The following is a 57,671-nucleotide window of genomic DNA, read 5'->3' as shown; positions in this document are numbered from 1 at the left end:
AACGGAAGTTGATGATAAATGTCAGGAATCTTGCTAGATTCTCTATCTACAATCCATTCTTCAATATCAGTAATAGGTAAAATTGATAGATTACGTTTTTTTGATTGCCTATCTCTGAAGGAAATATAGAAAGCAAAGGTAGAAAATACTAAAGAAATTATTGGTAAAAAGAACTCTTTAAAAAAAGTAGACACACTAATCCAGTCAATATCAATTGAATTATCAAACAAAGTGATTAACTCCCTATTAATTATTTCAGCGCCCGTTGCTGATAAGGAAATTATACCAAACGAAAGGATGAATAGCATGACCGATTCAATATTAGAAGCACACAAAACAATGACTGTCGAATGGCACAAAGAAAATGATAAGCCTGAACCAGTTAGAAAAGCGTTGAAATACATCAAACAACAGAAAGAAAGGTTGGGAATCAAATGAAGCACGTAACGTTTAGCAAGTTCCTAGAAAAGAACATTTTTCTCGCAATGACCTATTTTTTAGTTGGTGTTGCAGCATCAAATTTTTTGAATACACAAGCGCTTATTTTTGCAATGGGTATCTATGTAACGGTATCCGCAATATATATCAATAGCTTGCGATACAGAGTGAAAAAAGACGACAAAAAAGCGACTCAGCCGGCCAGCATAAAGTCGCAAAAGTAATATTCTCTTACAACTATTATAGCACATTTTAACAAAAATAGAAAAACTCTTGTAACTTTGTATGTGTCAAGTATTTTGCGGTAACCATTATTTTAGAGTGATAGGTACGGCTCTATTTATATTATTTCACTTTCCTACCGCGCTTCGCTTGGTTGAATTGTGTCAAGTAAATCATTTTTGCTAAAAATAATTTACTTGACACAATTGCCATTTGGTAGGGCATTATGAATTTTTTTAACTACATAATCCGCGAATCAGTTTTCCCATGCCCGTTGATGTTTTTTCTTTTCCTGTTACATGTCCGTATTGAATGCCTACATGCTCTTCAAAACGATTCCAACGCTTACTAGTCGTATTTCTTAATGCTTGTTGGCAGCGTTTCTTCAACGCGTCTTCCGCTTCTGCTGGTGCATAATCTGTCATCAAGCATTGTTCAATTTCTTTGTTTTTTATACTTGATATCACTCGCACCATGGCTTCAGCTCCACTCTTTGTCCAATAGCGTCCTTGTCGTTTCATTCGATAGCTGTACACTCTATGATTGCTTTCACAGGTGCCTATGCATTTTTGAATCCCAGCTAAATTTCGTTGTTCAAAAGGTTGTAGCCACTTCCAGTTTCTAGTTAAGTAGTTTTCTAATAGACGCAGAGATTCTCGGTTTTTTTCTGTGTCTTGCTCGTCCACTAACAGGCTCGCCACCGTATCTAACGCTACAACGACCTTGTCCCAACTATAAGCTTGCCAAATAGCCTCCATTAGATACGGCTGTAAATCTTTGAAGTTAGAGAGTCTTTCTTTAATTTTTCGATTAACATGGTACGCGTCTAAAAAGAATTCATGCCGTCTACAATTTCCCGCTAGCTCTTCAAATACATTTTTTTCAAAGCCTGAACCACCATCACTATTACTGATGACAATGGTTTTTTCAAGGCGATACGTGTTTGCTAGGTACTCTTGTGTTTCTTTTAGTGCTTGCTTACGGCTAAGGCTTACAAACTCATGATAATTTTTCAACTGTCTTCGATTTTTCCCGACTGGTCTTGAACCTTCACATACTTGAAATCGATAAATTTCTAATTGGTTTTTTTTCTGACCTTTAATTTGAATACCGTCTCCTTCAATGTAAATCGCTGAAGGTCTTCTCTTTTTATCTTTTCTTTCATCATAGCGTTCTTCCGCCGTTTGTTGGCTTTTAATTTCTTCACCCACCTGTAAGACCAACCGGTTTATTTTTCGATGACTCATGGTGAAGGAAGTCAAGAGTTCTATGGCTTTCTCACTATTCCGATACGTCATTTTGCTGGCAAGCTCCGCAACATTTCGTTTGAGTAAATGACTGTACCTATCATGGCTTTTCAATCCTAAAAAGACATCTAACGCATAAACTGAAGACTCGCCTTCCTTGATGTATCGCCTTCTACGGAATTGAATTTCGCCGAATACTGTCAATAATTTCCGATCGTTCTTTTTTTCTATTTGATACCCTTGTTTTTTGTATTCTCCAATTAAATCATCATCTATTTGTTCAAAGGCCATTGTGATGATTTCTCGGATCAAATTGGCAAGATAAATGACTAATGCTTTTTCTTTTGCAATAAAATGCGATTCACTCTTTAAAATTTCTGCAATTTCGTTTACAATAGTTTCCATGAAGACCATCCTCTTATTGTTATTGGCCGCTAAACCTAACAATTAGAATAATGGTCTTCTTTCTTTTTTTCAAATCTTACCGCAATATATTTTACACTTAGACTTCTAAGTTTGTATGTTTTGGCTAATTCCTCGTAACTTCCTTTTCCATTGAGATAATCTATGGTGGCGGATAATTTTAACGCTACTGAATAGTGCCTATTCTTGGGCGCAGTCAATAGGGCTGTTCCTCCATCATTTTCATAAAGTCTCAACCATCTGACAATGGTAGGCAAAGAAACATTTCCTTCTCTCGCTGCCTCTGAAAGACTTAGTTCATTGTTTAGACAGCTTTCTACTAGTTTCACACGCTCTTCTACTTTTAGCTTCATCAATCTTTTAGTCATAATAAATACCCCCATACTGGACTTATTATGTTTCAGTGTCCTGTATAGGGGTAGCATATCAAAATTTAACAGTCTTTTTTGCCTAAAACAGGCACCTTTATGTTTTTTTTTTGGTTAATGAACTAGCTTATTGAGACTTTTTTTCCTGTTTTGTTTGATTCTGCAGCGGCTTCGTTGATTTGTGTTAATGCTCTAAAATCTGTTGCTGTTAAGGTTGGAGTGTTGATTCTTTTAATTTCGTCAAGCCATTGTTCTAATGGGGAGGGAAGAGCTAGCTTTTCCGTTAAAACTTCTTCTTGCCCATCGATGAGTAAGCGGACTTTTTCTCCTTCGACCAAAAGCGTACCTTTTGTACCATATAATTCCAATTGGAAGGGGCTTCCAGCAGATAGGAAGCCTGTTTCAAGGATACCGATAGCACCCGAAGCATATTCAACTACAACAACCGAATTGTCATCGACATCTGATCGACCGCTTGTTGATTTTAAAGTAGCGGAGACAGTTGTTGCTGGTCCTGCCAAACGATTTGTTAAATAAATTGGGTGGGCCCCTAGATCAATAAACGCACCGCCACCGCAGACCTCTTTGTCAAAAAAGTGTGCCGGAAGCCAGCCTTGAGGATTGCTCATCGTTGGAACAGCACCATCATGAGCAAGACGGCAACGAATCGTTGTTAAGTCGCCTAATTTGCCTTCATCTAATGTTTTTTGAGCAAGTACATAATAATTTTCTGTTAAACGTGGTAGAGAAACCATTAGTTCAACCTGGTGTTTCTGAACAGCTTCTAAAATCTGATCGCACTCGTCAACGGTTAATCCTAATACTTTTTCTGTGAAGACATGTTTGCCAGCTTCAACAGCTTGTAAAATGATTTCCCTGTGCATATTTGTTGGAGAAACCACCACGACTGCATCAATTTCACTTACTTGCAAAAGTTTATCTAAATTCTCATAAAAGGGAACTTCTAATTCTTTTGCCCAGTCTAGACCTCGAGTCTGTACTTCATCCCAAACAGCGACGATTTCCATATCTGGATTTGCTTGTACTTGTTGCGCATAATCGTCTGCATGAACATGCCAACGACTTAGCATTGCTACTTTTAACATATTGACCTCCTAAAACGATTTAATTTATCCCCTTATCGACAATAATAACACAAAAAGGTGAAAGCGTTGTCTCAGATTTGAAGATAACTGAATTAAAATTGTAGCTTAAATTGATGAGTATAAACTTATTTTATCTATCGGTCATAGAGGTCGGATAAATCCATTAAATGATAGCTATTCCTATCCTTATTTTGATAAAAGTTGATTTTCGTTTGTAGGTATTTATTAAACGACTCTTTTCCTGGTTAATTTTCTTGTCGATAGACTCTAGGGCTTTGTCCATAGGCTTTCATATAAGCACGGTTAAAGGAACGCAAGCTCTCAAACCCGCATTCTAAAGCTATTTCAAGTATTTTCCAATCAGTTTCTCTGAGTAATTTACGAGAGTAGTCCACGCGCATTTGATTGAGATAGTTCCGAAAGCCAATTTTAATTTTATCAGAAAAAATTCTAGAAACCGTATAGACACTACAGCCAATTTCTTGAGCAATATCCTGCAAAGTAATTGGTTCAGTAAAATGTTCCGATATATAACGAATGACTTGTGCTGAAGTGGATAAGGACTGACTCTTGGGCCTTGGTTTAAGGATCAAATGATCAAGTAATAAAGCAAAGAACAAATGTAAATAAGCTTGAGTAAGGCGCTCATTTTGATTAAATCCATGCTCTAGAAGATAGTCTCCAATCATTGAGATTTGTGTCTCAACTGTTGAGATATCAATGACAAAATCTATAGGGAGCTTGTTTAGAAAAAGTGGAGCAAACTCGGGAATAAGTTGAGGACTAATGATATACATCAGCATTTCCCCTGTCGTCTCAGCGTAATACTCATGAATACAATTTGAAAAAACCACTGCAGCTTGTCCTTGATGTATTTGGCGGAGTTGTCCTTCATTTTTCAGTGTAATCGTTCCGGAAGTGACAACAACGACTTCTACTTCATTATGTAAATGCGGGGGAAAGTCCAGTTCTTTTGAAGGTTGAATCAATGCTTCATTTACGCGATGTTCAAATAAAATAGCCATACGAATCTCCCTTTCTAAAAAAGAGCAATTATTGTCTAGTATTCTCCTCTTTATGACAAGTTCTAATTTTAAATCCATGCTACCATTGTATGCATCAAGAGTAAAGAAAGGGGTAACATAAAAAATGAAAAAAACTATTGTAGTTGGATATGGTGGGATGGGTTCATGGCATGCCAAGGCATTGAAGGCAACAGGTATATTAGAGGTAATCGGCGTTTATGATATCCGCGAAGAAGTGTTTGAGAAGGCTGAAGCGCAAAACTTGACCGTATTTCATTCTTTTCAAGCGGTCTTAGATAGTCCAGCAGAAGTAATTATTGTAGCCACACCTAATGATTCTCATAAGAGTTATTGTATCCAAGCTTTAGAGGCAGGAAAAAATGTCGTCTGTGAAAAACCGGTGACGCTGTCTTCAAAGGATTTAATGGACATCATAAAAGTCAGTGAGCAATCATCTGGCATTTTTACGATTCATCAAAATCGTCGATGGGATACCGATTTTCGTATCGTTAAGGAGATTTTCAAACAAGAGTTGATTGGGGAACCGTATTTTATCGAAAGTCGTGTCAATGGTTCGAGCGTATTTCTCCATGGATGGCGGGATTTTAAAGTTAACGGTGGTGGAATGTTATATGATTGGGGCGTTCATTTGATTGATCAGCTTTTACAATTAACGACCGCCAAAGTAACTTCTGTGACTGCTCAAGTGAAAAGTATTTTTTCTGAAGAAGTGGATGATAACGTAAAATTGATGCTGGGTTTTTCTAATGGCTGGAGTGTGGTGGTGGAAGTTGCGACGAATTGTTTTATTCCATTTCCTCGTTGGCACTTATCTGGAAAAGCGGGAACGGCAATTATTGAAAATTGGGAAGGAGAAGGTCGAATCATTCAGCTTATTGAAGGGAGTGATCCGACTTGGAGTAATGAAATTGTTTATACAGCGGCAGATCCTACAAGAACGATGGCTCCTCGAGCAAAAACAACCATTCAAGAGTTGGATTTGCCGATAGTGGTGGACAATCAAAAAGGATTCAATCAAAATTTTTACTCAGCCGAAGCGTTTTATGGGAATTTGGTGGATGCGATAGATGGGAAGACCGAACCCATAGTCAAACCTAGTGAAGCGTTAAGAGTTATAAAAGTATTGGAAGCTGCATTTGAGTCAGCAAAAATAAACCAGGGAATTCGTTGCGATTTATAGAGAAGGAGAGGATGAAAATGATGAAAAAAGCCTTAATTATTCAAGGGGGTTGGGATGGTCATGAACCAGAGAAGACGAGCAAACGTTTTGGCAAAATGCTGGCAGATACAGGGGAGTGGACTGTTCAAATTGAAGATAATTTAACTTGTTTGGAGAATTTTGAATGGTTAAGTACGCATGATTTATTGGTTGCTTGTTGGACGATGGGAGAAATTACCTCTGAGCAGTCAAATAATGTCTCAAAAGCTGTAGGCGCCGGGATGGGATTAGCTGGCTGTCATGGAGGAATGTGTGATTCTTTTCGTCAAGATACCGAGTGGCAATTTATGACTGGTGGGCAATGGGTTTCACATCCTGGGGGCGATAATATTAATTATACAGTCAATGTTTTTCCAAACTCTAGCCCAATTACTGAGGGAATATCTGATTTTCCAGTCTGCAGCGAACAGTATTATGTCCATGTAGATCCAGCGATTGAAGTTTTAGCAACGACTCGCTTTCCACATCCAGATGTGCCTTACTATCATGTGTCGAACAAGCCGGTAGATATTCCTGTAGCATGGACGAAATTTTGGGGAAATGGTCGCGTGTTTTATCAATCGTTAGGTCATCATGATGATGTATTTGAAAAATCACCAATGGCTGCGCAACTAATGAAAAATGGTCTATTATGGGCTGGCGACAGTAAACAATATGTAAAAGAGCATCAGTTGACAACAGAACGCTTTGAAAATAGCGCAAAGATGTATTAGGAGGAGTCCAAATGAGTAAAATTCGCGTAGCATTTGTTGGTGTTGGAGAGATTAGTGATATTTATTTAAAAAATTTGACCACTTTTTTTAAGAATAAAATCGAAATTGTTGGACTTTGTGACTTGATTCGTAGGAAAGCCGAGTTGGCAGCAGAAACTTATCAAATTAAAAAAATCTACGAGGATATGTATCAAGTGTTTGCTGACGAATCTGTAGATATTGTATTAAATTTGACGCGCCCGAATGAACACTACGAAGTGACAAAAGCAGCCTTAGAGTCAGGAAAGGCCGTCTACTCTGAAAAACCTTTAGCTTCCACATTTGAGGATGGTCAAAAGCTATTCGCGTTGGCAAAAGAACGTAATTTACTTGTGGGAGGGGCACCAGATACTTTTTTAGGTGCAGGCATTCAAACGTGTAAAAAGTTGATAGAGGGAGGAATCATCGGAACCCCTGTTGGTTTCAGTGCCTCAATGATTTGTCGGGGGCATGAAACCTGGCATCCTGGTCCAGCTTTTTATTATGAGTTTGGCGGCGGTCCAATGATGGACATGGGGCCATATTATGTCACAGCTTTAACGACCTTACTAGGCGCGGTTAAAACCGTGACAGCAAAAACAAAAACGACTTTTCCAAAAAGGCTGATTACTAGCGAACCTCTGTCTGGGAGCTGGATTGATGTCGAAGTTCCGACTTTTGTTACAGGAATTTTAGAGATGGCTAGTGGTGTAACAGGGACATTGTTTACAACCTTTGATTGTTATGAAGAAGAGCAAGCGAGCATAACAATCTATGGATCTGAAGGGACGTTGAAAGTGCCGGATCCCAATACTTTCGGTGGGCCTGTTTATTTATTATCTAAAAAAAGTCAAGAATATAAAGAAATCCCGCTTCTGTTTGATTACGAAGACAATTCTCGTGGACTGGGGTTACTGGGTATGGCTAGTGCATTGAAGGATAAGAAAAAGTTTCCGGCAGATATTTCCCAAACCTATCATGCGTTAGAGGTAATGACTGCTTTTCAGAGAAGTAATGATCAAGGGAAAACAATCGTGATTGAATCGGAAGTATAAACCAGGAAAACCATTACATCAGTTTTTTAGATGCAATGGTTTTTGTTTTTGTCCGGTGCCGTCTATTCAAAAAGTTTTGTTGAGTGGGCGGCAGTGGAAACAAAGGCTTACTTTTAATAGTAATGTACATGATAAGGAAGTATTGTCAGCCATTGAGTGTCATACTACTCTTAAAAAAGATGCTTCGACTTTGGATAAAGTAGTCTTTATTGCAGACAAAATCAAATGGGATAGGAATCAAAGTGCACCTTATTTGTATCAATTGAACAGAGCATTGGAGAAGTCTTTGGATGACGGCTGTAGAGTATATATTCGGTGGGCTTTAACAGATATCATTGTTTTGCATCCGTGGTTGAAGGAAGCCATGGAGGATTTAGGGATGAAATAAAGCATGTAGTCGCTAGCGCGTGATTACATGCTTTTTTGCGGTTCATCGGAGATCTATTTTGGCAATGTCTTTTTTATAAGCAACATAGAGGGAGACTTCCAGTTGCCCCCGGCTAGCCATTCTTTAACCATTTTTTAAATGCATAGCAAATGCCGGTTATGCCATAGATGACGCCTAAAATACAGACAAGGTAGAGTAGAAGAGGGTTATTTAGGACCAGAGCTAGCGCGGATAATAAACAGAGTAGGCTGGTAAAATACAGACAATAGCTACAAGATTTTGCTGTTTTAGCCAGTTTTTCTTTTGGAAGCTCGTTAAATGTGTTTCCAGCCAGTAATCTCAGCCATTTCCCTTTTTGAAATTGTCTACCAACGAGTAATAATCCTAAAGCAAAAACGATAGTTAGAGCGGCTGCAATGAATAGCATTAGTTGACCTTCTTTCTAGTGGTTGTTATTTTTCAGAGTCCAAATCTTGAATTTTTCCAGTCCTTAACGATACATTTCACCGACTGCTTGGATTTTAGAAATGATAGCTGGTTCATCAAGAGATACCGTTTCAGTCGCGTAAGGAGCGAGGGCTTTATTTTCTCCGACTTGAATGGCATGTAGGCTATTTTGGAACATTGTAATATCGTTTGCGTCATTGCCAAAAGCGATGTAGGAATTGGGTAAAAGACCGAGTGTTTGAAGGGCTCGCCATTTGTGGATGCCACTTGGGCTAATGTCTAGTACCGCTTCATTTTTGTGTTTGTTTAGATAAATAGCCAGTTTGGCTAAGTCTACTTCTAGTTGTTCAGGGTTGTTGGAAGATAAAATGAGAATCTTAATAATTTGGTCTAAAGACTCGAACGGGCGTTGTTTTGCAAGCTTTGCAGGGTCGACATTTTTCAGTATAGGATGTGTGCTTGGTCCTGTATAAGCATAATCCCAAGTGTCATCGATGAGATAAGTCGCCTCGTATTTTGCAATCAATTGCATGATTTTATTTAACTCAGTTTCATGAAATGTCTCCGAGTGAATGATCTGGTTGTTCTTAGAGATGAGCGAGCCGTTTCCACCGATTAGAATGTGTCGATGAAATCGTTTGTCTATAATAGGGAGCATGTCTCTAATTGGTCGAGCGGAGGCAAAAAGGACTTTACCGCCTGCCGTTTCCAAGCTGGTTAATGCTTCTAAAATATTTTCTGAAAGAGGCTCTCCTTTAAAGCAGAGGGTCCCATCAAGGTCAAATATATAGTTCATGTTATCCGCACTTTCCGTTTATATCGTTAGTGAAATCTAGCTGAATGGTTCGCTGTGATAGACAGCCAAGAGATTCGTGTTTATTTTCTCATAAGCTGGCGGGGAATACAAATAAAGACCGTCCTGTTAAACGGCATATCCACCTGAGTAACAGGGAAATAAAATGATAGATGAAGTCTTGAGAAAAGTTGTGAGATAAGGTATTTGTGTTTAGTATTCTCGACATAAATAAAGCCTAAGATATTCTGATATGCTACCCCTATACAGGACACTGAAACATAATAAGTCCAGTATGGGGGTATTTATTATGACTAAAAGATTGATGAAGCTAAAAGTAGAAGAGCGTGTGAAACTAGTAGAAAGCTGTCTAAACAATGAACTAAGTCTTTCAGAGGCAGCGAGAGAAGGAAATGTTTCTTTGCCTACCATTGTCAGATGGTTGAGACTTTATGAAAATGATGGAGGAACAGCCCTATTGACTGCGCCCAAGAATAGGCACTATTCAGTAGCGTTAAAATTATCCGCCACCATAGATTATCTCAATGGAAAAGGAAGTTACGAGGAATTAGCCAAAACATACAAACTTAGAAGTCTAAGTGTAAAATATATTGCGGTAAGATTTGAAAAAAAGAAAGAAGACCATTATTCTAATTGTTAGGTTTAGCGGCCAATAACAATAAGAGGATGGTCTTCATGGAAACTATTGTAAACGAAATTGCAGAAATTTTAAAGAGTGAATCGCATTTTATTGCAAAAGAAAAAGCATTAGTCATTTATCTTGCCAATTTGATCCGAGAAATCATCACAATGGCCTTTGAACAAATAGATGATGATTTAATTGGAGAATACAAAAAACAAGGGTATCAAATAGAAAAAAAGAACGATCGGAAATTATTGACAGTATTCGGCGAAATTCAATTCCGTAGAAGGCGATACATCAAGGAAGGCGAGTCTTCAGTTTATGCGTTAGATGTCTTTTTAGGATTGAAAAGCCATGATAGGTACAGTCATTTACTCAAACGAAATGTTGCGGAGCTTGCCAGCAAAATGACGTATCGGAATAGTGAGAAAGCCATAGAACTCTTGACTTCCTTCACCATGAGTCATCGAAAAATAAACCGGTTGGTCTTACAGGTGGGTGAAGAAATTAAAAGCCAACAAACGGCGGAAGAACGCTATGATGAAAGAAAAGATAAAAAGAGAAGACCTTCAGCGATTTACATTGAAGGAGACGGTATTCAAATTAAAGGTCAGAAAAAAAACCAATTAGAAATTTATCGATTTCAAGTATGTGAAGGTTCAAGACCAGTCGGGAAAAATCGAAGACAGTTGAAAAATTATCATGAGTTTGTAAGCCTTAGCCGTAAGCAAGCACTAAAAGAAACACAAGAGTACCTAGCAAACACGTATCGCCTTGAAAAAACCATTGTCATCAGTAATAGTGATGGTGGTTCAGGCTTTGAAAAAAATGTATTTGAAGAGCTAGCGGGAAATTGTAGACGGCATGAATTCTTTTTAGACGCGTACCATGTTAATCGAAAAATTAAAGAAAGACTCTCTAACTTCAAAGATTTACAGCCGTATCTAATGGAGGCTATTTGGCAAGCTTATAGTTGGGACAAGGTCGTTGTAGCGTTAGATACGGTGGCGAGCCTGTTAGTGGACGAGCAAGACACAGAAAAAAACCGAGAATCTCTGCGTCTATTAGAAAACTACTTAACTAGAAACTGGAAGTGGCTACAACCTTTTGAACAACGAAATTTAGCTGGGATTCAAAAATGCATAGGCACCTGTGAAAGCAATCATAGAGTGTACAGCTATCGAATGAAACGACAAGGACGCTATTGGACAAAGAGTGGAGCTGAAGCCATGGTGCGAGTGATATCAAGTATAAAAAACAAAGAAATTGAACAATGCTTGATGACAGATTATGCACCAGCAGAACCGGAAGACGCGTTGAAGAAACGCTGCCAACAAGCATTAAGAAATACGACTAGTAAGCGTTGGAATCGTTTTGAAGAGCATGTAGGCATTCAATACGGACATGTAACAGGAAAAGAAAAAACATCAACGGGCATGGGAAAACTGATTCGCGGATTATGTAGTTAAAAAAATTCATAATGCCCTACCAAATGGCAATTGTGTCAAGTAAATTATTTTTAGCAAAAATGATTTACTTGACACAATTCAACCAAGCGAAGCGCGGTAGGAAAGTGAAATAATATAAATAGAGCCGTACCTATCACTCTAAAATAATGGTTACCGCAAAATACTTGACACATACCTTAGAAGTAGTAGCCAACTAAAAAAATGGGTAAAGGTGTATAATACTCATGGAACCTTCAAATCAGAAAGTGGTGGAAGTTACATGAGAAAAGCAAGAGAAACTTCGACAGAAGAACGTTTAACCATCGTCTTAGACTGTCTAACACAAAACAAAAATTATGGTGCAATGGCTTTGAAATACCAAGTTTCTTATCAACAAGTGAGAAATTGGGTCAAAAGATATGAGGAGAAAGGTGCTGCTGGATTAGAAGATCGCAGAGGTCGCCGGATTGGCACACAACCTAGTCGAACACCGGAAGAAGAATTACGAAACCGTCTCGCACAATCAGAAAGTAAAAACCGACAACTTCAAATGGAAAATGACTTGTTAAAAAAAGTAAGGGAGTTAGAAAGGAAGTGGGAATAAGCTTTACCCGACACTTATTTGAGTATGAAGTTATCAAAAGCTTACACGAAGAGAAACATTATCCAATTCAGCCAATGTGTCATTTCTTGCATGTTTCTCGTTCTGCCTACTATAAATGGTTGAAACATCCTGTAAGTCCCAGAGCCTATTTAAACACTGAGCTTGCCCAAGAAATCAGAAAAATATATGACGAACACCCTGACATGGGCTATCGTAGACTAGATGATGAAATTAGTACACGCTATCACCATAAGTTCAACGATAAAAGAATCTTGAGAATTTGCCGAGCTTTAGGGATTCAATCGACGATTAAACATTGGGCGAACAGTATCACACGTAGAGGTAAGAGACCTTACCACACGGCAAAAAATGAGTTAAACCGGGATTTTCATGCCGACAAACCAAATGAAAAATGGTTGACTGATGTTTCTGAATTTAAGTATTACGTTGGTATGGACATACACAAAGTCTATCTTAGCGCTATTCTTGATTTGTATGATCGTCGCATCGTGTCCTTCGTTATTAGTGACCGTAACGATAATCCGTTGGTCATGAACACTTTTGATCAGGCAATTGCACTAGAACCTCATGCGCATCCTTTGATGCACAGTGACCGCGGCTTTCAGTACACTAGCCAACAATTTTGTGTACGTTTAAAAAATACAGGAATGAAGCAGAGTATGTCTCGCGTAGCCCATTGTATCGACAACGGACCAATGGAAGGATTCTGGGGCATGATTAAACGAGAAACGTATTACGGGCGGAAGTTCACCAACCGTGAAAGCCTAGTATCTATGATTTCTGATTATATAGATTACTACAACAACAGAAGATTACAGCGTAAATTATCTGTTATGACACCAATGGCTTATCATCAACACTATCTGGAGGTGGCTTAATCATCCTGGTCGTCTCATAAGTGAAATGGGCTTCGTTTCACTTGTGAGACGGACAGGCAAGTTAAGCGGTAGCGCGACTAGTCTTAGAAATAGAAATCAAAAAAGTCTGCCAAAAAAATGACAGACAATTGATAAGAATTTTATTATTTTTCACTGTCCACTTGACGGGGAGCACACCATTCGCCAGTTAGCATATCTAAGGCTTATTTTTAAGGCAACTGATAAGAGTGAAAAGAATTTTCTACTCAGAGGGAGCGGTTTTTCCTTGTTTGAATTTTGCGATAAAAAAATCTCCTAAAAAGTAAGCAGTTAGGACAGCCCAAGACAATAAAGAGATAAATAATGTGACTTTTTGAAGGGGAGTTCCCACATAGTCTAGTGTAATTTTGCTCAAGCCTTTTGGAACTCTAACAGAGAGTAAGCCGTCTTTTTCTCGCATATCAAGAGCATGGTCGCCAGCCTTAACTGAGTAGCCCACATAACAAATTTTAGGAAGGGGGATAAATTCATCATCAATAGTGGAAACTACATCATATTCAAAATGATTGAATGTGGCTTTTTTCTGAATTACTTGGAAGTCTTTTGACGAGTAGCTCGCCGGGTTTTCTTGTTTAATCTTTTCGTAATCAGTTGCTACAGGAAGATATTCAAGACCGCCACCGATTGAGCTTAGTGCATAAGTTTCATACGTTTTGTTATCAATACGGTCCACATTGTTTGATTCAAAATTAAAAATAATATTATTGGTATAACCAAAAGAAAAAACGAGCAGTAGGATTGTTGCGTACCAATAGGAAGACGCTCGATTTCTAAGTGAATAAACCAACAAGCTTAGACTAAGACTTAAAAATAAGGTCGACAATGTTAAAATTCGCCAAGGTAGCTGGATAAAAGCAAGAAAACTTGTTTTTAGGACCACCCAAGGGAAAAGGTTCGTTGCTAGAATGGAATAGCCGATTCCGATGAGCAAAAGGACCTTATTTTTTTTCGTTAGCATTTTGAAAAACATAGGAGTTGCTAAAACAAATACGATGAGTAGGGTGCCTATGTTAGGTTTTAAATTCTGCCAGTTATTCGCATCGTTTGCAAGGGAATTGATAACTAAATCGGCAGGACTGAAGTGTAGGCCTGTTGACCAGATATTCTTATTGGCAAGATAGTTGAAATTTAGATAATGATTTTGTTCTAACACAGGGAGCAGTACGAAAGCGGAAAGGGCGAAAGAGACCCCAACGGCTTTTAGAAAAGTTAAGAGCACCTGTTTTGATAATTGATGTGTTAGCCATTGATAAAGGACAAATACCGCGATTGAGGTAGTGACAATCAAGGCGGTAATCATATGTGAATAGATGAGACAAGTCATTCCAATTGCTAAGGAAGCCCATTTAGTTTCTTTAGTGATGAATACTTGAGCGATACCTAACAAAACTAATGGTAAGAAAATGAATGCCAAGGTTTCACCGAGTGCCCCGCGAATAAATTGATCTAACAGCCGGTAAGTTCCAGTTGTATAGATTGCTGCAAACAGATAAGCAATTTGTCTGTTTTTAAACAGCTTGTTTATGGCGTAATAAGCCACAAGAAACGTTGCCATCGTGATAAGAAACATATAACCGTAATAGCTGTGAATGAAAGAAAAACCAACTATCCTTAAGAGGACATAAGGGAGTAAAAATAGAGAAGGATAGAATAAGTCAGTGGCATAACCAAATCCATTTGCCATCTCGGGAAAGATTTTTGGGAAAAAGTTCCCGTGACTGACCGCTTGATAATAGCCTTCTAATCTCATACGATGAAAAGCAAAGTCATCGTGACTAAAAATAAAATTTTTTGAAATAAAGGGCGCGGTTATTGCTATCGCAAAGACAATTGAAAGTAAAAGCGGGAAAATCCGTTTAAACATTGGCAAAAGCAGAGTCGCTTGAGTATTCTTTTTGTTATTCAAATGTTGTCTCCAATTTCTTTGATTATTTTTTATGTAAAGCCTCGAGTTTATTATATCAGATAGAAGGAGCGGTGGATGATTAATTTTTGGAGGAAGAGGCCAAGAGCGGTGAGGCAAAAAAAGGGGTATTCTAGGGGAGTTTGCCAATCGATGAAGGACGCTGATGAGTTGAAAAAATAGCTGATCTGATAATAGATAAATGCGCAGTAGAAGGGGGGATGTCCAGTATAGGGGGAGTCAGTATTTATCCTACTACGCATTTTTTTAACTTAAGCCTATAACTGGGCTTGGGCGAGTTCTTCTACACAGCAACAATAGATGGCGTCTAACACGGAAGGCAGGGCCTCTTCTGTAATTTTACTGATGCTAATTCGAATACCATGACTATAAGGGTGTTGGTAATCTCCGAATGAATGCACCAGATTAGCTACTTTAATTTGGTGCTGTTGCAGTAATTTTTTTTGTAGCTTCTCTCTATTTATTTTTTGATGAAGGAGGATAGACACGTAGTAGCCTGCCGTTCCCGGAAGGACACCTGCAATTTCTGGCTGCCAAGGTTCGGTCATTCTTTGTATGAGCTTTCTTTTTCGATTGATTTTTTTACTTAAAAGTTGTCGATATTTAGTTAATGATTGATTTTTAATCATCGTCTCTAGTACCGCCTGCGAGAGTAAAGAGGGAGCAAAATAATCATCTATATAGTAGTGTCGCAAGAGGGCTAACCACGAATCTAGACAGTTACTGGGAACAATCATATATCCTAATCGTAAATAGGGAATAATCTTGGTGAAGCTAGTGAGATAAAAGCAGTTAGTTCGTGTATTTTCAAAAATCGTCTCACTCTTAGAATGCGTTTGACCATGAAAAAAATAGTCATCTTCAATAATCATTACATTGTATTGTTCTGCTAGACGGGCAATTTCTTTAATTTGTACTCGAGGAAGATTGTCGCCTAAAGGATTGTGATTTCTAGGAATCACATAAAAAAATTGAATTTCTTCGGTTTTGAACAGTTTACGAAGTGTTTTCATATCTAAGCCGTTTTCAGTCCGGTTTATTGTCAGATAGGGCAGTTGGTGAGTCTTTAAAAAATTTAAAGCAAAAGAATAGGTTGGGTTTTCTATCAAAACTTTGCCAGGTTTCATTTTAGAAGAACGAATGAGTAAAGTATAAACTTGATGAACCCCTTGCGTAATAAAGATATTTTGTGAGCTGGTAAAAATATTAAAGTCTTCTAGATAGTGTTGTAACGTCTTAGTCAAAGATTTGACGCCATTAAGATCATAATTGAGCGACTCCGTTTGATAATTGTCCAATCCTTGGATTAGATTTGTTTCTGCATCTGCCAAAGAAAATAAGTTTGTTCGGACATTTCCCGTAGACAAATCGTAATGGGGAAGCTCCGTTTCTAAGTGATCTTTTGGCCCGGCGACGAAATAACCACTCTTGTTTTTCGCATACAAAATATGTTCTCTAATTAGTTCATTATAGGCTTTTACTACCGTCTCTCTGGAGCATTTGTAATGGGTTGCATTTTTAGTGATTGAAGGAATCCGTGTTCCTGCTTGATATTCTCCTTGTTTAATCTTGATTTTTACATCTTTTTTAATCCGTTCAAATTTCAGCATTATAACCACCTCGCTTAGCATTATACTAGTATAGATTAATTTTTCAATTGTTGAAAGCGGTATCTTTGGGAGGTAGGATAAACCTATCAAAAGAGATGGAGTTGAATAAAGATGGAAAAAATTTCGAATTGGCTCGACAAACGTATTGTTCCTATCGCTGCTGTGTTGAATAGTAATCGTTTTATCAGTGCAATTCGTGATGGGTTTATTGCGACGTTCCCCATTACGATGCCAGCCTCAATTGTTGCCTTAATTAATAATGTTTTACTTGATCCAGATAGTATGATTGCTCAAGTTCTTTTTTTACCTAAGCTGTTTCCTCACCTGAAGGACGCGCAACAAGTGTTCTCCGCGGTAGGAAATGGGACGTTAAGTTTAATGTCAATTTTTGTTACATTCCTGATTGCTTATAATTTGAGTAAACATAATCGTTCAGATAATCCTGTTACTGCGGGGTTAATTGCTATTGTAAGTTTTATGATTTTATATCCAAAACCAGAGTGGCTAAAAGGAATTTCTGAAGGCAACTACATTACAACTGATTACCTAGGGGCTAAGGGGCTATTTTTGGCAATGATTGTAGCTTGTTTGATAGGCGAATTTTTCCCTAAATTATGTCGAAATAAGCGATTAGTTATCACCTTGCCTGAACAAGTTCCACCAGCAGTTGCTCAATCTTTTTCAGCATTAATTCCTGTCACACTAGTAATTTTGTTTACCTCTGTCTTGGCTTTCTTAAGCTTTTTATATAAAGAACAAGGAATCAATGAAGTGGTATATAATTGGATTCAAACGCCGATTAGAAATATGGGCTCTAATTTAGTGGGCGTCTATGTATTAACGCTTTTACTGGGATTATTCTGGTTCATGGGCATTCATGGGTCGGCAACCTTAAACCCGATTATTGCTGCTATTTTTACTGAAATGGATCTTACCAATAGTCAACACGTATTAGCCGGAAAACCATTATCAGAATTACCTTATCCTGCGACGTATGGGTTATTATCAGCAACATATGGTTATATGGGTGGCGCTGGGATGACCTTGGGATTAATTATCGCTATTTTGATTGTCACAAAACGAAAAGATTATCGAGAGGTCGCGAAAATGAGCTTGGTCCCTGGAATATTTAATATTAATGAACCGATTATCTTTGGGTTACCCATTATTTTGAATCCATTTTTAGCGATTCCTTTCATCTTTACTCCAGTTATTAGCTTGACGTTGGCTTATTTTGCAACAATCGTTTTTAAAATTGTTCCACCTGCAGGGATTGGGGTTGCTTGGACGGTCCCTGGACCATTACAAACATTTTTGGGAACTGGTGGCTCGATAGCCGGGCTATTATTAGGTTTAGTTTGTCTGGGTGTTTCTGTTATCGTTTACATTCCGTTTTTGAAGGCAGCAGACGCCTATGCAAGACGAGAAAAAAATTTGAAATAGAGGAGATTGGTTATGGTAAAACGATTAATTAGTGCGAATGCCACCGAGATTGCTCAGATGTCAGGAGAAGAATTAAAGCAATCAATTAAGGCCTCTGCAGGACGTGTAATCTGTGCGGAAATTATTGGAAATATGCAGCCAATTATTGGCGATATTACAAATGGCGAAGTTGCAACTGCATATGGAGCAGATCTATTGCTTCTCAATGGGTTTGATTGCTTTAATCCGCAAATCAATGGATTAGATGGGATTGAACCCTCAGAGGTTATTCGGACATTAAAAAAATATACAGGACGAGCTGTGGGGATTAATCTAGAACCTGTCGACCCGACAATCGGATTATTAGATGAGCGTGCAATGATTCCAGAAGGCCGAGTCTGTTCTGAGCAAACGTTGAAAAAAGTGGAAATGTCGGGCTTGGATTTCATTTGTTTAACAGGAAATCCTGGGACAGGTGTGACAAATGAGCGAATTAAGCAAGCTATTGTTTTGGCTAAAAAACTATTTACAGGGATGATTATTGCTGGAAAAATGCATTCCGCTGGTGTGGATGAGCCGGTTACGTCTTTTGAAGCAACCAAAGCGTTTGTTGAATCTGGTGCTGATGTTATCCTTTTACCTGCAGTTGGTTCTATTCCAGGATTTACTGAACAAGAATTAGTCACGGCTGTTCGTTACGCAAATGAAAAAGGGGCGCTTACGATGTCAGCAATTGGTACAACGCAAGAGAGCTCAGATAAACAAACGATTCGAACTATTGCACTCAAAAATAAAATAGCGGGAGTTGATATTCAGCACATTGGCGATGGTGGATATGCTGCAGGCGTCGCTACATTAGAAAATATTTATGCATTATCTGTTGCAATTCGCGGAGTCAGACACACAATGAGCCGAATCTCACGCTCACCCTTGCGTTAATGGCAATGGAAAGAAGGAACAGAAAATAATGGTTAGATATGGATTTTGTTCGATTGATTGGCGTTATACCCCTGAAAATGAACCAACATTCAGTGAGGAAAAGAAGACCTTGATGCTCTGGCAAAAAGATGAAGGCTCTCTTTGTTTTGGTATTTCAACTAGTAAACATTTGGAAAATTTATCTTGCCGAGTGGTAGGGGAAGAAGGGCTTATTTGTCAACTGTCTTGTGTGGAAAAGACGGCTGGTTACATTGGGCGAGGGATGACTTGGGGGGCGATACCCAAAGGACCTAATAAGGAGTTTTATGATCTATTGACTCCTTATCATAGAAGCTCTTTAAAAGAAGGTTCCTTTCAACTTTATCATCTATCCTGTCAATCAACGCACCAGTCAGGAATCTTTTCAGGCACTATTATTCTGTCAGCTGAAGGGCTAGGAGTGATTGGAAAGCTAAACTTTTCTGTTGAAGTGTTGGCCCTTGATTATACCCAAGTGGATGAGAGGCTCTTTGACTTGGAGCTGTGGGAATATCCTTTTTCAGTTGCACGTTTTTATGGCATTTCCGAAGAGGAATGGTTAGGAGCGCGTCATCAAAAGTATTTACGAGAAAATTTAGAGTTGTATCAAAAAGCTGGAGGCCGAACGATTGCCGTGACAATAACTCACGACCCATGGGCCCACCAGACCTATGATACTTGTTATAGTTTGATTAAGTGGCAAAGAAAAAACGGCAAATTTTCTTATGATTTTTCATTGTTTGACCAGTATGTTCAACTAAACATGGCGATGGGAATTGATCAAACAATTAAGAGCTTTTCGTTACTCCCATGGAAGAATCAGGTTAGTTATTTTGACGAGAACCATCAATTGGTTACACAAATCATCGAACCGGGCAGTCTGGAATGGACACAACTTTGGCGACCATTTTTAATCGCTTATAGCCAACATTTAGAAGAAAAGGGTTGGTTTGAAAAGACGTATATTGCAATGGACGAAGCGCCGGTAGAGATATTAAGAGACGCAGTCAAATTAGTTAAATCGGTGAAGAATGCACGAGGGCAACACTTAAAACTTGCTTGTGCAATCAATTATCAAGCGTTTGATGCACATTTTTTAAATGAATTCTCAGATATTTCTATTAATATGGCTCAAGTGGGAAATAGAGAAATGTTTATCGAGATGGTTACTTCTCGCAAAATAAAAAATCAAAAAACCACACTTTATAATTGTGTAGGCGACTATCCAAGTATGTTTGTATATAGTGACCCACAAGAAACGGCCTTTATTCTGTGGTATTGTGCCTCGTTAAAGACAACTGGTTTTTTGCGATGGGCGTTAGACGCTTGGGTGGAGGATCCTGTGAACAGCTTAAATCACTGGTTCTGGGAGAGTGGCGATTCCTTATTAATTTATCCACATCGAGAGAATGAAGAGCATCCGTACCCATCCTTGCGATTTCAGCAGCTTGTTCAGGGAGTGATTGCTGTTAGAAAATATCGATATTTACAACAGAAAGACAGTGCAAAAATCAAGGAAGTTACAGAACTTTTGTCCAAGATGATTCTGCCAGAAGGAATAGAGAACGAGTGGAAAGCAAAAGTAGCCAAATATCCAGAGAATCGATTACTCATTCATACTCAGGTTCAACAGCTAGAAGAGGCTTTATGTAGGGCTTCCCAAAAATTTGTAAGCGGATGAGGGGAAGCGCATAAGAAATTAGCGATTTTCGCTATCGGCGGCACCATAGTCGGACAGGCGTTGTGAAAGAAAGGTCTAGAAAAACAGTAGGGTTCTTTTAAAACACCGAAAGAGCTTCAAAACGTAAAAAAAGAAAGACAAAGAGAGATTGAACAGCTTGATATTTAAGTAGACAGCGTGACAATTCGAACACAAGGAGCCGTCGCTATAAAAAAGAGTGGCTTGAAGGAAACAGTGTCGATCCTACTTATGCGAACAACTGATAATTGGATTCCGAATATCTTTATGGATAGAATTTATGACCTTCCAACAAAACAAGCGGCCTACCCGGTATTTCTGTCTACGTAGTTTTGACAGAAATGCTGAGTAGGCCATTTTGCTTTGTCGGCTAGATAGGGCCGAACTTTTGTGACTGGCGAAGAACGTCTAAAAATTTAGGCGCCTTCGACCAAGTCCCGTTTTTTGTAGCCGACAAATCCTAGAACGATGAGGAGTAAGCTAAGGAGTGTCATGAGACAAAAGACAGAGAGATCGAATGCTTCAACAGGCATTCGAGGAATCCAACTTTGGATAGCTGTTTTCGAAAACCAATCAGGTAAATCAAGGATGCCAGCGAAATAATTTAATGCGAAGGAATAACCCAGGTAAGCATAGATAACTTTCCCAAATTTGGGCAACCAGCCTAAAGCTAACGCAGCTAATCCTACATAAAATAAAATGGAGGGAAGGAAATTATACCCGGCTGCTAGAAAGTCCCAAAGAGTCATAGTTGTTTTGTTGCCCATTTCGGAGATGGCCGTACCACCTAAACCTAAAGAGGCAAGACCAATGCCTAAAATTCCTGCTAGGATTGCCAAACTAATCGTTGTCCAATACAATTGACCACGAGTGACTTTGGTTGAGAAGAGTTGGCTGAAGTGCAGTCTCGTTTCTTCTGCAAAAAGTTTATTTACGATGGCGATGGGTAAGATGGTGACTAGGCCAACCATGACCATCATAATCGTACTGGTAAATGATTCCTCAATCGATACGCCTGATTGTGTGAACATTTGTTTCATTAGCTCGTTTCCGCCAAGAAAGACTTGCATGTCTCCATAAATGGAGCCGTATGCTGCGCCCATTACAACAAAAGCAATGAGCCAACCAATCATGACCCCTTTATTAATTTTAACTAGTAGGCCAGGAACGGAAAGTAAACTTCTTTTTGCGGTAGCCCGGCCTTCATGTTCAGGTAAATAACCTGCGCCCATATCGCGATGACCTTCTAAAACAAAAGAAATCACGAGTAACACAAGGCTGAACAGAACAGACATGACTAACCAGAGCCAATGATTTTTTGTGAAGGGATAGGTCAAATACGTCCATCCCATTGGATTAAAGAGTGATAAATCTGAATTTGAAGCGTCTGTCCCAGCTCGTAAAATGTAAAGTAAACCGATTACGCCCAAAGTTGCTCCAGAGGCTCCTGTAGAAGTGGGCATGATTTGTGACATGACTAAAGCCAAAACGCCCCCCATAATTCCAGCACTAGCGATGGAAAGTCCGAATAAGAAAGCGCCCTGTGCATCTATCGTTTTGACACTAAAGCTAACCATCACACCGCCAATGAACAGACCGAGTAAGAGGTTGATTAAAACAACTTCTGTAATGACGGCTAGCGAGTTGGCTTGGCGCCCGACACGAAACGAGCGAACGAGTTCCGTTAAACCAAGCTCTTCTTCTTTACGGGTGTGGCTAATCACGTGTAAGGCGGCAATAATCATCGCAAATAAACCGCAAAATAATAACATTTCCTGCGCATACATTGCACCCAGTGTGTAGTCAGCACCATTCTTTATCGGGGTAGGGCCGACCATCGAAATCATTGCTGGATTTTTCATCGTTTCAAACATACCTAACAAGCCTTGCCCTTTACCGATTTCTTCAAAGGCTGGAACAAAAGCCCCAGCAAATAAGCCTAATCCGACAATCCAAGCAATTAATTTCTTCCAATCACGTTTGAGATATTGAATAAATAATAGGTTCCAACGAGCAAATTTTTCGTTCATTTTCTTTTCCTCCGTTCCGACAATCAATCTTCGTAGTGGCGCATGAATAAATCTTCAAGCGTTGGCGGGACAGATTCAATTTTTTTAATATGCAATTTGGTGGCCTCCGTCATGATGGCGTTCATAGCTTCATTGTCAGCTGAGAAGGTGGCTTTTTGATCTTTTTGAACGAAATCGTAGACGCCAGGAACGTGAGCCATTTGGGAGACATCACCTTCAGTCACTAAGGTCACCGTTGAACGAGTCAAATGGCGTAACTCATCTAAGGTTCCCGTTTCTACGACTTTTCCGTGACGAATAATGACCACTTTGTCCGCTAAACGTTCTACTTCACTAAGAATATGAGAAGATAATAGAATAGCTTTTCCATTATTTTTGATAGTCTCAACTTCTTCTTGAAAGACGGCTTCCATCAATGGATCCAATCCAGAGGTCGGTTCATCCAAAATATAAAGATCTGAGTCAACGGATAAAGCAGCAATCAGTCCAACCTTTTGACGATTTCCTTTTGAGTAACCTTTTGCTTTTTTCTTTGGATCGAGCTCAAACCGTTTAATCAAATAGTCGCGTTTTGTTTTATCACCACCGCCGTGAAGTTTAATGAACAGATCAATAATTTCTCCACCTGTGAGGCTTCCCCATAAGGCAACATCGCCTGGGACATAAGAGACACGTTTATGGATTTCCAAACTATCCTTCCACACATCTTTTCCAAAAATTTGGGCGTCTCCTTGATCACGGTTAATGATACCAAGTAGGGTTCGAATGGTCGTTGATTTGCCTGCGCCATTTGGGCCGATAAAACCGACCACTTCCCCTGCGTTGACAGTGAAGGAAACATCCTCTAACGCCTGAAATTTTCCGAACTTCTTTTGTACGCCTTGTAATTTCACGATTTCTGTCATAATCACTAACTCCTTCTTTACACACAATTTCATAATGAACTTTCCGGTATTAGAGAAATTTTGTTGAACGTGCGAACGCGATAAGAAAAACCATTCGTATGTTTATGGAAGTTTATTTCTGATTAAACGAAAGTTCATTTATACCCATCATAATAGACTTATTTATTTTAACAGTCAAAGGAAACGGATATCTATTTTTAAACTGTAAATAAGTTGTTAGTTCGCAAAAACTCATATATAATAAATTTCATAAGAGTTACGAACTTTATATTTATATTCGTTCGTTTTTATATATAGAAAGAGGGAAGTCATGATGAATGGATTTGAACGAAGAGCAAGAGAAAAAAAAGAACAGGTCTTACAGGCTGCCTTTGAGTTGATGAACACAGATAGCGGGATTGAAAATTTGACGATTGATGAAGTAGCCAAACAGTCCAAGGTGGGAAAGACGACGATCTTTAAGTATTTTGGCAGTAAGGAAACATTGATTCACGAAGTGTTTATCCGCTCGATGGAGGGGATGGGGCAAAAGGCAAGCGCACTTATGGATAAAAATGCCCCGTTCGAAGAGACATTAATTGCGATGAGCCAAATCAAGATTGAATACTTTGAACAGATTAATAAGCAATTCTATCTAGATTTGATGAAGTATTTTACTGAGAAACAGGATAGTGAGTTTACTCGAGTAATGGATGGATATACTCAGCGAAGTTTTGGCATTATGTTGGACTTGTTTCATCGAGGTCGTAAAGAGGGGAAGGTTGATCTAAAATATTCGGATGAGTTTTTGATGCTTTATTTTCAAGCAGTAATTGAAGGAATCTCTAACCCTCAAATTTATGAAAAAATTCTACCTTATACGGCGGAGTGGACGGAGATGTTAATAAAAGGAATTGCACCGAGCAGTTAGTTTTGAGGAGTATTGTTAGAAAAGTAGTCGACAAGTAATGATATTGAAGTCGTTTTTTAATTGAATAGTAAAGTTTACGGAAAAACAAACGCTGGTCTGGCAGATTAACTGGATGAGCGTTTGTTTGACTTTATGGGGAATCTGCAAAGAATGATGAAACGACAGGCGTTTAAGTTCATAGGTACCAATTGGAGAAAAAGCCTTGTATTTGGTGATTTTTATCAGTAAAGTCTTTTTTTGAACAGGGAAATAACAATTTTCGGCAATGTGGGTAAAATTTTAGTAAAAAATAGCGTTTTCTTTTATAGTGAATCGAGCTATAATAGATTCATTAGTTTTTAGGAGGTAGGAAAGATGGTAAATGTAACACTAACAGTTTTAGACAAAGATGGAAAGATTCGAGTAGGCGAGCAAACAGATGAACGGATTGACAAAAAATTGTGTGTGACATCCGAAGAAGTTGCGCACCTTTCTATGCGTAACTTTACTTATCATGAAGGGGATCAACTACGGATTCAGACGGATAAAGCGGGCGTGTACTTGATGGTGAAATTAGATGAGACGTTGGATACCTCTCTTATATATTTACCAGAAAATGAGTGGACATACGAATTGTCATTTGCTAAAAATCGTATAGAGGCAAGACCTGAAAGTCGCTTTTTGGGGACGAGTCACTATGTAAGTGCGCGAGTGGCTACAGAAGAAGAAGTGAACATGTATCGAAACCTTGCGTTAAATCCACATGACCAAAAAGATTTTCTTGGCGCGTATCCGCATGCTCATGCGAATGTTGAAACGAGAAATGATGCTACCTTTTTTGCTTGTAATGCGATTGACGGTGTTTATGCTAATCACTCTCATGGACCTTATCCGTTTCAGTCATGGGGAATTAATCAACAAGCAGATGCTGAATTGACGATTGACTTTGGACGGTTGGTGTCATTAAACAAAGTGGTCTTTACGTGGCGTGCTGATTTTCCACATGATAGTTATTGGACAAACGTGACATTGAAGTTTTCAGATGGCAGCGAAGAATCGTTTGAGACCCAAAAGACAGAAAAATCACAGAGCTTTTTGTTTGCAGACAGAAAGGTTACTTCGGTAAGTTTTGGCAAGCTTATTCAAGCCAACGATCCATCGCCGTTTCCAGCATTGACCCAGATTGAGTTTTGGGGAACAAATGTTGATATCTCAGAGGATTAGTGAATGACTACAGAACTGATCAATCAAATCATCGAAGAAGCAGATAACTATTTACAAGAATTGAAAGTGGTGGAAATACCTGTTAGTGGATATATCGATTATCTGACGACAGGTGAGAGACTTTCCTTTGAAAATGCTTATTTTGCAAGGCGAAGACAAGCTGCCGTTCTGGTACTAGCTTTTATCGAAACTAAAAATCAACAAATAAAGCCTTTTTTTGAACAAGTTCTTTGGGAAATTTGTAATGAGTATACCTGGGCCTTGCCCGCACATTTGCCAATTGAAGAAGAGCACTATGGAAAAGACGCTTCTCAATGGTTGGATTTATTTGCGGCGGAGACCGGTCAAATGTTAGCTGAAATCGTTGAATTAGTTGGCGATGACTTGACACCACTTGTGAGAAACCGGCTTATATCAGAACTTGAAAGGCGAATTTTACAACCTTTTGAGCGCAGATCATGGGACTGGGAATCTGCCAAAAGTAATTGGAGTGCAGTGGTTGGTGGCTCAATCGGGCTAGTAGCTTTATCTATTCTCCACTCTGACAGTGTTCGTCAAAAAAAAATACTAGAAAAAGTGGCCAAAAGCATGACCGCCTATCTTAGTAGTTTTGGCGAGGACGGCGCGTGTGAAGAAGGACTTAGCTACTGGGCATATGGGTTTGGTTATTATATATATTTTGCTGAAAAATACGCTCGAGTGTTGGGTGATGACCGTTATTTGCGATTGGAAAAAGTCAAAAAAATCGCTTCATTTCCGGCCTATGTTGTGATTAACGAGACGGAAGGGATTCCTTTTTCAGATTATCATCCAGCTGAATTACCTAGTGGTTTGGTGAGTTTTTGTAGAGAATATTTTAAGGTAGAGGTTCCAGCAGTTAAAATGGTCAATGATTTAGATTATGATCATTGTTATCGATTTGCAGCTCTTTATAGAAACCTTCTGTGGACAAAAGAAATTGATGAGGGTAAAAAAGAAGGCGCGCATTACTTTTCGGATGTTGAATGGGGAATTTTTCAATCAAGAGAGGAAAATCTTGTTTTTGCGGCCAAGGGTGGGCGCAATGATGAAAGTCACAACCATATTGATGTTGGACAGTTTGTTTTTGGTTCGTTTGAGGAATTGTATTTAACAGATTTAGGCGCAGGAGAGTATACGAAAGCGTATTTCGATGAAACAATACGCTATCAGTTCTTGGTGAATGGAGCGAGAGGGCATTCTATTCCAATTGTTAATTCCAAAGAGCAACAAGCAGGACCGTACGCCGCAAAGAATACAAGGTTTGAACAGGTCAACAATCACTTTATTTTTGAAACAGATCTTGCGCCAACTTATCAAAGTGAAGAAATAAGCGCAATTACCAGAACGCTGACCTTAAATTCAATAGAAAGAACCGTATTTTTGCGAGATAAGTTTGAGATGACCACACCAGTCAATCAAGTAACAGAGTGTTTTGTAACGACTAATCCAGTTGAGGTTTATGACAAAAAAATTCAGATTCTTAGTATCCATTCAGAAGAACGGTGCGAGATAACTTTTTCTGGAGACATTCATGTACAAAAAGAAGAGTATTTGGCACATGATGGGACACAAAAATTTGCCAATCTTATTCAAATAAAAAATACATTAGGACACATAGGGGAGATACAGCTGACGTTTCGAATCATAAGATGAGTTAAGAAAGTCTTGGCCAGCTGATTTTCGAGACCTTCAACTCTAGCATGTGACCTGCGTAGAAGTTGTTGAGATAAGAACGCAGTGCAGATGGAGTTTCTTCTGTTCTGATCGTTTATTCAGATGTTAAGAGCCGGTATAATTTGAAAAGTTATATTCCTGGCTCACATTCTCGCAAGCAAACTAAAAGACCTGAAAGAAAGAGAAAATTCTCTAGCTTTCAGGTTTTTTTAATTGGTTAAGGGACGTGGCTTAGTGGTTGAGCCGCGAACGACTAGTTCTGTCCCTAGGAATACTCGTTTGGCAATTCCTGGTGTGTGAATTCGTTCATGTAACATGTTAATTCCAACCTCACCCATTTCCTCTGTATATGCGCGAACAGTTGACAGTGGGGGAGTAATGTATCTTGAAATCGAGAGGTCATTAATCCCCATCACGCTAATTTGTTCAGGTACTGAAATAGCATTAGCGGTGAGCGTATGGATAATCCCAATGGCAAATGCATCATTAGCCGCCAAAATAGCTGTAGGTAAGTCGTCTTTCCATGTACTTAGAGCTTGGGCTGTGAGAGATTCACTCGTTTTTACATCAAGCTGACTGTTTTCTTTTACAATAAAATACTTTTCATCAAACAAACCCAGATTCTTCATCATATCGATGTAAATATTTGTTGTCGGCGTTTTGTATTTTCTGTATCCATGTAAGTTATTACTTTCTTCTGCCCCAATATAGGCAATTTTAGTATGTCCAAGCTCCAACAAATGATTAATAGCGATTTCGGTTGCTTGAGAAAAATCAGTATTCACACAATCATATTCGTGTAAGGGGAAATTTGAACCAACCACACATAAATTAGCGACAGTTTCATTTAATTCATCGATCTTTTCTTCCGTAAATTTTCCGATGGCAAGAACGCCTTCAACTTCTTGGACGCCTTGTTGTTCCGTTTGCGAAAAGTTCACCACATTATAGCCTAGCTCAACGGCTCTTTTCTCTGCAGCTAAGCGAATAGACATATAGTAGATGTCTTCTAGTTCTTCATCACTCGTTCGCCAGGTAATTAAACCAATCGATTTTGTATTCACAAGGGAACTCTCTGTCTGTTTCAGTAGGTCAGTTCTACTTTTATTTTTTTTCTTATATTTTGTATAGTTCAACTTTTCTGCAATTTCAAATACTTTTCTTTTGGTTTCCTCTGTGGCAGAAAGCGTTGAGTCGTAGTTTAGCACACGCGAAACGGTCGAGATAGAGACACCGGCTTCTTTTGCAATATCCGTAATTGTTGCCATATTTTACCTCCTAAAATAGAGTCTATACCTATAGTATAGGGGATTTTACCAGAAAAACAAGTAAAAAAATAAAAATTTTACCAAAAAAACTTGCTTTTTTTACTAACTGAAGGTAAAATTTAGTAAAAGAAAACGCTTTTACATTTTTGGGGGGGTGATTGTATAAAAAAATTCTGTTGGATCATGTGTGGACTGATTGCAATCATGAGTGTTTCTGGCTGTTCAAATCAAACCACTCAAAATAAAGAACTGGAAGCTAATTTTACGCAAAAAACCAAACAGGAAATTAAAGAAAAAGCACGAATTTTTACAGAAGATGAATTCCAATCGGCTGAAGTACCGCTGAATGAATATGTTCAGCTGTCTGGAGAAATTATTCAGTCAGATCGTGAAACTGACTTAGTGAAAGGAGATCGTTTTATATTGAAGAGTGGTTCTAGCCGATATCAAGTCTTTAATGAACAAGAGGAACCTATTCAGGTAGGGGATCTAGTGACGGTATACGGTGAGTACTACGGATTTATAAAAGCAATAGTAATTGAAGGGAAGTAACGCAATGAACCAATATTTAACAAAAAATGACCTACAGAAAACATTAATGTCAATTGTAAATCCTCTCCGACCTTTTTATAAACAGGAGGTAGGAAAGCTACATCTAGGATCACATGGGACTGTATACTCTGAAGATACACGAGGTGTTGAGGCCTTTCTTCGTCCCTTATGGGGATTGGGTCCCTATTTTACTTCTGAGGATGACGAAGAATTACTAGAAACCTATATTCAAGGAGTGACTGCTGGAACAAACCCAGAAAGCGACTTTTATTGGGGAGACGTGACCGACTATGATCAACTAATCGTGGAGATGGCCTCGTTAAGTACGACATTGCTACTAAATAAAGAAAAAATTTGGGAGCGGTTAACGGATACAGAACAAACACACTTGGCTAATTGGCTGATTCAAGTGAATGAGCACGAAATTCCACGAAATAACTGGTATTTTTTCCGAATTCTAGTTAATGTTGCGCTAAAAAAATGTGGGCGACCTTTTTCACAAAAACAAATTGATTCTGATTTCGATGTGATTAATCAGTTTTATTGTGAGAATGGCTGGTATTTTGATGGAGAAGAGACGCAGTTTGATTATTACATTTCTTTTGCCATTCATTATTATAGTTTAGTTTATGCCCGATTTATGGCAGAGGAAGACCCAGAGCGCGTAAAGGTCATTAAAGAGCGGGCAACAAAATTTGCTCAAACCTTTAAGTATTGGTTTGACAGTACTGGAGAAGCGCTTCCGTTTGGTAGAAGTTTAACGTATCGTTTTGCTCAAGTTAGTTTTTTCAGCGCGTTGGTATTTGCGGATGTAGAAGCCATACCCTGGGGAGAAATCAAAGGTCTGATTAGTAGACACTTAGACAATTGGCAAAAAAAAGAAATCTTTTCAACGGATGGGTTACTGACGGTGGGGTATCACTATCAAAATTTAGTATTTGCTGAAGGATACAATGCACCAGGTTCGCCTTATTGGGCATTAAAAACGTTCTTATTATTGGCGGTTCCTGATGAACATCCTTATTGGTCAGCTGAAGCGTTGCCTTTAACCATTGAAAAACGAACTCTCGCACTACCTGAAAGTAAAAATTTTTATCAATACAATCAAGACTTGACTCACTTACAAGCCTTTCCAGCGGGACAATTTGTTATGTATCAAAATCATCCGCAAGCGAAATACAGCAAATTTGTTTATTCAACAAAATTTGGCTTCAGTGTTCCAAAAACGGACTATTGGTACTACGAGGGCAATTATGATAGTACTTTAGCGTTGGCAAAGGATGGTCATTATTTTCGACCGAAAGACTTGGATACTGCTTATTCCATTTTAGAGGACCGGATTATTCATGAGTGGCAGCCTTGGAACGATGTGTTTGTAAAATCAACCATTATCCCACTAGAGACTTGTCATGTTCGGATTCATGAAATAGAGACGAAAGAGGAGTTGGCTGCCTATGATGGTGGGTTTAGTGTGCCGTTTCATGGCAAACTTCCAGAGGCCGATGCCAATAAGATTGTCGCAAGCTCAGAGATAGGAACCTCATCAGTTGAAGGTGTCTATGGTTATCAAACAGCTGAGATTGTTCGAACGGAACCAAATACTAACTTGTTTTATAAGCGGACGATGCTGCCGTATTTAAAAGCCGTTATCAAACCCGGGACACATTTACTTATCTCAATTGTTTCAGGAGTGATGCCTAATGAAAGCATAGATAAGCCTGTGATTGAGCAACAAGGGGAGAGGATTTATGTAAAACAACAAGAGAAAATGATTGAAATAAATGTAGGATGCAGGAGGATGAAATGAACAAATTAGAGTGGTTACCCAAAGAGATAGAGTTTGCTATAGAAAAGGTGAAAGAAAATCTTTCGACCTTTCAAGAGACAGTTCCTCCAGCGGCTAGTGTGGGGCTTGTGTACCCACAAGAAGAAAATATTGATTGGACAGCAAGTTTCTGGATTGGCATGTTATTTTTAGCAAAAGATTTAACAGAAGAGGAGACGTTCAATCAAACAATCGATAAACAGATGCGTTCATTTACGCATCGATTGGAAAATAAGATTGAGCTAGAAACGCACGATATCGGTTTTTTATACACCCTATCAGCTGTGGCAGATTATCAAGTGAATAAGAGAGAAGCCTCCAAAGAGCTTGCAATTCAGGCGGCTGATTTATTAATGAAACGGTATGACGAAAAGACCGGAATTATTCAAGCGTGGGGAGATTTAGATGATCCAAGCCAACGAGGAAGAATGATTATTGATTGTTTAATGAACTTACCATTATTGTACTTTGCTTCAAATATGACAGGAGATGAATCCTATAGAAAAGCGGCTTATGCGCATGCAAAGCAGACGCAAAAATATATTGTGAGAGATAATTTTACAACCTTTCACACCTACTATTTTGATACAGCTACAGGAGAACCGATTGAAGGTCGAACGCAACAGGGATTCTCTGATGATTCTTGTTGGGCACGAGGTCAAGCGTGGGGGATTTATGGGTTTACCTTGAGCTACAACCATACAGGGGATTACACATTTCTTGAAACTGCCAAACAAGTGGCTGATTATTTTATTAGCCAATTGCCAGAAGATAAAGTACCCTATTGGGATTTGATTTTTGGTGATGGAAGTGGCGAGGAGCGAGATAGCTCAGCTGCTTCGATTGCGGCTTGTGGGTTGTTAGAGCTTTCTAAACAACTCCCTTTAAGTGATCCCAAACATAATGAATATGAAGCAGTAGCAATAGAGATGTTGCAGGCTTTGTCTACAAAATATACGAGTGCTCAGACACCGAAATCAAACGGCCTTTTACTTGAAGGAGTTTATGATAAAAAGACGGATAAAGGTGTGAATGAGTGTATGATCTGGGGAGATTACTATTACCTAGAGGCGTTAACCAGATTAGCAAAAAGTTGGTTTAGTGTGTGGTAAAAATTTTTAAAATTTTTTAAATATGAAATGGAGGATTTTAAGATGAACTTTTGGAAAAAAGGGATTGCAACAGCGTTATTAGTGGGTAGTTTTGGGTTACTGAGTGCATGTGGAAATGGTGATAAAGACAAAAAAGATGGCGCTGCGAGCGATGAAACAACGTTAACTGTGACAACTTGGAACTATGATACAACACCTGAATTTGAAAAATTGTTCCGTGCCTTTGAAAAAGAAAATCCTGGTATCAAAGTCAAAGCGGTTGATATTGCTTCAGACGACTATGACACGAAGTTGACAACCATGTTATCTAGTGGGGATACGACAGATATTTTAACAATGAAGAATTTACTTTCTTACTCAAACTACGCCTTAAGAGATCAATTAGTTGATTTGACTGATCATATTGGTGGCTTAGAGATTGATCCTGCAAAAGATAGTTATTCTATGTATGATGTTGATGGTAAAACTTATGCTCAGCCTTACCGGACAGATTTCTGGGTTTTATACTATAACAAAAAAATGTTTGATGAAGCCGGACTTGATTATCCAAGCAACTTAACATGGGACGAGTACGAAGCACTGGCTAAAAAATTATCTAAACCAGATGAGCAAGTCTACGGCGCTTACCAACATACATGGCGTTCAACTGTTCAAGCCATTTCAGCAGCTCAAAATGGTAAAAATTTAGTTGATCCAGACTATGGTTTCTTAAAAGAAGATTATGAACGTGTGTTACGTATGCAAGATGAAAAAGCACAAATGGATTTTGGTACGGCCAAATCTACAAGTGTGACTTACCAATCTCAATTTGAAAATTCAAAAGCGGCAATGATGTATATGGGTTCATGGTATATGGGCGCATTATTAACCAATATTGATGCGGGAACGACGGATGTTGAATGGGGAATTGCTGAAATTCCTCAAAAAGAAAAAGGCAAAGAAATTCAAACATTCGGTTCACCAACTGCCTTTGCAATTAACAAAAATTCAAAACAACAAGAAGCCGCTCAAAAATTCCTTGATTTTTGTTCAGGAGAAAAAGGTGCGAAAGTTTTAGCAGAAGTCGGCGTAGTTCCTTCTTATAGAACTGATGCAATTAATAAAATGTATTTTGGTAGAAAAGGCATGCCAACAGATGAAGTTTCTCAAAAAGCCTTTAAGCCTGAAAAAATCGCGATTGAATTCCCTCTAGATCCTAATGGGCCAGCGATTGATAAAGTCTTACAAGAAGAGCATGATTTGATTCTTGTGGGTGATGAAACACCTGATAAAGCAATTTCAGCTATGGAAAAACGAGTAAAACAAGAAACAGAATAAGACATTTATAGGACTCTGAAGAGATAAGTAGACAGTAACTTGTCTCTTCAAGAGTTGATGCGAAAGGGGGCAGCTAAAAAACGAATGCGTTTTTTAGCAAACTTGTATGGAAGTTAGAAAACAATCTTCTCGGCGACTAAAAAGGAAAAACACGTTAATCGCCTGGTCATTTATTGCACCAAATTTTATCGGTTTTCTTATATTTACCTTAATTCCCGTTGCTTTTTCATTGATATTAGCCTTTATGAAATGGGACTCATTTAGTAAACCTGAATTTGTTGGGTTTAAGAACTTTACGAAAATGGTAGGGGATGAAACATTTTGGATTTCCCTAAAAAACACCTTCTTATATACAATTGGTGTGGTACCGTTAACCTTAATTTGTTCATTAGGATTAGCAATTTTATTGAATCAAAAAATACGTGGCGTTAAATTTTTCAGAACAGCCTTTTTCTTTCCTTACGTAACTTCTTTAGTAGCGATTGCGGTTGTTTGGAGTATGTTATTCCACCCAACGATGGGGCCAATAAATCAATTTCTTAAAGTGTTTATTGAAAATCCTCCTGGTTGGTTATCAAGCTCGGACTGGGCGTTAACGGCGATTATCATTGTTAGTGTTTGGCGTGGCATGGGCTATTATATGATTTTATACTTAGCAGGTCTTCAAAGTATTTCTAAAGAACTATATGAAGCGGCTGCTATGGATGGGGCCAATAAATGGAAACAGTTTATGAATATCACCGTACCATCATTAAGACCAACAACTTTTTTTGTCACTATTATGTTAGTCATTAACTGTTTTAAGATTTTCGATTTGGTCCAAGTGATGACGGATGGGGGCCCAGGACGTGCAACGAATGTCCTTGTCTACCAAGTATATAATGAAGCGTTCGTTAAATTTAACTTTGGTTATGCGTCAGCTATAGCAATGATTTTATTCGCTATTGTTTTAATTATTACGGTGATTCAATTTAAATGGAATCAAATTCAAGAGAGAGTGTAGGGGGGATTTTATATGAAAGTAACGAGCGTCGAGAGACCAAAACCAAAAGAAAAATTCGCAATGGGCCGTCTTTTGTTGTTTGTACTGCTCACCGTACTAGCACTAATTACGTTAGTACCCTTTATATGGATGATCTCTGCATCATTTAAAGCAAATAATGACGTGTTCTCTGTGCCTATTCAGTGGATTCCTAAAACGTGGCATCCAGAAAACTATTCTGTTATCTGGACGAGAATTCCTTTGTTAACATTTTTCAAAAACACCGCATTATTAAGTATCGTGATTACTTTAATTCAATTGTTTACCTCTAGTTTTGCGGCTTACGGTTTTTCAAAAATGAGTTTTAAAGGGCGCGATATTCTATTTCTTGCGTACATCGGAACAATTGCCGTACCTTGGCAGTCATACATGATTCCTCAATTCATCATGATGAGACAGCTTGGCTTAACAGATTCGTTAATGTCTCTAGTTTTACTTCAGGCCTTTAATGCGTTTGGCGTATTCTTACTGAAACAGTATTATAGTAGTATTCCAGATTCATTATGTGAAAGTGCGCGAATTGATGGACTGTCTGAGTGGGGAATTTACAGAAGAATTATTTTACCATTAACAAAACCAGCACTGGCAAGTTTAACGATTATTACATTTGTCAACACGTGGAATGACTATATGGGACCATTTATCTACTTATCCTCAACGGAAAATAAAACCATTCAGTTGGGCTTAAAAATGTTTGTTGGCTTATACGATGCAGAATACGCATTAATTATGGCGGCGTCCGTATTATCTATTTTACCGGTTGGAATTGTGTTTATTGCGATGCAAAAATACTTTGTAGAAGGAATTGCCTCTTCAGGTGTAAAAGGTTAAAAAGGAGTAGAAGTGTATGTTTAAGAAGCAAGCGTTTGAAAATAACATTTATATGAAACTATTTCGTTGGGCCTATATTATATTAATCGGAAATCTTTGTTTTCTTCTCGTGAATAGTCCGTTTTTTCTAGTCGCTATCACGACGGCTATCGATAGTAGAAACATTCTTTTATTTAGTCTAGCCTTGCTCTTTTTCATCCCGTCTTCTTTAACGGTTATTGCCTGGTTGAATAAATGGCGAGAAGAGAAAGATATCGAGCCTGCCAAACAATTTTTTATGCTTTATAGACTTGTCTGGCGTAAAAGTATTTCGCTTGGGGGCATTGGTTGGTTAGTTAGTCTAATCGCGGGAATGGATATTCTCTTTTTCTTGCGATTATCTAGTGGGAAATGGTTTATTCCGTTCTTTTTTATTCTCATTTTGATGGCGCTTAGTGTAAGTATCAATAACTTTTATTTTCAAGTGAGAAATCCACAACTAAAGAGTAAGATCATTTATAAGACTTCTTTCTATTTTTCGCTAAAAAAATGGTATGTTAGTCTATTAAATACTATTTTACTGCTAGCCGTTCCTATCCTAATGCTAGTCAAGCCACAATTTGGCTTTCTTGTGACGCCCGTCATTTTTTTCGGAGCAATTTATTTAAACTGTCTTCAAATGACTAAAAGCTTACGCACGGTTTAATCAAAACTGAAAAAAACACATAAACCATCCAGGAAACTCTTACGTATCTTTCGTAGGTAGATTTGCTGTGATGGTTATTTGTGTTAACTGCTAAACAAGGAGGTCGGAACAGAGGTGTTTCACTCTGAGAACTGGATTGATACGGTACAACATCAACTCCTACTTCGCCGTGTTTTACAGCAGCAAAGAACCTTCTAACATGTCGTCCATGCGTAGAAATTGACAAGAACGGAACGTAGTTTTTCAATTCTTAAGGTCTTTCACCTATAGAAATTGATGAGATTGGGGTATGGCTTTTACAGAGTTGGTCTATGCCCATCGTTTATTCGGCGGAGTTTGGAGCATAACTTCATAAGTCATGTCCTGGCCTCTTACTGAAATATTTTTGACTGTTATCTTAGAGTTTTTGCATATTTGTTCACCGCTTTGTTCTAGTAAGATTTTTTATTAGTAATTAAGCGAGCCTTTGATTTTTTTAAAAAAATTTTTTAGTGACTTGCTTTTTTTTCGGATTCAGCCTATTATTTTCTTATACGGAAAAGGAGAATCCTGTTGTGGAAAAAAAGAAACCTTATGGCACTGTCTTAATTAAAGCGGCCTCTATCTTAGATTTTTTGTCTAATACCCCAGATAGTAGCCTTCAAGAAATCACGGAAGGCACACAGATGACAGCTTCGACTACTTTGAAGATTCTTGACACACTTGTGCAGATTGGGTACGTGAATAGAAATACGGATAAACGATATAGTTTAGGTAGTAAATTGATTCGTTATGCCAATCAAAACATTGAACAATTAGATTTGGTGAAGCTGACACAGCCTTATTTGGAAAGCCTGCAAGCGCAGGTAGATGAGACGATTCATCTAGGGATTTTAGCCAATCAAGAAATTCTTTATGTGAATAAGCTTGAGCCCAAAAATCAAACGATTCGAATGTCTTCGAAAATCGGTGTGACGCGTCCTCTGTATAATTCTGCGATGGGTAAAGCAGTTCTTGCAGAATTGCCAGTTGAGGATGTAGATCTTTATTTGAATGAGAACGAATTGGTTCCTTATACTGAAGAAACGATTACGAATCCGTTGAAGTTGAGAAAAGAGTTGAAGAGGATTCAACAAGAGAAAATTGCTTTTGATGATGAAGAAGTCGAAAGAGATATCTTTTGTATTGGGACAGCGCTTGTCGCGAATCAAAAAGTAGTTGGGGCATTTAGTATTAGTATGCCGAAGTACCGAATTAATGAAGAATTGAAAGCAAAAATTATTCGTGAGGTTTTAGAGGTCAAGGGAATGATTGAGCAAAAACTGAGTAAATAAAGTTTAAGAGTGAGGTTGAGACAGGAGTTACTTCTGCGCCCAGCCTCATTCTTTTTTGGTAGATGAAAAAGAGAGACATGGTTAAAAAGAAAATTTAAAAAAGAAAATGACGTGAAACGGTTGCATTTTTTTCTGCATCTCGTATAATAGAGATATGATTTCTTTATGATAAAATAAGATTTCCAAATAAGAAAAGAGTGAATCGGATGAAAAAAGTAGAAACGTTAATTGGTTTAAAAAATGCTGGCGTCATCGCTGTGGTTCGTGGAGCAACAAAAGACGAAGCGATTCAAGCGAGTCACGCGATTATAAAAGGCGGAATTTTCGGTATCGAGTTAACTTTTACTGTTCCTCAAGCTGATGAAGTGATTCGTGAATTAGCAACGGCTTATAAAGACCAACCAGAAGTCTTGATTGGTGCAGGGACTGTTCTTGATGCAACAACTGCTCGTTTAGCAATTATGGCAGGGGCCCAATATATCGTAAGCCCAAGCTTTGATTTACAAACGGCTGAACTTTGTAACTTGTATCAAATTCCTTATTTGCCTGGTTGTATGACTATTACAGAAATGCAAACAGCTTTAAAGAGTGGCGTAGATATTATCAAACTGTTCCCAGGTAGCGCGTATGGCCCAAGTATTGTTTCTGCATTTAAAGCACCGTTCCCGCAATTGAATATTATGCCAACAGGTGGGGTTAGCTTAGACAACATGGCTGATTGGTTTAAAGCAGGCGTTGTTGCTGTCGGTGTTGGTGGTAATTTGTTAGCGCCAGCAGCAGTTGGTGATTTTGATAAAGTAACGCAAGTGGCAAAACAGTATGCGGCGAAACTTAAAGAAATTAAGGGGTAACACGTATGGGAAAAGTCATTACGCTTGGTGAAATTATGTTGCGTTTTTCTACTAGTCAAGGAACACGACTAGCCCAAAGTGATACGTTAGCCGTTCATTATGGTGGCGGGGAAGCCAATGTGGCGATTTCCCTAGCAAATTATGGACATGAAGCATCGTTTGTCAGTAAGGTTCCAGACAATGCGTTAGGAGAAGCAGTCAAAAAGCATCTTCAACGATATCATGTGGGAACAGAATTTTTGCTGTTTGGTGGAGAGCGGTTAGGCACTTATTACCTAGAATCAGGGATTGGTCAAAGAGCCGCTTCGGTTGTCTACGATAGAGCTCATTCAAGCTTTGCCGAAATGACTTCGATTGACTGGTCCGAAGAAGAACTGTTTAAGGATGTGGATATTTTCCACGTATCTGGTATCACGCCAGCACTTAGTTCCTCTTGGCAAACGCTGACGCTTGAATTAATTAAGGCAGCGAAAAAGCATGGCTGTAAAGTTAGCTTTGATATCAACTATCGTGGCAAGCTTTGGACACAAAAAGAAGCGGGACGCGTCTTAAAAACCTTACTTCCTTATGTAGATTATTGCTCGGCGGGTTACCTAGATGCGATTCACTTATTAGGTATCACACCTCAGCCAAATGAAGAGCTACCCTATTACTACAAAAAAATACAAGAGCTGTACCCGAATATTTCTGTTTTTTATTCTACCAAACGAGAAGTCATTTCGGCTTCTGACAACCAATTAATTGGTACGTTATGGATGGATCAAACGTATTACCAATCAGCTACCCAAGAGATTGTACCAATTGTCGATCGTGTGGGTGGAGGAGATGCCTTTTGTGGGGGAATCTTGCATGGTCTTTTGAATCAAGAGGAACCACAAAAAATGATCGAATTTGCAACAGCTACATCCGCTTTGAAGCACACAGTTCATGGCGATTGCAATCAATTTAGTGAAGAAGAAGTCAATAGCTTTTTAGCTGCTGGCTCTGGAAAAATAATAAGATAGGGAGTCGTTAAACAATGCAAAACATGGAAAATCGTTACACACACAGTCCGGAAGATATCCGTCATTACTCAACAGAACAATTGCGTCAAGAATTTTTAGTAGAAAAAGTCTTTGTACCGGGTGAAATTAGCTTAACTTATACACATAATGACCGTATGATTTTTGGTGGTGTGACACCAACAACAAAAGAATTAGAAATTACTTTAGATAAAGAATTAGGCGTAGAGTATTTCTTAGAGCGTCGTGAATTAGGGGTTATCAACATTGGTGGACCTGGATTCATCGAAATCGATGGCGAAAAAGAAGAGATGAAAAAACAATACGGTTATTATATCGGAAAAGAAACAAAACATGTGGTCTTTTCTTCTGCAGATCCTAAGAACCCAGCTAAATTCTACGTGAGCTGCGTTCCTGCACATCACAAATATCCAAATGTTAAGATTAGTATCGACCAAGTGAAACCAATGGAAGCAGGAGAAGGTTTGTCATTGAATGAACGTAAGATTTATCAATACATTCATCCAAACGTTTGCGAAAGTTGCCAATTGCAAATGGGTTATACAATCTTAGAACCAGGTAGTGCTTGGAATACAATGCCTTGTCATACGCATGAACGTCGTATGGAAGCCTATGTTTATTTTGATTTTGCAAAAGATGATACGAAGGTTTTCCATATGATGGGTAAACCTGATGAAACAAAACACTTAGTAGTGGATCAAGATCAAGCGGTGATTTCACCAAGCTGGTCAATTCACTCAGGCGTCGGTACTGGAAATTATTCGTTTATCTGGTCAATGTGTGGCGAAAATATCACTTACACAGACATGGATATGGTAGATATGGGCGACTTAAAATAGGAGGAAACTAAAAATGAGTTTTTCAATGGATATGTTTAATTTAAATGGCAAGATTGCCTTAGTTACAGGGGCTGTTTACGGAATTGGTTTTGAGATTGCAAAGGGCTTGGCTGCAGCTGGCGCAACGATTGTATTTAACGATCGTTCTGAAGAAGGCGTGCAAAAAGGTTTAGCTAACTACAAAGAAATCGGCATTAAAGCGCATGGGTTTGTTTTTGATATCACTGATGAAGTGGCTGTCGAAAAAGGCGTAAAACAAATCGAATCTGAAGTTGGTGTGATTGATATTTTAGTGAATAACGCTGGAATCATCAAACGTATCCCAATGTTAGAAATGACAGCTGACGATTTCCGTCAAGTAATTGATATTGATTTGAATGGACAGTTTATTATGTCAAAAGCTGTTTTACCTTCAATGATTAAAAAAGGTCACGGAAAAATCATTAACATTTGTTCAATGATGAGTGAGCTTGGTCGTGAAACAGTAGCGGGTTATGCAGCTGCTAAGGGCGGGCTGAAAATGTTAACGAAAAATATTTGTTCTGAGTTTGGGGAAGCAAACATCCAATGTAACGGCATTGGCCCTGGTTACATTGCAACACCTCAAACAGCTCCATTGCGTGAGTTACAAGAAGATGGTTCAAGACATCCGTTTGATCAATTTATTATTTCTAAAACACCAGCAGCACGTTGGGGAGAACCAGATGACTTAGCTGGTTCAGCAGTTTTCTTAGCTTCTGATGCTTCAAATTTTGTCAACGGACACATTTTATATGTGGATGGCGGAATCTTAGCTTACATTGGTAAACAACCTTAAGCTGAGAAAGCGATATTTAAGCAAATCTCTGACATCGAAATATCCAAGTAGATGATGGGTGTGGAAGTAAGATCCTTTCAATATAAAGGGTCACCAAGAGAGATTGGTCGTTTCCACCTATTTTTACACAATCAAAAAATCAGATAATTTCTGTATACCGCAAGTTTTGTGGTGCAGAGGTTATCTGTTTTTTTAGTTATTGGCTTTTTGTGAATCGAACAAAATTATTGTTGCATTTGCAACAATAATTTATTATCATAAAAAAGTGGAGGTGAGTTTGTGGAAGAGATTTTACGTGAAATTGGTGTGATTGCACGGGCGTTGGATTCGATTGCAAACATTGAATTTAAAGAATTCGAATTGACTCGTGGGCAGTATGTATATTTGGTTCGAATCTATGAAAATAAAGGAATCATTCCTGAACAGTTAGCGGAAATGATTAAGGTGGATCGCTCTACAGCTTCGCGGGCGATTCAACGTTTGGTCGAAAAAGGTTTTGTTGAAAAGGTGATGGATGAAGAGAACAAAAAAATTATCCATCTTCAGACAACCGCTAAAGGCAATGATAGAGCGGTATTCATACTACGAGAAAATGAGCATTCCAAAAAAGCAGCTCTGGATGGTTTGCCCGCAAAAGAACAAAAAGAGCTATATCGATTATTGCAAAAAGTCAAAGAGAACGTTAATGAAGACTGGCACTTCGTAAAAAGTGGTGGAAAAAGAAAATACTAGAAGGGGCTGCTTTGGTAGGCACCATTTATTGACCGTATAGTAGACCCAAGAATTTTGAAGTGAAATTCTAGGTCTTAGATTAGATATAAAGGATTAGCTAGGAGTTGAGTGAGATGGAAAATAATTTAGAGTGGAAGCAGTGTACGATTGCTGATGTAGAGACCCTTCGCGCGCTGAGTATTGAGACGTATACGGCAACATTTGCTGAACAGAATACAGAAAAGGCCTTGGTTGATTATTTAGAGCAAGCCTATAATGAGGAGCAGCTAAAAAAAGAGCTGAACGAAAAGAACAGTTTCTTTTTCTTTATGCAAAAAGGAACAGAGATTGTTGGTTACATAAAACTAAACATTGGGCAAGCGCAATCAGAAGATCTTCAGCCTCATGCTCTTGAGGTGGAGCGGATTTATATTCGTTCTGCTCATAAAAGGAAGGGGTATGGCAGTGCAGGTCTTAAAAAAGCAGAAGAAATTGCCAAAAGTTTGCACAAAACTTCTATTTGGTTGGGTGTCTGGGAGTTTAATCATAAGGCGCGAGCTTTTTATGAACGACAAGACTTTAAAGAGGTCGGTGCACATTCCTTTTTTATGGGAGAAGAAGAGCAGACGGATTTGCTTCTATTAAAAACTATCTAATGAAGCTGGAATTTCTGAAAGGTCAAAGCGATTTTCCAAAATCCCCAGCATAATGCTGTAAAACGCTATGAAGTATGAGTTGCCGTTGCATCGTACTGGATTTTTGAAGGGAAACACTTCTGTCACCCTTTCTTGTGTACGGAGTCCGTTCAATCAAAAAAATAAGGTCTTCTCTCTGGAATCTCAGAAGAATGCCTTAGTTTTTTTAGTGGTGCTGTATTTTTTTCAGGCTGACTTTATTTGCAGAGAGCGACTTTTCCGTTTCTTTTTTCTAGTGATGATTGGTAGAATAGAGGGGAACGGTTTTTATAACAAAAATGAAGGTGCAGACGGTGAAGAAAAGAAGAGCGACTAAAAGAAGACAAATCGTATGGATGCTACTGGTAATTATTGTGATTGTGCTCCTATTCGGTAGTTTTTTGCGAAAGAAACAAGAATTGAAAACAAAACAACTATCTAAGGATGAGGAGACCACCTTTGTCGATCAGTTGTTATCTGAGTATCATTTTGCAGGAGTGGTTTTGTTGATTAAAAATGAAGCAGTATATTACGAACGGGCTTATGGTTATGCCAATGAGGAGTTGAAGCAAAAAAATGCGGAGACGATGGCTTATCCGGTTGCGTCTGTTCAAAAAAGTATGACTGCGATAATGATTGAACAGCTTGTTTCAGAAGGGAAACTATCCTATGATGAGACTGTTGAGCAGTTTTATCCAACTCTTACACGAGGCGCTCATATGACCATTCGAGATTTGTTGAATCACAGCTCCGGAATTATTATGGATGAGATAGAACCAGACACGCTTTTGACGAGCCAAAAAGAACAACTGGACTTTGTATTATCCGAGATGACGGTCAGTAATAATCAGACCTTTACTTATACGAATGCTAACTATACATTATTGGCTGGAATCTTATCAATGATAACAGGGAAAAGTTATGAAGAATTATTTACCGAAAAAATCAGTACCCCTTTAAATCTCAAACAGACGTATTTTTGGGATCAGTTGCCAAATAATCAGACCATTCCTTTGGGTTATATGTATGATGAGGTCAATGAAACAGACTATCAAGCTGCCTGGGCTTCGTTTCCAGAATCTCAGCCCCTTTTTTCTAGCTTGTTAGGTGCTGGCAATTTGTTTATGTCTGCTGGTGATTTATGGAAGGTTCAAAAAGCGATGGAAAATGGCGAGATTTTGTCAGAAAAAATGTATAATGAAATGACGGCTGTCGTTACGAGTGGGTACAGTAGTGGTTTCTGGTTTTCTGGTGACCTAAAAATTAGCAGTGGCTCATTGGGTGGTTATAACACGTGTGTTTATGGCGATAAAAAGAATCAAACACGGGTCATCTTAATCAGTAATCAACAAGGAACTACCGATACGGGTTCATTGGCTGAAATGATTTATGAGCGGTTGCACTAGTCATTGCCAGACGCAATAATTAATAGAAGGGGATGTCCAAAGTTATGACGATTAAGCGACGTTTATTTATTTCACATATATTAATGATTGCCGTACCCGTTTTATTGAGTTTGCTGGTTGCCTCATTTGCCTTTCTTTTAGTTTGGCAATATTTTTGGGGCGTTGATGAGGGCGCGATGAACAAAAATAAGGAGTTCCGTGCGCAGTATGCAACAGTCGAAAGTCTTGTGATTAAGTGGTCATCTGATGACGCCACCAATAAAAAGGTTCAGTCGGATATGGATAAGTTTTATAAAGAGCATTATAGCGATAATATTGCTTTAATCGTCTATCAAGGAAAAACGCAAGTCCATTCTGTTGGTGAAATTATCGACACATCGATGCGAGATGCGGTTTTGTCTGAGGATGGGGAGCATAGTTATTTAAAAGACCAAATTTTTGTGACCTCGTTTGAAGCCAATAAGTACAAAGTGATTTTAGTGAATAATAATTATTACAATGATTTGTATTACCAAGACCCGTTATGGGATAGGGATTATCAAAAAGTGCTGTTTTATATTATTGTGCTGATGATTATCGGGACACTAGTGATTATTATTTTGACAAGTCGTTATCTGACAAAAAGCGTCACAAAAAGTATTGAGAAGCCTTTAGAGACATTAACAGAGGGTTTTTATCGAATTCGTGCGGGGCAGTTGGATTATCAAATTCGTTATACTGAACCGGATGAGTTTTTACTCGTAGTGGACGATTTTAACGAGATGGCACATCAGTTACAAATGATGGTAGATGCTCAGAATAAATTAGAAGCGAATCGACGCGAGCTAGTGGCAGGGATTTCTCATGATTTACGCACACCGTTGACTTCAATCAAAGCATACCTTGAGGGCTTAGAAAAAGGGGTTGCAAGCACCCCACAAATGCGAACAAAATATTTCCAAACGATCAAACGAAAAATTCAAGATTTGGATCAAATCATGGCACAGCTATTTTTATTTTCTAAATTAGATACCGGCGAATTTCCATTTGAATTGGTCGAGACAACCAACCAAAAGCTGATTGATGAAGCCGTCCATTTGATGCAGCATGAGTATCAGGATAAAGGGGTCAACATTTATTTGGCTGCGCCTGAAGAGACCGTTAATTTAAAGGTAGATCCTGTCCAATTTCGAACGGTGCTAACGAACTTGTTTGAAAATGCTTCAAAATATGTTCAGAAAAATGAAGTTCAAGTAACGCTTACTTATCGTATTGAGGCTGATCAGCTGATTCTCTCTATTACAGATAATGGTGAAGGGGTGCCGACAGAAAACTTGGATAATTTGTTTGAATTATTTTATCGAGATGACAAATCTCGCACCAATCCAAGTAAAGGGACTGGTTTAGGTTTAGCAATTTCTAAGAAGATTGTTGAGGGCTTTAATGGGAAAATAGAAGCGCGTAATCATTCATTGGGTGGGTTGACGATTCTTATTACGCTACCAGTAAAGGGGGAAGAGACTGTTGGTAATGAATAAACGAGTGTTAATTGTTGAAGATGATGAAGATATTTCGATGATTGAACGAGATTTTTTGGAAATGGAAGGGTACACTGTCCACATTGAAAACGAGGGCATCGGTGGGTACAAAGAAGCACTAAAAGGGACCTATCAACTGATTTTGTTGGATGTGATGTTGCCCGGAATGGATGGGTATGAAATCTGCCGAAAAATTCGGAACAAAGTGGATATTCCCATCATAATGGTGACTGCAAGAGTTGAGGAGCTAGATAAGCTACGAGGTCTGGGGATTGGCGCGGATGATTACATTGTTAAACCTTTTTCTCCAACAGAATTGGTGGCGCGTGTTAAGGCGAATATTGCCCAATACAATCGAATCAGAGAGAGACAGAGGAAACTTGAACCGGCAGAAGAGGCGGAAATCCAACTAGGGAATATTCGAATCAATTCGAAAACTCACCGTGTTTATGTGGGGGATGTTGAGGTGGATTGTAAACACCGGGAGTATGAGCTTTTACTTTTCTTAATGCAAAACCCTGAAATTGTGTTTAGTAAGGAACAACTTTATGAAAAAATTTGGGGGATGGATGCTCTAGGGAATATTCGCACGGTGGCGGTTCACATCAATCGTTTACGTGAAAAAGTGGAAGAAGATCCCGCCAATCCTCAATATATTCAAACGGTTTGGGGAGCGGGTTATCGATTTCAAGCAGAAAAATGAGCCAATACGATTAAATAAATATAAGGACGACTTCTTGGACCAAAGATGGGCAAGTAGTCGTTTTTATTTTGGGTTTTTCTGAAAAAAGGCGAATTTCATAGAGAAAATAATGAAAATAATAATGAAAACGCAAGAATTGGGCTGAAAAGTTTATCTCCAGTTTATAGAATGTTTACAATTTTATAACTTTAATTTAATTCCTTCCTTGTACAATGAGAGAGTAAAGAAGTGTCAAGGGAGGGATTTTGTGAAGCAGTTGTTAAAGAATGAAGCCGTTCGAAACGGACTCCTTTTTTTTGGGAAAACCGTCTTCTATTTCTGTGTAATCCTATTATTAATTTATCTTTATCATTATAAAAATATCCAAGGTGGATCATTTATTTATAATGAATTTTAGGAGGTTTCTATGAACGTGACAAATATTGTTCAAGCAATTGAGCATTGGGGGCAAATTGACCCGAATAGAGTGGTTTACCGTGAAGAACAAACGTATACGTATGGTCAATTAATTGAGTGGTCAGATAAACTGGCAGCTTTTCTAGAAGTAACAGCCAAAAGTAAGGCACCAATTGTGGTATATGGCGAGCTTGAATTTGAGATGTTAGTGGCTTTTCTAGCAGCTTCAAAAACGGGCAGAGCCTACATTCCAATTGAACAAACCACACCAAAAGATCGAGTGGAGCTGATTCTTTCAGTAGCGAGTCCAGAGCTGATTATTAGTGTTGGTGATTGGCAAGGTCCTGAGACGCAGATTCCGTTGGTAGATAATAAAAAAATTTCTGAACTATTTGCGGAGGAAGCACGCACTTATGAACGACAACTTGTAGAGGACGAACAGACTTACTACATAATTTTTACATCTGGAACAACAGGTGTGCCAAAAGGGGTTCAAATAAGTCATGATAACTTAGTTAGTTTTGTGAATTGGGAGCTGTCAGATTTTCATTTGAGAGAAGGGATGCAATTTCTTTCGCAAGCTCCGTACTCATTTGATTTATCTGTGATGGGCGTTTATCCTGCGTTAACATCAGGTGGTTGTTTAGTTCCATTAAAAAAATCAGTAATTAATGACTTCAAGACCTTGTTTACGACGTTACCAAAACTAGCCATTAATGTCTGGATATCAACACCAAGTTTTATGAAAATTTGTTTGATGGAGCCGACGTTTGATGAAGCGCACGTTCCAAGTATTGAGCGCTTTTTATTCTGTGGTGAAGAGTTGCCTAAGAAAACGGCAGCCGCTTTACTTGAACGTTTTCCAGAGGCAGAAATTTATAATACCTATGGACCGACTGAAGCGACGGTGGCTATTTCGGGTATTCAGGTGACAAAAGAACTATTGGAAACTTACAGTCGTGTGCCGATTGGTTATGTGAAAAAGGATACATGTGTTTTCTGTATGGATGGAGATACGCTAGTAGAGAAGGGGCAAGTTGGTGAATTAATCATTAATGGCCCCAGCGTTTCTAAAGGATATTTGAACAATCCAGAGAAAACGGTAGCCGCTTTCTTTAAACACCAAGGACAGGCCGCTTATCGCACAGGGGACAGTGGCCGTATTATCGACACGGAAAAAGGTCAGCTTCTGCTGTATGAGGGACGCATTGATTTTCAAGTGAAATTTCATGGGTACCGAATTGAGCTAGAGGATATTGACCATCATTTGAGTAGTCTTCCTTTGGTCAAACAAGCGGTCGTAGTGCCAAGGTATGTGGAAAATAAAGTGGAACAACTGATTGCGTACGTCGTTCCTGAAGAACATTCATTTGAAAAAGAGTTCCAATTAACCAAAGCGATTAAAGAATCATTGAGTGAATTTGTTATGGACTATATGATTCCTCAGCGGTTTGTTTATGTTGATCATTTGAAACAGACTGCTAACGGGAAAATTGATCGGAAGAGCCTAATAAATGAGGTGAATCCTTTATGAAATTTGAGCATATGATTCCTTATGCAAATCCTCTGTATTTTATTTGGCTAATCATTGCCTTATTACCAATGATTCTATTGTTGCTGTACAAAGGCAAACGGTGGGGCTGGTATCAAATCGCTCTAACATTAGTCTTCTTGTATATTAGTTTTGGCGGCCAGTATTGGCAACAAGGAGTGGCACTGATTGGTTATGTTATTTTCCAAACGTTACTCGTGTATGGGTATCATTATTACCGCACAAAAAAGCCGAACAATCGTTCGAGTATCTTTTATTTGGCGGTTGCAGCCGCAATTTTGCCGCTATTTTTAGTGAAAGTAACGCCGTTTTTTGATGGGCAAGCGTCTATTTTTAACTTCTTAGGGATTTCTTATCTGACATTCAAATCTGTTCAGATGATTATGGAAATGAGAGATGGGTTGATTAAAGAGTACCATCCATTTCGGTATATTCAATTCCTACTTTTTTTCCCGACAATTTCCTCAGGACCGATTGATCGTTATCGACGGTTCGAAAAAGAATTGTTAGAAGCACCTTCCAAAGAAAAATATGTCGACTTTTTGGAAAAGGGCGTTTGGAATATCTTTTTAGGTTTTTTCTACAAATTTATTTTAGGTTACTATCTTGGCCAAGTGATGCTTCCAGGTGTAACAAAAGAAATCATGAGTCATGGCTTATTCTCATGGAGTTTTTTTGGCTACATGTATGTTTATAGCTTGTATCTGTTCTTTGACTTTGCCGGTTATAGTTTGTTTGCGGTCGGGGTCAGCAATCTTATGGGTTATGATACACCAGTCAACTTTAACAAGCCGTTTCTGGCACCAAACATCAAAGAGTTCTGGAATCGTTGGCACATGAGCCTTTCCTTTTGGTTTAGAGATTATATTTATATGCGTTTGATGTTTACTTTAATCAAAAAGAAAGTCTTTAAGAGTCGAATTGTTGCCTCAAATGTTGGGTATTTTGCTTTGTTTCTAATCATGGGTGTTTGGCATGGTTTGACTTGGTACTATGTTTTATATGGACTGTATCATGCGTTACTTATTTGCGGGAACGATGCTTGGATTCGTTTTAAGAAAAAGAAGGGTAAGAATTTACCATCAAATAAAGCGACCAAAGTTTTTTCAATCGTAGTAACATTTCATGCAGTCTGCTTTAGCTTCCTGATTTTTTCAGGAATTTTAGATCAGCTATTATTTTAGATAATAAGGGAGAGAATAAATGATGACAACAAAAGAAAAAGTTTTAGAAATTTTAGAAATGATTATCGGGACAGATGAAGTAAAAGAAAATTTATCGGTGGATTTATTTGAAGAAGGTTTGATGGATTCCTTAGCAACCGTTCAATTGTTAGTGGAATTAGAAGGACAATTGGGTGTGCAGGTCCCTGTTTCAGAATTTGACCGTGATGAGTGGAATACACCCGCTAAAATTATCAGTAAAGTAGAAGCTTTACAGGCTTAATGATGAAAAAGCGACTATTCTCTATTTTTGGACCGATAGTATCTGCAGCGGTCCTTCTAGGGGTTGTCTTTCTAGGCCCTTGGAAGATAAATTCGAGCGATCCAAAAATATTAGCGCAAGCATCTACAGCAATGAGTAATAGTGTCTTTCGAGGGGATAGTATTAAAAACCAAGCGATTGAAACAGGGAAATACGTACCTTTTTTTGGCTCCTCTGAGTTAAATCGCGTGAGTTCAATGCATCCTTCTGTACTCGCGCAAAAGTATAATCGAAATTATACACCCTTTTTAATTGGCGCACCTGGCACACAATCACTCACTCAGTTTTCTATTATTCAATCAATGTCAAAAGAATTGGCAAACAAAAAAGCAGTCTTTATCATTTCCCCTCAATGGTTTGTTAAAGATGGTGTGAAGGAGCCTTACTTTGATAATTATTATTCGGAGCAACAGATCTATGGTTGGCTACTTTCTTTGACTGAAGTTTCTGAAGCAGAGGCGTATTATGCGAATCGTTTGCTTGAATTTTCAAAAGTGAACCATAATCAACTAGCAGTAGATGTATTAAATCAAGTCAAAGCGGGGAACTTACCGACTGGGGAACAAAAGAACAAGCTTAAAAGTCAGTTAGCTATTTTTACGCGAGAAGATGAGTTGTTCGGTGGGATTGGTCTTGGCAAAAACTTGAAGAATAAAATTGACCGAGCTGCCGATAAATTACCACATAAATATGATTATAATAAGCTGATTTCAATAGCGAATAAAGAGGGACGCTCGCAAACAACGAATAATTCTTTAGGAATAAAAAATACCTTTTATGCGAGTCACTTGGCGGATCGTATAGAAAAAATGAAGGGGTCACAAAAAGACTTGGAGTATCGTTTCGGTCCAGAATTTAGTGATTTTCAATTAGTCTTAGAGGAGTTTGCTAAAAATCATGTGGAGGTTCTATTTATTATTCCTCCAATCAATCAAAAATGGATGGATTATACTGGATTGCCAAATGAAGTTTTATCAGGCTTTGATAAAAAGATTCGTTATCAGCTAACGAGCCAAGGTTTTACAAATATTGCTGATTTCACAACTGAGGGAACAGTTGATTACTTTATGGAAGATACGATCCATCTAGGTTGGCGTGGCTGGTTAGCTTGTGATGAGTATATTCAGCCGTTTATGGAAGCAAAAACAAAAACAGATTCTACGCACCAAATTAATTCAGACTTTTTGTCAAAGGATTGGCAACAGATGGCGCCCGATGATCTGAAGGAATAAGTTTAATAAATTTAAACGATTAGACAGTGTGTCTATGCCTTCATAAGAGAGTTTGTTTGCAATAGACAAGTACTCACAAGGAAAATCTAGCTCTATGTCAAATGGGGCTGATAATAGAAATTTAATAGTTGAAGATTGAAAGGAGACATGTTCAATCTTCAGCTTTTTTTATTCTGTTATTTGGCTAACCTGTTTATTAAAAAGAACCCTACCCAGACGTGAGTTTTTGTCTATTTTTGTTTTCACTTGTGCGAAAAGTAAGGTAAACTTAAAGATAGATGAATGTCAGAAAAAAGTAGGTGGTATACGAGATGAATGAAGTCGAAGTGTTTTGGGATGAGTTTTCAGATGAGTACCAAGAGATACAGGAGGAATCTAAGTTACCTTTATCGGCAGATGTAACGAACTTTTTGAAGAAAATTGGTGTGTTTCCGGCCTCGTCATTGATTGACGTTGCGGGTGGCTCAGGGCGGTATCTACTCGATTTTTCCAAACAGCTGGAAACCTATACCTTGTTGGATATTTCGACAAAGATGATTGAAAAAGCCCAAAGTTTGGCAAAAGATCAACGGGAGAATTGTGTGTTTATCCATGAAGAGATGAACGGATTTTTTGAGAAAACGGCTGATAATGCGTATGAATATAGCTACTCAGCGATGAATCCGGGACTCCAAACAGTTGATGAATTGCTTGAGTTGAACCGGATCTCAGAAAAAGGCGTCTTTATTTTTCGACTGACAGAAAACCAAGATTCACTTTTTTCAGTGATTGATAACCAATTAGGAATCGCACAAGAAGAGGAACTGTCGTTGATCTCAACCTACCAAAAAGCACTTCATAAAGTGGGAATACTAACGCAAACTAAGACGTTCACATATACCTATGATGAGTGGGTTTCTCGAGAGTTTTTGCGCGCATATTATGAAGACTATAGACACGATAAAGAGTTTCAAGGGCGATTGGATAAGTGGTTTCTGGGAAATGATGAAGTGAATAGTCACACGGTTCTGACCTTCACGTTGTTTTATTGGTTAAAACAGTAGAGAAGGAACATTTTACTGTATATGAAAGGAGTTTGTTGGGCATTGGAGAAAACATTATACGAATTAGCAAAAGAACATATCAATTATAAAAAGTTGGGTGAAAATGGTGAATCCGGCCATGTTTCTTGTGCTTTGCTCACTGAAAAAGGAAATATTTATACAGGTATTTCGATAGATTTGCCGTGTTCGATTGGGTTTTGTGCAGAGCATGCTGCAATCGCAAGTATGATTGATCATGATGAGACAGTTATCAAAGAAATTGTGGCGGTTCATATGAATGGAGAAATCTATTCACCATGTGGTCGATGTCGAGAGATGATTCATCAAATTGATGAAAAAAATAAGTCGACAAAAGTTTGGCTGACACCTGAAAAAAAATTGGAATTGCACGAGCTGTTACCTTATATGTGGGATAGGTAAAGCGAAAGAAAAATCTAATTTAGAGTAAAAAGATAACGCAGCGGTTCCGCGCATGAGAGGGGATATGTTAGGGAACCGTTGCGTTATTTTTATTTGTTAAAAACCGATATGAAAAAGAACAAATCTACCGCTTGTTGGGAATCTGTGCATCGCAATTAATTCACTTAATTATAGATTTAGGAAATCAGCTTTAAGCCGATTGCAGAAAACAGAATTAACCCAATAAAGACGAGGCGTTTCCAATTTTTTGATTCTCCGTAGAAAAACATTCCTAAAATAGTTCCACCTGCAGTACCAATTCCTGTCCAGATTGCATAGGCCGTTCCCATAGGCAAACTGTCCATTGCATATGAAAGAAGGAGGAAGCTGACTGCAAATCCTGCAACCAACAGGAATAAAGCGATCGCAGTCTTTTCTTTGTGCCATTTGTTAATCATCAGCACACCAAACATTTCAAATAATCCAGCAAAAATTAAGGCAATCCAACTCATACTAATGTCCTCCCGTTTCTTCGGGTGTTACGATTTTTAAGCCAATCACGCCAACTAAAAGGGTGGCTGTTAAGAAAATTTTCCCTAAACTAAATGGCTCACCAAAGAAGAGGATACCACTGAGGATGGTTCCTAGTGTTCCTAGGCCAACAAAGACCGCATAGACAGTTCCGACGGGCAGTGTTTTCCCGGCCATAATCATAAGCGAAAAGCTGATAATTATCGCGAGTAATGTGCCAATCCATTCAACCCAATTATTGGCGTGTTTAATCCCAATCACCCAGCTGACCTCAAAAAGAGCCGCGATTATGACTGAAATCCACGTTTTATTCATTTCTTTTTCCTCCTTTTTGACCGCAAAAAAAGCCTGAGAAATATTGTGAATACAATATCTCCCGGGCTTTTATCCCTCCGTGTTACACAAGTTCATGTGCGTTTTCTCTCGGACCAGGCTAGCTTTTTTGCTACGGAACCCTAGAAAACTTTTGCGTCATTCCTTAGAATTATACACATTTATTTTTAAAATTCAAGTGAAAAAAGTTTAGTTAACCATTCAACTCCCATTCAAAAAAAAGACTAAGAGAATCTAAAAAATAAAATAGACTAACGAAAAAAGACTTTTTTGAAAGATTCTCTTTGCAAGATGGGCGACTTTCTATTAATCTGTTTAGTATACAGGTATCGAGTGTTTACTAAAAGGAGCGATTTTATGGTTGGAATTAGAGAAGTAGCAAGAAAGGCTGGAGTTTCGCCAGCAACTGTTTCCAGAGTACTAAATGAAGATCCAACGTTATCAGCGACAGCAGAGACGCGGGCGAGAATTCATGAAGTAGTTGAGAAGTTAAATTATCAGAAACCAGAAAGAGGCACAACAAAAAAAGTTAATGCTTCGATTGGACTAATCACAGTAGCTTCTGAAAGAGGAGAAATTGAGGATTCATACTTTCGGGCGATTCGATTGGGAATAGAAGCAGAAGCAAAGCGTTTGAGATTGGCAGCCAATCGGATATTTCGTTTATCTGAAGCGTATTCGTTGAAAGGGATTGAGGCACTAGGGGCAGTTATTATTTTGGGGAATCTAGAAGAACAATTTATTCAAGAAATCTATGAAAAAAATCCGCGTGTAGTATTAGTCGATGATGCCTCGGCCAGTGCCTCATTGGATGCCGTGTATACTGATCTTGAGATGATTACCAAAAAACATTTGGAGCGACTATGGCAATTGGGACACAGAAGGATTGCTTTTATTGGTGGGGTTCGCACGGTGAAAACAAGTACAGGAGATAACCTTTTATTAAGTGAAGATATCCGCTATCAAACGTATAAAAAATGGCTGACTATAAATGGCGTTTTTTCAAAAGAATTGGTCTTTTTAGGTGGCTGGGGTTCACAGGATGGTCTTGAGATGGGAGAAGCGCTATTGGAAAGATTCTCTGAGAAAACAGCGCCTAGTGCCATTGTCGTAGCAAGCGATCCACTGGCAATTGGTGTTTATCGTGCAATTCAAAAGTCTGGCAAATCAATTCCAACCGACTTTTCAGTTGTGAGCTTTGATAATATTGAGGTAGCTGAATTTCTCACCCCACCGTTAACAACCGCGAATATTGAAACGGAGCAGCTAGGTAAAATGGCCGTCCGTTTAGCCAAAGAGCGAATCACAAATGAGCGAGAGATTCCGATACATGTAGTCGTTCCGTCAAAAATAATTATGAGAGAAAGCGTAATTTCTCTTGACAAGTAAAATAGGTAAACACTAAAGTGAGTAAACAGATAAAATAAAACGATTTCATTTTTTGTGGAAAATAAAAAATGAGCCAAAAAAGGAGAGGAATGTTTTGTTTTTAGCAAATGAAAAGAGATATGAAGAAATGACTTACAATCGTGTGGGAAGCTCTGGATTGAAACTCCCAGCAATCTCGCTAGGGTTATGGCACAATTTTGGCGATGTGGACACGATTCAAAATCAAAGAGAAATTATTCATGGTGCGTTTGACATGGGAATTACTCACTTTGATTTAGCGAATAATTATGGACCGCCAGCTGGTTCAGCAGAAATTAATTTTGGCCGAATTTTGCATGAAGATTTGAAAGGCTATCGTGATGAACTGATTATTTCGTCTAAAGCTGGCTACTATATGTGGCCTGGACCTTATGGGGAATGGGGCTCAAAGAAAAATATTATAGCCAGCTGTGATCAAAGTTTACAGCGGATGAATTTAGATTATGTCGATATTTTCTATCATCATCGACCAGATTTTGACACACCTTTAGAAGAAACGGCTCAGGCCTTAAATTTGTTAGTTCGCCAAGGGAAAGCATTATATGTAGGTGTCTCTAATTACGATGCCAAACGAACGAAAGAAATTGCTGCTATCTTCAAACGATTAGGGACACCATTTATTATTCATCAACCAAATTATAATATGTTTGATCGTTGGATTGAAGAGGACTTACTAGACGTTTTAGAGGAAGAAAAACTGGGTGCGATTGTGTTTAGTCCATTAGCACAAGGATTACTGACGAACCGCTACTTAAACGGTGTGCCAGAAGATTCACGTGCGCATCGCTCAGACAGTCCATTTTTATCTGAGGAAAGGGTAGAACAAACACTTGAGGTTGTTCGAAAACTTAATGTGTTGGCGATTCAAAGACAGCAAACACTAGCTGAGATGGCTTTGGCATGGAATTTGCGACATCAACAGATTGCCAGTGTTCTTGTGGGAGCTAGTCGTTTGTCTCAATTGAAGGATAACGTGGCTGCTTTAAATAAGTTAACTTTTTCTTCTGATGAATTGGCAGAGATTGACGATTTATTGCAAGAAATGAGAAAGGGGTAGCCAATGTTAGCAATCCAGTTTGATGAACAAACCCAAACCTTTCATTTGAGCAATGATGAAATCAGTTATCTTTTGGGGATCGAAGAGGGCGAGGTTTTAAGTCATCTATACTATGGTAAAAAGATTGCCCAGTATCATGGCAACTTTCGTTATCCTCGAATTGACCGTTCGTTTTCACCCAATTTGCCTGGTTCAAAAAATCGTTCATTCTCATTAGATACCGTTCTTCAAGAGTATCCAGGGTTTGGTGGCGGAGATTTTCGAACACCAGCCCATCAAATTCGGCAAAGTGATGGGACGATTGTGACAGATTTCAAAGTAAAGGAACATCAGATTTTTTCTGGGAAACCAAGTTTGGAAGGTCTACCTGCGACCTATGTTCAGGATTCAGAAGAAGCGCAAACCTTACTTGTTATCTTAGAGGACCGTTTTAGAGGACTTGAGTTAGAGCTTTCTTATACTATTTTTTGTGACTCTCCAGTAATTGCCCGTAATACGCGCTTGATTAATAAAGGGACAGAGAAGGTTGTGGTTGAGAAGCTAGCTAGTCTGGCAATAGACTTTCCAGATACGCCATTTGAATTGATTCATTTGAATGGGACCTGGGCGAAAGAACGAATGGTGACTAGAGAAGCACTTCAACCAGGCATTAAAATTTTGGATAGCAAGCGTGGGTCAAGTAGTCATCAACAAAATCCTTTTGTGTGTTTGGCGTCTCCAACGATGACAGAAGAAACAGGTGAAGTCTATGGGTTTTGTCTTGTCTATAGTGGCAGTCACGAAACCATGATTGAAAAAGATCCATACAACCAGACGCGTCTGACAATGGGGATCAATTCGTTTGATTTTCGTTGGGTTCTTGAACCAAATGAAGCTTTTCAGTCACCAGAAGTTCTGATGAGTTTTTCTGATAAAGGTTTAAATGCATTATCTCATTCCTACCATGATTTACTCAATGAACATCTTGTTCGCGGTCGTTTTAAGAAACAGGAACGACCGGTTTTGATTAACAATTGGGAGGCGACTTATTTTAACTTTGATGAAGATAAGTTACTAGCAATTGTTGATGAAGCAGAAAAGATGGGCATCGAATTGTTTGTTTTGGATGATGGTTGGTTTGGTAAACGTGAATCTGATAGAACATCTTTAGGCGATTGGTATGAAAATTCAGGGAAAATCAAGATGGGCCTAGCGAACCTCTCTAAAGAAATTCATGCGCGTGGCTTAAAATTTGGGATTTGGTTTGAGCCGGAGATGATTTCTGAGGATAGTGAGCTGTATCGTGCGCATCCTGACTGGGCGTTACAGATTCCTGGTAGAGGAATGTCTTTAGGTCGAGACCAGTATGTCTTAGATTTTTCAAGAGAAGAGGTTCGTGCGCATATTTATCAACAAATGAAGACCTTTTTTGATGAGGTACCAGTTGATTATGTCAAATGGGATATGAATCGGAATATGACGGAGGTTTATTCCAAAAAACGAGCGCCAGAAGAGCAAGGAAGTACGGCACATCGCTATATGCTGGGGTTATATGAATTTATGGAGAACTTAATCGCAGAATATCCGACGATTTTGTTTGAAAGTTGTTCTGGTGGTGGGGGTCGTTTTGACGCGGGAATGCTGTATTACATGCCGCAAACCTGGACGAGTGATAATACAGATGCGATTGCCCGATTGAAAATTCAATATGGAACAAGTTTGGTTTATCCAGTGTCAACGATGGGTTCGCATGTTTCGGCGATTCCAAACCATCAAACCTCTCGAAAGACAAGCTTAGCGATTCGCGGAAATGTCGCGATGGCAGGGGTCTTTGGTTATGAACTAGATTTAAGTACACTCTCTACTGAAGAAAAGGTGGAGATGAAAGCACAAGTTGCGTTTTATAAAGAGCATCGTTCTTTGATTCAATATGGACGTTTTGTTCGATTGTTGAGTCCTTTTGAAGGCAATGAAACCGCTTGGATGTTTATTTCTGATGATAAAAAAGAGGCCTTAGTGTTTTACTATCGTGTCTTAGCAGAGGCTTCCCATCCGCCAAAATGTTTGAAATTAGAAGGACTTGCTAAAGAGAAAGTCTATATGATGGAGAATCAATTATTTGGGGGCGATGAATTGATGAATCTTGGCTTCTACATTGATCCGTCTTTAAGCGGCGACTACGCGACACAACTGTTTTATTTGAAGGAAAATAACTAAAGAAACTAGGCTTAAAAAAATCAGTAGGTAATTGATTGATAGGAACCCAAATTAGGGTGTCTG

The 57,671-nt window shown here is 38.6% G+C and carries 58 protein-coding genes and 1 riboswitch (1 of these 59 only partly in view); of the genes, 44 read left to right on the top strand and 14 right to left on the bottom strand.

Annotated elements, in window-relative coordinates; translation table 11 throughout:
• Positions 1–230: the 5' end (the start) of a hypothetical protein gene (locus IGI37_RS09945; RefSeq protein WP_438761596.1), read on the bottom strand. It extends 376 nt beyond the left edge of the window; the window shows 230 of its 606 coding nt (coding positions 1–230); the start codon lies at positions 228–230; the stop codon falls past the left edge of the window.
• A 76-nt stretch (positions 231–306) separates the two neighbouring features.
• Here IGI37_RS09945 and IGI37_RS09940 point away from each other — a divergent pair, with 76 nt between their 5' ends.
• Both IGI37_RS09940 and IGI37_RS09935 read left to right on the top strand, forming a co-directional pair.
• The gene (locus IGI37_RS09940; RefSeq protein ID WP_438761594.1) at positions 307–438 is read left to right on the top strand and encodes a hypothetical protein; all 132 of its coding nucleotides are present in this window, start codon (positions 307–309) and stop codon (positions 436–438) included.
• The gene (locus tag IGI37_RS09935) at positions 435–662 is read left to right on the top strand and encodes a hypothetical protein (RefSeq protein WP_438761593.1); all 228 of its coding nucleotides are present in this window, start codon (positions 435–437) and stop codon (positions 660–662) included. Before IGI37_RS09940 ends, IGI37_RS09935 begins: the two co-directional genes overlap by 4 nt.
• A gap of 234 nt (positions 663–896) precedes the next feature.
• On the opposite strand, the gene IGI37_RS09930 is transcribed toward IGI37_RS09935, so the two are convergent.
• The 4 genes from IGI37_RS09930 to IGI37_RS09915 all read right to left on the bottom strand — a co-directional run bounded on the left by IGI37_RS09930 (position 897) and on the right by IGI37_RS09915 (position 4,829).
• Entirely contained in the window at positions 897–2,312 is a 1,416-nt protein-coding gene (locus IGI37_RS09930) for an ISLre2 family transposase (protein ID WP_438761592.1), read from the bottom strand.
• Positions 2,313–2,347: 35 nt separating this feature from the next.
• Positions 2,348–2,698, bottom strand: coding sequence for a hypothetical protein (locus IGI37_RS09925; protein WP_438761575.1), 351 nt, complete (start codon positions 2,696–2,698; stop codon positions 2,348–2,350).
• 122 nt (positions 2,699–2,820) lie between these two features.
• The gene (locus IGI37_RS09920) at positions 2,821–3,804 is read right to left on the bottom strand and encodes a Gfo/Idh/MocA family protein (protein WP_438761590.1); all 984 of its coding nucleotides are present in this window, start codon (positions 3,802–3,804) and stop codon (positions 2,821–2,823) included.
• 245 nt (positions 3,805–4,049) lie between these two features.
• Positions 4,050–4,829 carry a helix-turn-helix domain-containing protein gene (locus tag IGI37_RS09915; RefSeq protein WP_438761588.1) on the bottom strand — a complete coding sequence of 260 codons (780 nt, stop codon included), beginning with the start codon at positions 4,827–4,829 and terminating at the stop codon, positions 4,050–4,052.
• A 124-nt stretch (positions 4,830–4,953) separates the two neighbouring features.
• On the opposite strand from IGI37_RS09915, the gene IGI37_RS09910 reads away from it, so the two are divergent.
• The 4 genes from IGI37_RS09910 (at position 4,954) to IGI37_RS09895 (ending at position 8,243) form a co-directional block, all read left to right on the top strand.
• The gene (locus tag IGI37_RS09910) at positions 4,954–6,030 is read left to right on the top strand and encodes a Gfo/Idh/MocA family protein (RefSeq protein ID WP_438761586.1); all 1,077 of its coding nucleotides are present in this window, start codon (positions 4,954–4,956) and stop codon (positions 6,028–6,030) included.
• A gap of 17 nt (positions 6,031–6,047) precedes the next feature.
• Positions 6,048–6,782: a ThuA domain-containing protein gene (locus IGI37_RS09905; RefSeq protein ID WP_438761584.1), complete on the top strand. Its 735-nt coding sequence runs from the start codon at positions 6,048–6,050 to the stop codon at positions 6,780–6,782.
• A gap of 11 nt (positions 6,783–6,793) precedes the next feature.
• Positions 6,794–7,855: a Gfo/Idh/MocA family protein gene (locus IGI37_RS09900; protein ID WP_438761582.1), complete on the top strand. Its 1,062-nt coding sequence runs from the start codon at positions 6,794–6,796 to the stop codon at positions 7,853–7,855.
• A gap of 190 nt (positions 7,856–8,045) precedes the next feature.
• Positions 8,046–8,243 (top strand): hypothetical protein, encoded by a 198-nt coding sequence (locus IGI37_RS09895; RefSeq protein WP_438761580.1) that lies wholly within the window; start codon positions 8,046–8,048, stop codon positions 8,241–8,243.
• A gap of 112 nt (positions 8,244–8,355) precedes the next feature.
• On the opposite strand, the gene IGI37_RS09890 is transcribed toward IGI37_RS09895, so the two are convergent.
• Together IGI37_RS09890 and IGI37_RS09885 are read right to left on the bottom strand one after the other, a co-directional pair.
• The gene (locus IGI37_RS09890; protein ID WP_438761579.1) at positions 8,356–8,670 is read right to left on the bottom strand and encodes a hypothetical protein; all 315 of its coding nucleotides are present in this window, start codon (positions 8,668–8,670) and stop codon (positions 8,356–8,358) included.
• Between the two features lie 63 nt (positions 8,671–8,733).
• Positions 8,734–9,486: an HAD-IIB family hydrolase gene (locus IGI37_RS09885; RefSeq protein ID WP_438761577.1), complete on the bottom strand. Its 753-nt coding sequence runs from the start codon at positions 9,484–9,486 to the stop codon at positions 8,734–8,736.
• Between the two features lie 307 nt (positions 9,487–9,793).
• Between IGI37_RS09885 and IGI37_RS09880 the strand changes: the two genes are divergently transcribed.
• The 4 genes from IGI37_RS09880 (at position 9,794) to IGI37_RS09865 (ending at position 13,077) form a co-directional block, all read left to right on the top strand.
• Complete coding sequence (locus tag IGI37_RS09880; RefSeq protein ID WP_438761575.1) at positions 9,794–10,144, top strand: hypothetical protein; 351 nt, start codon at positions 9,794–9,796, stop codon at positions 10,142–10,144.
• A gap of 35 nt (positions 10,145–10,179) precedes the next feature.
• Positions 10,180–11,595 carry an ISLre2 family transposase gene (locus IGI37_RS09875; RefSeq protein ID WP_438761228.1) on the top strand — a complete coding sequence of 472 codons (1,416 nt, stop codon included), beginning with the start codon at positions 10,180–10,182 and terminating at the stop codon, positions 11,593–11,595.
• 259 nt (positions 11,596–11,854) lie between these two features.
• Positions 11,855–12,178 carry a transposase gene (locus tag IGI37_RS09870; protein WP_438761574.1) on the top strand — a complete coding sequence of 108 codons (324 nt, stop codon included), beginning with the start codon at positions 11,855–11,857 and terminating at the stop codon, positions 12,176–12,178.
• The gene (locus IGI37_RS09865) at positions 12,169–13,077 is read left to right on the top strand and encodes an IS3 family transposase (RefSeq protein WP_438761573.1); all 909 of its coding nucleotides are present in this window, start codon (positions 12,169–12,171) and stop codon (positions 13,075–13,077) included. The genes IGI37_RS09870 and IGI37_RS09865 overlap by 10 nt, the downstream gene beginning before the upstream one ends.
• A gap of 241 nt (positions 13,078–13,318) precedes the next feature.
• Here the strand turns inward: IGI37_RS09865 and IGI37_RS09860 are convergent, their stop codons facing one another.
• Complete coding sequence (locus tag IGI37_RS09860) at positions 13,319–15,022, bottom strand: hypothetical protein (protein WP_438761571.1); 1,704 nt, start codon at positions 15,020–15,022, stop codon at positions 13,319–13,321.
• 275 nt (positions 15,023–15,297) lie between these two features.
• The gene (locus IGI37_RS09855; protein ID WP_438761569.1) at positions 15,298–16,650 is read right to left on the bottom strand and encodes a PLP-dependent aminotransferase family protein; all 1,353 of its coding nucleotides are present in this window, start codon (positions 16,648–16,650) and stop codon (positions 15,298–15,300) included.
• 111 nt (positions 16,651–16,761) lie between these two features.
• On the opposite strand from IGI37_RS09855, the gene IGI37_RS09850 reads away from it, so the two are divergent.
• The 4 genes from IGI37_RS09850 (at position 16,762) to IGI37_RS09835 (ending at position 21,058) form a co-directional block, all read left to right on the top strand.
• Complete coding sequence (locus IGI37_RS09850) at positions 16,762–18,093, top strand: PTS sugar transporter subunit IIC (RefSeq protein WP_438761568.1); 1,332 nt, start codon at positions 16,762–16,764, stop codon at positions 18,091–18,093.
• 12 nt (positions 18,094–18,105) lie between these two features.
• A complete protein-coding gene (locus IGI37_RS09845; protein WP_438761567.1) occupies positions 18,106–19,011 on the top strand; it encodes a DUF7916 family protein in 906 nt (301 codons plus the stop codon).
• 28 nt (positions 19,012–19,039) lie between these two features.
• The gene (locus tag IGI37_RS09840; RefSeq protein WP_438761566.1) at positions 19,040–20,710 is read left to right on the top strand and encodes a DUF4091 domain-containing protein; all 1,671 of its coding nucleotides are present in this window, start codon (positions 19,040–19,042) and stop codon (positions 20,708–20,710) included.
• A gap of 177 nt (positions 20,711–20,887) precedes the next feature.
• Positions 20,888–21,058, top strand: a complete 171-nt coding sequence (locus tag IGI37_RS09835; RefSeq protein ID WP_438761564.1) for a hypothetical protein — start codon at positions 20,888–20,890, stop codon at positions 21,056–21,058.
• A gap of 86 nt (positions 21,059–21,144) precedes the next feature.
• On the opposite strand, the gene IGI37_RS09830 is transcribed toward IGI37_RS09835, so the two are convergent.
• Positions 21,145–22,758, bottom strand: a complete 1,614-nt coding sequence (locus IGI37_RS09830; RefSeq protein ID WP_438761563.1) for an ABC transporter permease — start codon at positions 22,756–22,758, stop codon at positions 21,145–21,147.
• Positions 22,759–22,781: 23 nt separating this feature from the next.
• A complete protein-coding gene (locus IGI37_RS09825; protein WP_438761561.1) occupies positions 22,782–23,663 on the bottom strand; it encodes an ABC transporter ATP-binding protein in 882 nt (293 codons plus the stop codon).
• 313 nt (positions 23,664–23,976) lie between these two features.
• On the opposite strand from IGI37_RS09825, the gene IGI37_RS09820 reads away from it, so the two are divergent.
• The 3 genes from IGI37_RS09820 to IGI37_RS09810 all read left to right on the top strand — a co-directional run bounded on the left by IGI37_RS09820 (position 23,977) and on the right by IGI37_RS09810 (position 27,450).
• The gene (locus IGI37_RS09820) at positions 23,977–24,573 is read left to right on the top strand and encodes a TetR/AcrR family transcriptional regulator (protein ID WP_438763630.1); all 597 of its coding nucleotides are present in this window, start codon (positions 23,977–23,979) and stop codon (positions 24,571–24,573) included.
• A gap of 354 nt (positions 24,574–24,927) precedes the next feature.
• Positions 24,928–25,776: a hypothetical protein gene (locus IGI37_RS09815; protein WP_438761559.1), complete on the top strand. Its 849-nt coding sequence runs from the start codon at positions 24,928–24,930 to the stop codon at positions 25,774–25,776.
• Positions 25,777–25,779: 3 nt separating this feature from the next.
• Positions 25,780–27,450 carry a hypothetical protein gene (locus IGI37_RS09810; protein ID WP_438761557.1) on the top strand — a complete coding sequence of 557 codons (1,671 nt, stop codon included), beginning with the start codon at positions 25,780–25,782 and terminating at the stop codon, positions 27,448–27,450.
• Positions 27,451–27,680: 230 nt separating this feature from the next.
• Here IGI37_RS09810 and IGI37_RS09805 read toward each other — a convergent pair whose 3' ends face one another.
• The gene (locus tag IGI37_RS09805) at positions 27,681–28,739 is read right to left on the bottom strand and encodes a LacI family DNA-binding transcriptional regulator (RefSeq protein ID WP_438761556.1); all 1,059 of its coding nucleotides are present in this window, start codon (positions 28,737–28,739) and stop codon (positions 27,681–27,683) included.
• 204 nt (positions 28,740–28,943) lie between these two features.
• Here IGI37_RS09805 and IGI37_RS09800 point away from each other — a divergent pair, with 204 nt between their 5' ends.
• From IGI37_RS09800 to IGI37_RS09685, 24 genes are all read left to right on the top strand, one after another.
• Positions 28,944–29,291, top strand: a complete 348-nt coding sequence (locus IGI37_RS09800) for a hypothetical protein (RefSeq protein WP_438761555.1) — start codon at positions 28,944–28,946, stop codon at positions 29,289–29,291.
• Between the two features lie 4 nt (positions 29,292–29,295).
• On the top strand, positions 29,296–31,098 hold the full coding sequence (locus IGI37_RS09795) for a DUF2264 domain-containing protein (RefSeq protein WP_438761553.1): 1,803 nt from the start codon (positions 29,296–29,298) through the stop codon (positions 31,096–31,098).
• On the top strand, positions 31,095–32,228 hold the full coding sequence (locus IGI37_RS09790) for a glycoside hydrolase family 88 protein (RefSeq protein ID WP_438761551.1): 1,134 nt from the start codon (positions 31,095–31,097) through the stop codon (positions 32,226–32,228). Before IGI37_RS09795 ends, IGI37_RS09790 begins: the two co-directional genes overlap by 4 nt.
• A 42-nt stretch (positions 32,229–32,270) precedes the next feature.
• On the top strand, positions 32,271–33,545 hold the full coding sequence (locus IGI37_RS09785; RefSeq protein ID WP_438761550.1) for an ABC transporter substrate-binding protein: 1,275 nt from the start codon (positions 32,271–32,273) through the stop codon (positions 33,543–33,545).
• Positions 33,546–33,651: 106 nt separating this feature from the next.
• Positions 33,652–34,548: a carbohydrate ABC transporter permease gene (locus IGI37_RS09780; protein WP_438761548.1), complete on the top strand. Its 897-nt coding sequence runs from the start codon at positions 33,652–33,654 to the stop codon at positions 34,546–34,548.
• A gap of 60 nt (positions 34,549–34,608) precedes the next feature.
• Positions 34,609–35,418 (top strand): carbohydrate ABC transporter permease, encoded by an 810-nt coding sequence (locus IGI37_RS09775; protein ID WP_438763629.1) that lies wholly within the window; start codon positions 34,609–34,611, stop codon positions 35,416–35,418.
• Positions 35,419–35,434: 16 nt separating this feature from the next.
• Positions 35,435–36,103: a DUF624 domain-containing protein gene (locus tag IGI37_RS09770; protein WP_438761546.1), complete on the top strand. Its 669-nt coding sequence runs from the start codon at positions 35,435–35,437 to the stop codon at positions 36,101–36,103.
• A gap of 554 nt (positions 36,104–36,657) precedes the next feature.
• Positions 36,658–37,416, top strand: a complete 759-nt coding sequence (locus tag IGI37_RS09765) for an IclR family transcriptional regulator (RefSeq protein WP_438761545.1) — start codon at positions 36,658–36,660, stop codon at positions 37,414–37,416.
• Positions 37,417–37,622: 206 nt separating this feature from the next.
• A complete protein-coding gene (locus IGI37_RS09760; RefSeq protein WP_438761543.1) occupies positions 37,623–38,267 on the top strand; it encodes a bifunctional 4-hydroxy-2-oxoglutarate aldolase/2-dehydro-3-deoxy-phosphogluconate aldolase in 645 nt (214 codons plus the stop codon).
• A 5-nt stretch (positions 38,268–38,272) separates the two neighbouring features.
• On the top strand, positions 38,273–39,271 hold the full coding sequence (locus tag IGI37_RS09755; protein WP_438761541.1) for a PfkB family carbohydrate kinase: 999 nt from the start codon (positions 38,273–38,275) through the stop codon (positions 39,269–39,271).
• A gap of 14 nt (positions 39,272–39,285) precedes the next feature.
• Positions 39,286–40,128 carry a 5-dehydro-4-deoxy-D-glucuronate isomerase gene (gene kduI / locus IGI37_RS09750; protein WP_438761539.1) on the top strand — a complete coding sequence of 281 codons (843 nt, stop codon included), beginning with the start codon at positions 39,286–39,288 and terminating at the stop codon, positions 40,126–40,128.
• Between the two features lie 13 nt (positions 40,129–40,141).
• Positions 40,142–40,945, top strand: coding sequence for a gluconate 5-dehydrogenase (locus IGI37_RS09745; protein WP_438761538.1), 804 nt, complete (start codon positions 40,142–40,144; stop codon positions 40,943–40,945).
• A 279-nt stretch (positions 40,946–41,224) separates the two neighbouring features.
• Positions 41,225–41,677, top strand: coding sequence for a MarR family winged helix-turn-helix transcriptional regulator (locus IGI37_RS09740; RefSeq protein WP_438761537.1), 453 nt, complete (start codon positions 41,225–41,227; stop codon positions 41,675–41,677).
• A gap of 113 nt (positions 41,678–41,790) precedes the next feature.
• Entirely contained in the window at positions 41,791–42,312 is a 522-nt protein-coding gene (locus IGI37_RS09735) for a GNAT family N-acetyltransferase (RefSeq protein ID WP_438761536.1), read from the top strand.
• 332 nt (positions 42,313–42,644) lie between these two features.
• Positions 42,645–43,736: a serine hydrolase domain-containing protein gene (locus tag IGI37_RS09730; RefSeq protein ID WP_438761534.1), complete on the top strand. Its 1,092-nt coding sequence runs from the start codon at positions 42,645–42,647 to the stop codon at positions 43,734–43,736.
• A 44-nt stretch (positions 43,737–43,780) separates the two neighbouring features.
• Positions 43,781–45,253 carry a sensor histidine kinase gene (locus IGI37_RS09725; protein ID WP_438761532.1) on the top strand — a complete coding sequence of 491 codons (1,473 nt, stop codon included), beginning with the start codon at positions 43,781–43,783 and terminating at the stop codon, positions 45,251–45,253.
• Positions 45,246–45,956 carry a response regulator transcription factor gene (locus tag IGI37_RS09720; RefSeq protein WP_438761530.1) on the top strand — a complete coding sequence of 237 codons (711 nt, stop codon included), beginning with the start codon at positions 45,246–45,248 and terminating at the stop codon, positions 45,954–45,956. Before IGI37_RS09725 ends, IGI37_RS09720 begins: the two co-directional genes overlap by 8 nt.
• 256 nt (positions 45,957–46,212) lie before the next feature.
• Positions 46,213–46,353: a teichoic acid D-Ala incorporation-associated protein DltX gene (locus tag IGI37_RS09715; protein ID WP_438763628.1), complete on the top strand. Its 141-nt coding sequence runs from the start codon at positions 46,213–46,215 to the stop codon at positions 46,351–46,353.
• 9 nt (positions 46,354–46,362) lie between these two features.
• The gene (gene dltA / locus IGI37_RS09710) at positions 46,363–47,886 is read left to right on the top strand and encodes a D-alanine--poly(phosphoribitol) ligase subunit DltA (RefSeq protein ID WP_438761529.1); all 1,524 of its coding nucleotides are present in this window, start codon (positions 46,363–46,365) and stop codon (positions 47,884–47,886) included.
• Positions 47,883–49,088 carry a D-alanyl-lipoteichoic acid biosynthesis protein DltB gene (dltB, locus tag IGI37_RS09705; protein ID WP_438761528.1) on the top strand — a complete coding sequence of 402 codons (1,206 nt, stop codon included), beginning with the start codon at positions 47,883–47,885 and terminating at the stop codon, positions 49,086–49,088. The genes dltA and dltB overlap by 4 nt, the downstream gene beginning before the upstream one ends.
• 22 nt (positions 49,089–49,110) lie before the next feature.
• Positions 49,111–49,350, top strand: coding sequence for a D-alanine--poly(phosphoribitol) ligase subunit DltC (gene dltC / locus IGI37_RS09700; protein ID WP_438763627.1), 240 nt, complete (start codon positions 49,111–49,113; stop codon positions 49,348–49,350).
• Positions 49,351–49,352: 2 nt separating this feature from the next.
• Positions 49,353–50,621, top strand: coding sequence for a D-alanyl-lipoteichoic acid biosynthesis protein DltD (gene dltD, locus IGI37_RS09695; RefSeq protein ID WP_438761526.1), 1,269 nt, complete (start codon positions 49,353–49,355; stop codon positions 50,619–50,621).
• A gap of 311 nt (positions 50,622–50,932) precedes the next feature.
• Complete coding sequence (locus IGI37_RS09690; protein WP_438761524.1) at positions 50,933–51,664, top strand: class I SAM-dependent methyltransferase; 732 nt, start codon at positions 50,933–50,935, stop codon at positions 51,662–51,664.
• A gap of 42 nt (positions 51,665–51,706) precedes the next feature.
• Entirely contained in the window at positions 51,707–52,084 is a 378-nt protein-coding gene (locus IGI37_RS09685) for a cytidine deaminase family protein (RefSeq protein ID WP_438761523.1), read from the top strand.
• Positions 52,085–52,260: 176 nt separating this feature from the next.
• Here the strand turns inward: IGI37_RS09685 and IGI37_RS09680 are convergent, their stop codons facing one another.
• Together IGI37_RS09680 and IGI37_RS09675 are read right to left on the bottom strand one after the other, a co-directional pair.
• Complete coding sequence (locus tag IGI37_RS09680) at positions 52,261–52,575, bottom strand: DMT family transporter (RefSeq protein WP_438761521.1); 315 nt, start codon at positions 52,573–52,575, stop codon at positions 52,261–52,263.
• Between the two features lies 1 nt (position 52,576).
• Entirely contained in the window at positions 52,577–52,909 is a 333-nt protein-coding gene (locus IGI37_RS09675; protein WP_438761519.1) for a DMT family transporter, read from the bottom strand.
• 56 nt (positions 52,910–52,965) lie between these two features.
• Positions 52,966–53,064: riboswitch (guanidine-I (ykkC/yxkD leader) on the bottom strand.
• 220 nt (positions 53,065–53,284) lie between these two features.
• Between IGI37_RS09675 and IGI37_RS09670 the strand changes: the two genes are divergently transcribed.
• The 3 genes from IGI37_RS09670 (at position 53,285) to IGI37_RS09660 (ending at position 57,608) form a co-directional block, all read left to right on the top strand.
• Entirely contained in the window at positions 53,285–54,316 is a 1,032-nt protein-coding gene (locus tag IGI37_RS09670; protein ID WP_438761518.1) for a LacI family DNA-binding transcriptional regulator, read from the top strand.
• Between the two features lie 94 nt (positions 54,317–54,410).
• Entirely contained in the window at positions 54,411–55,412 is a 1,002-nt protein-coding gene (locus IGI37_RS09665; RefSeq protein ID WP_438761516.1) for an aldo/keto reductase, read from the top strand.
• A gap of 3 nt (positions 55,413–55,415) precedes the next feature.
• Complete coding sequence (locus tag IGI37_RS09660) at positions 55,416–57,608, top strand: alpha-galactosidase (protein WP_438761515.1); 2,193 nt, start codon at positions 55,416–55,418, stop codon at positions 57,606–57,608.
• The last annotated feature ends 63 nt before the right edge of the window (positions 57,609–57,671 follow it).

Source organism: Enterococcus sp. AZ194, assembly GCF_051713825.1.
Classification (GTDB): domain Bacteria; phylum Bacillota; class Bacilli; order Lactobacillales; family Enterococcaceae; genus Enterococcus_K.
The sequence above is the reverse complement of the archived record's forward strand: the minus strand, read 5'-3'. Positions and strand labels throughout refer to the sequence as shown.

What these genes read in the sequence shown, in the direction of transcription:
- IGI37_RS09940 (WP_438761594.1), top strand. Translation starts at nt 307, where the DNA reads ATGACCGATTCAATATTAGAAGCACACAAAACAATGACTGTCGAATGG.
- IGI37_RS09935 (WP_438761593.1), top strand. Translation starts at nt 435, where the DNA reads ATGAAGCACGTAACGTTTAGCAAGTTCCTAGAAAAGAACATTTTTCTC.
- IGI37_RS09930 (WP_438761592.1), bottom strand. Translation starts at nt 2,312, where the DNA reads ATGGAAACTATTGTAAACGAAATTGCAGAAATTTTAAAGAGTGAATCG.
- IGI37_RS09925 (WP_438761575.1), bottom strand. Translation starts at nt 2,698, where the DNA reads ATGACTAAAAGATTGATGAAGCTAAAAGTAGAAGAGCGTGTGAAACTA.
- IGI37_RS09920 (WP_438761590.1), bottom strand. Translation starts at nt 3,804, where the DNA reads ATGTTAAAAGTAGCAATGCTAAGTCGTTGGCATGTTCATGCAGACGAT.
- IGI37_RS09915 (WP_438761588.1), bottom strand. Translation starts at nt 4,829, where the DNA reads ATGGCTATTTTATTTGAACATCGCGTAAATGAAGCATTGATTCAACCT.
- IGI37_RS09910 (WP_438761586.1), top strand. Translation starts at nt 4,954, where the DNA reads ATGAAAAAAACTATTGTAGTTGGATATGGTGGGATGGGTTCATGGCAT.
- IGI37_RS09905 (WP_438761584.1), top strand. Translation starts at nt 6,048, where the DNA reads ATGATGAAAAAAGCCTTAATTATTCAAGGGGGTTGGGATGGTCATGAA.
- IGI37_RS09900 (WP_438761582.1), top strand. Translation starts at nt 6,794, where the DNA reads ATGAGTAAAATTCGCGTAGCATTTGTTGGTGTTGGAGAGATTAGTGAT.
- IGI37_RS09890 (WP_438761579.1), bottom strand. Translation starts at nt 8,670, where the DNA reads ATGCTATTCATTGCAGCCGCTCTAACTATCGTTTTTGCTTTAGGATTA.
- IGI37_RS09885 (WP_438761577.1), bottom strand. Translation starts at nt 9,486, where the DNA reads ATGAACTATATATTTGACCTTGATGGGACCCTCTGCTTTAAAGGAGAG.
- IGI37_RS09880 (WP_438761575.1), top strand. Translation starts at nt 9,794, where the DNA reads ATGACTAAAAGATTGATGAAGCTAAAAGTAGAAGAGCGTGTGAAACTA.
- IGI37_RS09875 (WP_438761228.1), top strand. Translation starts at nt 10,180, where the DNA reads ATGGAAACTATTGTAAACGAAATTGCAGAAATTTTAAAGAGTGAATCG.
- IGI37_RS09870 (WP_438761574.1), top strand. Translation starts at nt 11,855, where the DNA reads ATGAGAAAAGCAAGAGAAACTTCGACAGAAGAACGTTTAACCATCGTC.
- IGI37_RS09855 (WP_438761569.1), bottom strand. Translation starts at nt 16,650, where the DNA reads ATGCTGAAATTTGAACGGATTAAAAAAGATGTAAAAATCAAGATTAAA.
- IGI37_RS09850 (WP_438761568.1), top strand. Translation starts at nt 16,762, where the DNA reads ATGGAAAAAATTTCGAATTGGCTCGACAAACGTATTGTTCCTATCGCT.
- IGI37_RS09845 (WP_438761567.1), top strand. Translation starts at nt 18,106, where the DNA reads ATGGTAAAACGATTAATTAGTGCGAATGCCACCGAGATTGCTCAGATG.
- IGI37_RS09840 (WP_438761566.1), top strand. Translation starts at nt 19,040, where the DNA reads ATGGTTAGATATGGATTTTGTTCGATTGATTGGCGTTATACCCCTGAA.
- IGI37_RS09830 (WP_438761563.1), bottom strand. Translation starts at nt 22,758, where the DNA reads ATGAACGAAAAATTTGCTCGTTGGAACCTATTATTTATTCAATATCTC.
- IGI37_RS09825 (WP_438761561.1), bottom strand. Translation starts at nt 23,663, where the DNA reads ATGACAGAAATCGTGAAATTACAAGGCGTACAAAAGAAGTTCGGAAAA.
- IGI37_RS09820 (WP_438763630.1), top strand. Translation starts at nt 23,977, where the DNA reads ATGAATGGATTTGAACGAAGAGCAAGAGAAAAAAAAGAACAGGTCTTA.
- IGI37_RS09815 (WP_438761559.1), top strand. Translation starts at nt 24,928, where the DNA reads ATGGTAAATGTAACACTAACAGTTTTAGACAAAGATGGAAAGATTCGA.
- IGI37_RS09810 (WP_438761557.1), top strand. Translation starts at nt 25,780, where the DNA reads ATGACTACAGAACTGATCAATCAAATCATCGAAGAAGCAGATAACTAT.
- IGI37_RS09805 (WP_438761556.1), bottom strand. Translation starts at nt 28,739, where the DNA reads ATGGCAACAATTACGGATATTGCAAAAGAAGCCGGTGTCTCTATCTCG.
- IGI37_RS09800 (WP_438761555.1), top strand. Translation starts at nt 28,944, where the DNA reads ATGAGTGTTTCTGGCTGTTCAAATCAAACCACTCAAAATAAAGAACTG.
- IGI37_RS09795 (WP_438761553.1), top strand. Translation starts at nt 29,296, where the DNA reads ATGAACCAATATTTAACAAAAAATGACCTACAGAAAACATTAATGTCA.
- IGI37_RS09790 (WP_438761551.1), top strand. Translation starts at nt 31,095, where the DNA reads ATGAACAAATTAGAGTGGTTACCCAAAGAGATAGAGTTTGCTATAGAA.
- IGI37_RS09785 (WP_438761550.1), top strand. Translation starts at nt 32,271, where the DNA reads ATGAACTTTTGGAAAAAAGGGATTGCAACAGCGTTATTAGTGGGTAGT.
- IGI37_RS09780 (WP_438761548.1), top strand. Translation starts at nt 33,652, where the DNA reads ATGGAAGTTAGAAAACAATCTTCTCGGCGACTAAAAAGGAAAAACACG.
- IGI37_RS09775 (WP_438763629.1), top strand. Translation starts at nt 34,609, where the DNA reads ATGGGCCGTCTTTTGTTGTTTGTACTGCTCACCGTACTAGCACTAATT.
- IGI37_RS09770 (WP_438761546.1), top strand. Translation starts at nt 35,435, where the DNA reads ATGTTTAAGAAGCAAGCGTTTGAAAATAACATTTATATGAAACTATTT.
- IGI37_RS09760 (WP_438761543.1), top strand. Translation starts at nt 37,623, where the DNA reads ATGAAAAAAGTAGAAACGTTAATTGGTTTAAAAAATGCTGGCGTCATC.
- IGI37_RS09755 (WP_438761541.1), top strand. Translation starts at nt 38,273, where the DNA reads ATGGGAAAAGTCATTACGCTTGGTGAAATTATGTTGCGTTTTTCTACT.
- kduI (WP_438761539.1), top strand. Translation starts at nt 39,286, where the DNA reads ATGCAAAACATGGAAAATCGTTACACACACAGTCCGGAAGATATCCGT.
- IGI37_RS09745 (WP_438761538.1), top strand. Translation starts at nt 40,142, where the DNA reads ATGAGTTTTTCAATGGATATGTTTAATTTAAATGGCAAGATTGCCTTA.
- IGI37_RS09735 (WP_438761536.1), top strand. Translation starts at nt 41,791, where the DNA reads ATGGAAAATAATTTAGAGTGGAAGCAGTGTACGATTGCTGATGTAGAG.
- IGI37_RS09725 (WP_438761532.1), top strand. Translation starts at nt 43,781, where the DNA reads ATGACGATTAAGCGACGTTTATTTATTTCACATATATTAATGATTGCC.
- IGI37_RS09720 (WP_438761530.1), top strand. Translation starts at nt 45,246, where the DNA reads ATGAATAAACGAGTGTTAATTGTTGAAGATGATGAAGATATTTCGATG.
- dltA (WP_438761529.1), top strand. Translation starts at nt 46,363, where the DNA reads ATGAACGTGACAAATATTGTTCAAGCAATTGAGCATTGGGGGCAAATT.
- dltB (WP_438761528.1), top strand. Translation starts at nt 47,883, where the DNA reads ATGAAATTTGAGCATATGATTCCTTATGCAAATCCTCTGTATTTTATT.
- dltC (WP_438763627.1), top strand. Translation starts at nt 49,111, where the DNA reads ATGACAACAAAAGAAAAAGTTTTAGAAATTTTAGAAATGATTATCGGG.
- dltD (WP_438761526.1), top strand. Translation starts at nt 49,353, where the DNA reads ATGAAAAAGCGACTATTCTCTATTTTTGGACCGATAGTATCTGCAGCG.
- IGI37_RS09690 (WP_438761524.1), top strand. Translation starts at nt 50,933, where the DNA reads ATGAATGAAGTCGAAGTGTTTTGGGATGAGTTTTCAGATGAGTACCAA.
- IGI37_RS09680 (WP_438761521.1), bottom strand. Translation starts at nt 52,575, where the DNA reads ATGAGTTGGATTGCCTTAATTTTTGCTGGATTATTTGAAATGTTTGGT.
- IGI37_RS09675 (WP_438761519.1), bottom strand. Translation starts at nt 52,909, where the DNA reads ATGAATAAAACGTGGATTTCAGTCATAATCGCGGCTCTTTTTGAGGTC.
- IGI37_RS09670 (WP_438761518.1), top strand. Translation starts at nt 53,285, where the DNA reads ATGGTTGGAATTAGAGAAGTAGCAAGAAAGGCTGGAGTTTCGCCAGCA.
- IGI37_RS09660 (WP_438761515.1), top strand. Translation starts at nt 55,416, where the DNA reads ATGTTAGCAATCCAGTTTGATGAACAAACCCAAACCTTTCATTTGAGC.